Genomic DNA, 56,788 nt, shown 5'->3' on the forward strand with positions numbered 1-56,788 from the left:
TTGGGAGGGGAAGAGTCTTTGTTTATTCCCTCAAACGCCGGGCGGGCACATCCGTGCCCTTGGCTACCCTCGCATAAGCTCGGGCGCGCGGTCGCGCTTGCCTCGCTACGCTCGGTAGACTGACCTCAAGGTTCGCACCAAGGTTCGCACCAAACCGACGCGAAGCGGAGGCAAGGCCGACCGGCCGCCGCGCCCTTTGGCGCGTAGCCAAGCGGGCGGATGCCCGCGCCCGGCGTATGAGGTTAATCAAAAACTCCCGCGCCCGGCGCTTGAGGTCAAATATTGCCAGCGCTTCATCGGCTGGCTAAAGCGCTGAGAACAAATAAAAGGTCTTGTTCAATGAAATGGCTTATCACTCTCGGGGTTGTGGCGATTGCGGTTGCGGGTTTTGCCTATTGGTTTTTCTCGCAGCCTGGTCCGCAGCAGTTGGATATGGTCAATAATATCATTCCCGGCGACAAGGACGCGAAGCTGTTGGTTGGCGATCAGGTCTATGATGAAGAACTGGGGCTGGGCCTGAATATCTGGGCGCCGACCAAAGCCTCCGACAAGCCGTTGCCGGTGGTGGTGTTTATCTATGGCGGCGGTTGGCGCGCAGGGTCGAAGGATGAATATGCCTTTGCCGGGCGAGCGCTGGCCCATCGCGGTTATATGACGGTACTGGCTGACTACCGGCTTTATCCTGACGTCAAATTCCCTAGCTTTTTGGAGGACAGCGCCAAGGCGGTCGCATGGGTGCATGACAATATAGCCGACCATGGCGGCGATCCGGAGCGGATATTCCTGTCCGGGCAATCGGCCGGGGCCTATAATGTTGCGATGTTGGCGCTCGACCGGCAATGGCTTGGGCGGCTGGGCAAGACGCCGGATTTTATCAAAGGCGTGGCGGCTTTGGCCGGACCCTATGATTTCTTCCCGTTCAAATCCGAGACGACGAAGAACAGCTTTGGTTCTTATCACACACCAAAGATGACCCAACCCGTTAACTTTGTACGCGCCGATGCGCCGCCGCTCTGGCTCTCAACCGGCGTGGAGGATACGCAGGTGAAACCGCGTAACAGTCAGACATTGCGGGATAAAATCATCGAAGCAGGCGGCGATGCTGAATATATCGAATATCCCGACATGGACCATATCGAGATTATGATGGCACTCTCCAAACCCTTCCGCAACAAAGGCCCCGTGCTTGACGATATGATCGCGTTTTTTGAAAGCCGCCAATGACCGGCGAAAAATCCGCAGATGGTGCCGCACCAGCACATGCTGATGCGATCCTGTTGGCGGGAAGCCGGCCCGGCGGCGATCCCATGGCGGATGGCCGGGGCGTTGCGGTAAAAGCGCTAATCCCGGTAGCGGGCAAAGCGATGCTGGCCCATGTCACAGAGGCTTTATTGCGCCACAAGACAATCGGCAAAGTGCATTTGCTGGCGCAGGATTTTGGGCCTTTTTGGGATAATCCCGACACAAAGAAACTGAGTTCCGACGACCGCGTCATCGCGCAAACGAGTAGCGCTACCATTGCGTCATCGGTCGATGCTCTGTTGGATAAGGATGACGCGCGCTATCCGATGTTGATAACCACGGCGGATAATGTGCTGCTGAGCAAAGAGATGGTTGATGATTTTTTGGCCGCTGCTGACCCGTCTGATATTGCCATCGCGGTTGTGGAGAAGGATGTGCTGCTTAGCCGCTATCCCGCATCGCGGCGCACCTGGCTGAAATTGCGGAGTGGTCAATATAGTGGCGCCAATCTCTTCTATTTTGGATCACCGCAGGCACGTCAGATTCTGCACTATTGGGCGGAGGTCGAACAGGACCGGAAAAAGGGCTGGAAGATATTGACGATCTTCGGGCCTTGGTTGCTATTTCTGGCTGTGACCAGAATGTTGACGATTGATCAGCTCGCGGCCCGGGTTGGGCGAAAGCTGGATTTGAAGATCAAGATTGTGCCGATGGCTCAGGCGGAGGCCTGTATTGATGTGGATAAGGAGGCCGATCTTGTTCAGGCCGAGCAGATTCTAGCCGACCGCGCGGCCTGACCTCATACTCATCCGTGCGCCAGGTTGCGCCGGGCAGCCCTGCCAAAGAGCAGCAGCCTGAATATGGCGGCGATAACCATCGCTCCCGCTGCCCCGGTTGCGCCATAGAAATGGAGGCCCAGAAAGAGAAGGGCGATGAACAGGGCAGCGATAAAGGCCTGCAGGAACAGGGCCGTTCGGGCGCCGCTGCCCGATAGCAGGGTTGGCTCATAGATGGCGCCAGCCAGATCGATGGAGGCCGCACCCGCCAGTAATATCAGCAAGGGATAGGCGGGCAGGAATTCAGGGCCGGACATGTAATAGAGCGCGGGCTGACCAATGACCAAGACGATCAGGATGACGGTACCGCCGGTGATGAACAGCATGCGCGTGGCCTTGCGAAACAAAAGCTCCATCGCTTCGGTTCCTTGCTGTGCGCGGATCAGGTTGACTTCGGCAAATATGGCGCGGGATAGCAAGGCCGATATCTTGGTCATCGCGACGCTGAGTTGGCTGGCGAGACGATAGAGGCCCGCTGCTGCCGGGCCGACAAAATAGCCGACGATCAGCAGGGCGATATTCTGTGATAGTCCGGCAAAGGTTGATCCGAGATTGGACACCAGCAGAAACTCTCCAATGCCGGGGTTTTCGCGCACTGTTTGCCCTACCTTGGAGAGGCTACGCGGCGACATGGTGTCGCGGCTTTGCCATGTCGCGAGCAACCAATAGCCAATGGCATGGACAACCTCCGACAGTGCCCAGACGATAAGGAAATTGGTAATGCTCGGCTCGGTAAACCAGACGATCAACGTTCCGATAAGCCGCACGATTGGGATGATGGCTTCGGCATAGGCGGCGAGATCAAAACGGTTCTCGACCCGCAATATGCCGGTCGGCGTAGACTTGATCGACAGCAGCATGGCCAGTGCAAAAAACAGGGCATTTTGCGCCAGTTCCTGATCCCAGCCGAAAAACGGGGCGAGCCAGCGGACGGCAAAAAAGGCCAATAGACAGCCCGCCAAAGCGCCAGCCAGGTCTAGCAATGTGCAAAGGCCGACGAGCCGGCCGAATTTCTGACGGTTCTCTGCGCCCTTCATATAGCGAGCGCCGTAACGAATGACGACTTGCCAGGTCTGGAAGGTGACGATGAGCGCAATGGCTTGGGCCGTACCGATGATCAGCGCAAATTGGCCAAATCCGGCTACACCCAGTGTGCGGGTCAGTATCGCGAGGTAGAAGAGACTTAAAACCCCGCCAAAGCCTTTGCCGCCAAGTAACCAGCCCGTATTGGCGATAATCCGCCTGATCCCGGTTCTCTCGCCGTTGGTCTTCCCCGTTTCGATTGCGGCCTCCTCAGCCATGATCGGCAGCCATTTGAAGATGCAACTGCAACAAGCGGTTACAGGATTGAGCTTTCATGGCCATCGTTCTAAGTGTCTCCCCGAAGCTTTCCTATCCCGATAAAGGCCAATTGCCAACATGATCGAAAAAGTAATAATTTTGAGCGCGGGCCAAGGCTCGCGGCTTTTGCCACTGACCGCCGAGCGCCCGAAATGCCTGATCGATTTTTCCGGCAAGAGCCTGATCGCTTGGCAGATTGATATGCTGGCCGCGGGCGGGGTAAAGGAATTCCATGTCGTTACAGGGTTTATGACCGACATGGTGGAGGCTGAACTGGAACGGCTGAAGCAGTCGGGCCTTAATATCGTCATCCACTTTAATCCATTCTACAAAGTGGCTGACAATCTCGGCAGCTGCTGGATTGCGCGCGACATCATGGATGGTGATTTCATGATCCTCAATGGCGACACGCTGATCTCTCCTGAGATTATCGAAACGGCCCAGAACACCGAAAATTGGCCGATTACAGTGACCGTCGATATCAAAGACCACTATGACAGCGACGATATGAAAGTGTCGCTAAGCGGTGACCGGTTGACGGCTATTGGTAAGACTTTGACCGCCGAGCAGAGTGACGCGGAATCCATCGGCTTCCTCGCTTTTCGCGGCGAGGGCGGATCGTTGTTTAGAGAGAAAGTGCGCGCGTTCATGCGGACACCGGCCGGTGTCGAAAACTGGTATCTCAAGATAATCGATGCGCTGGCACCCAGTGAGAAGGTCGGCACGGTATCGATCAAAGGTCATGATTGGGCAGAGGTAGATTTCCTCAATGATGTCGAGACGGCCACTGCCCTCACCGATCAGTGGCTGGACAAGGCGCGCTAGTTGGGAAAGCTTGATTTCAACCAGGTGGCCATCCCGGAAATCTGATCGTCCGATAGCTTAAAGGCATCGCCAAGCGCGGGCGGCCCCGGCCAAGCTTTGTCATCAAATTCCTGTCCCATCCATTCGCGTGTGCCATCATAGCGCGGGATAAGATGAAAATGAACGTGCGGATCAACCATCATCAGCATGAGCCAATTGAGCTTTTCATGGGAGATCAGGCTACCCAGGGCCGAAGAAACATCCGCTGTCACCATTTTCAGTTCGGTAAAATGCTCTGGCGATAGGGCACCAAAATCTTCGGCATCGGACTTAGCTGCGACGATCAATGAACCCAATGTCACCTGCGCCGGACGGAGCAAAACAACCCAATGATCATAGTCCTTCACTAACGTCGCGGGATATCCGAACTTTTTGATGGTATCGTTGATCATCTGCCTATCCTTGCTCTTGCTCCAGCCATGAAACAATTTCGCCGCCGCGCATTTTAACCATCCAGGCCTGAATTATCTGTACCATATGGACCGCGAGCGAGATTAATGTCCACCAGGCAACCGCAATCAAGCCGATGTCGGGACGGCCAAAAACCATGGAAACAAACAGTAGAACCATATTGGGATTGCGCCGAGCGGTGATCAGCCGGAACCAGCTATCCCATGGTCGCCAGACATGGATATGTTGATCAAAGGCGCGCAAGAATATGCCTTCGATAATCCGCTGCAAGACATATCCGCCGACGATCACAATCAGCGCCAGGCTAAGCTGATCGTCGGGCAATGTTAATCCAACGGCCCCTAGGCCAAGGGCCCAGGCAACCCACCAAAAGGGTGGGTGAACGAGATCTAGACCATGATCGAAAATATTGCCCCAGAAGGAAGAGGTGATCGTGCATCGCGCAAGCTTGCCATCGACGGTGTCCAGCACCATGAAGACAAAACCCGCTGCCATGCCGGACCAGAAATAACCGTAGTAGAATAGGAAAGTCGCGGCGATACAGCCGATCGCGCCAATCGCGGTGACCATATTGGGGGTCATTCCAAGGCGAGCTGCAAAGCGGGTGAGAACCAGTGCGAGTTCCGGCCAGAGATATTTGGTCAGAACATCAGTGACGCCCTTATAGGCCCCAAAATAGCTTTGCCGCTCAATTTCCTTCACCGTTGCCGGAGTCAGTTCCCGGACAAACGGCGTCTCCAGTTTGCGCAGCGAGGCATTATGGATCCGGGGTCCGTCACGATATTCCATGACCGTCGCTCCGGTTGGTATGTCCTGCGTGGCAAGTGCCTCCACATCGCTGCTATCTTTGAGATGCGCGAGCACCGGAACGCCGTCAAAAGTGACTATAGTTCCGGGATTGTCATGAACATAGCTTATCCATTGCGGATCAAAAACATATGTCAGATTTATCCATAGACTACCGTTGATATTACCCTGCAATTTCTCGACCAGGCGGCGTCCCCGTTCCGCGTTGGTCATTCCCCATATCAGCGTGTCATTTTCGCCATGCAGCAAAAGAGTCACACCGTTTTTGGTCTGCATATGATTTTTTCCTGTCGTTATTTGGGTGATGTGGGAGTTTTTTACGTAAATACCAGTAATCTGATTGCGTTAGCAGATAAATGGGGCATTTTAGAATCGAAAAAGAGGCAAATCGTGTAAATCACGGGGGCACAAGCGCTTATCAAAATTACCAGCAGTGCTTGTTTCGTTGGTTTTTAAGGGCCTAGAGCCGGTTTGGGCGTGTATTTCAGGCATTGAGTTTGCCGAGAAACTGACTATGAATAGCGCTTCAAGACTGATTACTAACGCGACACCTATTATTTCGCCAACGCAAGAGAATATTGATGGCAACCTTTACGCTCCCGAAAAACAGTAAAATCCGCAAGACTGGCGAAGTGCATGAAGCACTCGGCGGCGGTAAGAGCCGGGCGTTTAAAGTCTATCGCTACGATCCCGATAGCGGCGAAAATCCGCGCTATGATACGTTTAAGATCGATACTGATGATTGCGGTCCGATGGTGTTGGATGCGCTGATCAAGATGAAGAGCGAACAGGATTCGACGCTGACTTTCCGACGGTCCTGTCGCGAAGGCATTTGCGGGTCCTGTGCCATGAATATTGATGGTAAAAACGGCCTCGCTTGCACCACTGCGATTGAAGATTGCGGGAAACAAGTCAAAATCACACCCCTGCCGCATATGGAAGTGATCAAGGATCTGGTGCCTGATTTCACGCATTTCTATGCGCAATATGCTTCGATTCAGCCTTGGTTGAAGACTGTAACACCAACGCCATCTGGTAAAGAGCGGCTGCAGTCTCCCGAAGATCGCGCCAAACTTGATGGTCTTTATGAGTGCATCCTGTGCGCCTGCTGTCAGACTAGCTGCCCAAGCTATTGGTGGAATTCCGACAAATTCCTTGGTCCTGCAATCCTGTTGCAAGCCTATCGCTGGCTTGCCGATAGCCGTGACGAAATGACCGGTGAACGGCTTGACGAACTGGAAGATCCGTTCCGTCTCTATCGCTGCCACACGATCATGAACTGTGCCAATGCATGCCCCAAAGGTCTCTCACCCGCAAAAGCGATTGCCGAGATCAAGAAGATGACGGCGGCCAGAGAGGTTTGACTATTGTCTGGCGACAAGCTGATGGCTGACGTCGAACCTGAATTTTTCACCAGCGACCCCGACCCGGATCATCCGGGTTGGTACCAATGGAAATTGAAAGACCCGGAATGCTACAATAGCTTCTTGGGACCGATGATTATTCGTCGCGGCGGCGACGGCATTTCTGACTCCATCGCCCGTGTCCGCATGTTCCCGGAGCGCCGCCATCGCAATCTCGGTGATGTTGTTCATGGCGGGACGATGATGGGCTTCATCGATTGCGCTCTTTTCGCAGCGATGCGTGTTCTGGAAATCGGTCCCTCGGGCTTTGCGGTGACTCTTGAACTGCAGACGCATTTTATCGGTGCGGCACGGCTTGGTGAGCCACTGGAAGCCCAAGTTGAAGTCGCACGGGAAACGGGCCGTTTCCTGTTTTTGCGCGGGCTGGTGGTGCAAGGTCATGGTGATGAAAACATGGCGTCCTATACCGCCATCGTCAAGAAAGCACCGCCCCAAAAACCGGCACCCAAATGACCGGATTTTATGCGCGTTATGAGGCGCTAATTGCAAATGGCGAACTGAAGCCTGACCCGGATCAGGAGGCCTGTGCAAAGCGTCTGTCACAATTGCAGGATGAACTTGAAGCGGTTCCGCCTCATGGCAGTGTGTTGTGGCGCATGTTCTCAAAAAAACCCGAAGCCCCGCGCGGCATTTATATGTGGGGCGGTGTGGGGCGCGGGAAATCCATGCTGATGGATTTGTTCTACGATAGTCTCCAGATCAACCGTAAGAAACGCGCGCATTTTCATGAGTTTATGCTGGATGTGCACGCGCGGCTAAATGAAGAGAGGAAGAAGGAGCAGGGCGATCCGATCTTGCCGGTTGTCGAGGCTCTGGCCAATGAAGCGCGGTTCCTGGCCTTTGACGAAATGGTGGTGAATAACAGCGCCGATGCGATGATCATGTCGCGGCTGTTTACCGGTCTGGTCGAAGCGGGCGTGACCCTGATCGCGACCTCCAATCGACCGCCGGTTGATCTTTATAAAGACGGTCTCAATCGCGAGCATTTCCTGCCGTTTATCGAACTGCTTGAGAACCGGCTGGATATCATCTCGCTCAACGGGCCGACCGACTATCGCCGCGAGCGATTGGGCGGCGTCGATCTGTGGCATGTGCCCAACGGCGATGCGGCGACCAAGGCATTAAGTGAGGCCTTCTTTCGGCTGACCGACTATCCGCCCGAAGACCGCGCCCATGTCCCCTCCGAGGAGCTGCCGGTGCAGGGCGCCCGGTCGATGCATGTGCCCAAAGCCTTGAAAGGTGTCGGTGTTTTTTCGTTCAAGCGTCTCTGTGCAGAGGCGCGCGGGGCGCCGGATTATCTGGCGATTGCGCGTCATTTTCACAGTGTCATCATCGTCGGTATTCCCATTCTTTCCAAAGAAAATCGTAACGAAGCGGCGCGCTTTGTGACTTTGATCGACGCGCTCTACGAATATCGAGTCAAGCTGCTGGCCAGCGCCGATGCCGAGCCGGATGCGCTTTATCCCGAGGGCGACGGGTCGTTCGAATTTGTTCGCACCGCCTCGCGGCTGGTGGAGATGCAGTCAGATGATTATCTTGCGCTGGGCCATGGCACCGGCGAAGCACTCTGATCTAAAGCAGGCTCAAACTGTCGAGATCGAGCGCCATTTGCGCCGGTCGCTCGGCCATCACCGCAAACATCTCATCCCCGCGCTCCGTCTGCTCGACATGGATTGAGGCGTTGATTGCCATGATGAAGCCGGAAAAAGCAAGACGGCGATAATCCTGCCAGAACAGGTCCTGATCCTGCTCGATACCATTGGCCGACAGTCGGGAAAGATAGTCGGCGATTAGCTCTTTCTCCACTGAGGCCCGCTCGGCTGGATCGGCAAAACTGGTACCGATAAGATAGGCAATATCGCTCGCGCCGTTGCCCAGGGTTGCGGTCTGCCAGTCTACCAGAATCGCCCGTTCGCCGCTGTTATCAAACAAGATATTGTCGAGCCGCATATCACTATGGGTGATGCACGGATGAACCGGTTCGGTATCCAGATATGTACCGAATTTTGCGATCAATTCCGCACCCATATCCAAAATATCGGCGCTCAGTCTGTTGGCGAAACGCTTGCGAAATTCGGGATAAATGGCGGGTAAAGCCTGACGCATATAATCGCCATTGCCTTGTCCATGGAGCAGCCAGCTATATTGCTCCAGCGTCCCGGTCTCGGGCCGATAGCCGTGGAGGGCAGCGGCTTCGCGGATGGCGGATTGCACCTGGATCAAGCTTGCACCGGCCAGCTGATCGCCTTGGCTGGCGGGCGCCATATCTTCGAGCATCAGGACAAATTGCGTCTCATCCTCACCGATGGCGGCATGATAGCAGCCGGGGCAACCAACGCCCGATTGTGCCGCCACATCACGGTACCAGCCCACCTCCATATCATAGAGGTGGAATATGGCGGCAGCTCCGCGACTGACCGGATCGGCACTGGGGCATTTGGCGACAAAGCTCGTAGGAAAGCCATCATCCTGCCAGTCGCAAGTGAAGCGGAAACTATCGCATACCTGTCCGGTTCCCACCGGTTTGTGAGTCAGCGACTGGAGTGATCCTGATGGCGCACCGAATATCTCTTCGACCCAGCGCGGATCAAATTCCTCCGGGCGAAGCGGAAAACCGGCGCTCATGGTGCGGGGTGCAGCAGGTCGGTGAGCCCGCTGGTCTTGTGAGGCCCGACGAACAATTGTTCGACAATCCCTAAGCCTTTATGGCTGTCACCGCCACTGGTCAGCACCGCATCGCTCAGCGCCTGAATATGGATATAGAGCATGTCATGGTCCGGCACATTGCCCAGATCAATCACATCATAGGCGGTTTCCAGCGGCCCGTGATCCATCCCGTGGCCCCAGACCGGGTGCATATAGCCGAGACCTGACATATAAAATGTCCGCGTGGCATCACCGGTGCGCGGTGTGATGGACAGCGTCCCGTCGGCGACTGGCAAATCAATCTGCTTCACGCGCCGGGTGCCGGAATGATAGCTGAGATCAAAGCTGCCCGGTTCAAATTCCTGCCGCTCGCCCTCGATGGCATCCACCACGCCGCGGCGATTCCAAGGCAGCCCTTCGCCATCATCATTGCTGTGAAAGAAACAGGCGTGACTGTCGAAATTGAGCGGCGTCCATAACCACCAGAATTGCGGCAAGGCGCCAGCGGGCGGGGGCTGGGATTCGGGTGAACCAACCGGCCTTATGCCCCAGCTGCGATCCCGCGTGCCGCGATGTGTTTCCGGCGAAAGCGCTATTTCTTGGCCGCCAACATGCAATGACCCGGACCAACCGCCATTTTGGGTTATGCGGGTATAGTCCATGACCATGCGTGGTCCTTCGCGGCGGATGAAGCGCGGTTCCTCAATCGGCGTGTGACGCGCAGCGAAGCGGATGTCTGCGGTAATCGGACAGCCTGTTTCTTTGGCGTTTTCGGTAACGATCAGATGCAGTTCCTGTAACGGCTCAACAATCTCAACTGTGATTGGACCGACGCTCAGGTCCAGCCGCTCGCTGCCCATGCGTTTGGAGGCGCGCAGATTATGTTGCTTGCCGTCTATCGACACACAGAACGCCGCATCCATGATGTCGAGCTGAGGATAGACGCCCAAGGCGGCGGCAAAAAAGATGCTGCCATCTGCGCTATAACCGTTGAAGAAATAGCGGTCGTAGAAATTCCGGTTGTCGCCGGACACCGCCATCGGTTCTGGCGTCTGGTGCAATGGATAATCGTCGCCTTTGCTCAGCATGGGCTTGCTCTCTCCTGATTTCTTTTTTCGGCATCATGGCGCGCCGCACCGGTCTTGGCAATGGGGTCAAAGTTCACACGGTTCACAGGGTGTCTGGGGCGGTTGGCTGGTCCGGGTTTTGGCGCGAAGTCGTGAAGAGGCGAGGGCTTGCCCTTGTCTTGGAGCCCTCGACCAATCTCAAAGTTCACACAAATCACAGAGGGTTTCTCCTCCCTCATAGTTTAAGCTGCTCCGTGCTCCACACCCGATGCGGAGCGCAAAGCGGCAGGCTCATATCCGTGCCCAAAGTTCACACACATCACAGTCCCTTTTTGCCGGATGATTTGATATTTTTAGGCAACGCAAGTGGGTAAGAGACATGAGCGCAAATGCCCTTCATAAATTGAGAGACGAGGGGGCTTAATTTACCACAAGCTGGCGCGTGTAGGAAAGGATGTTGCTGCTAGAACTATAACCGACCTGCGCTCACCCTGAGCCTGTCGAAGGGTGAATGTCGGACCGTTGGTGATCGGACCCTTCGACAGGCTCAGGGTGAGCGCATTCTTATCCAATAGAGCAGCTAAGCCACCCTAGCCATCATCCATTATTGCTATTGCGAACTACTTGCAAAGAAAGCCCGCAAATTGGTGCTTTCTGCGGTTGAAATTGCCTGTGGATAAGCCTAATCCATCGGACACGTCTTTCTACGACTCTGATTTCAGGAGAATTTTTTCGATGGCCCGTAACAAAATTGCGCTGATTGGCGCTGGCATGATTGGTGGCACGCTTGCCCATCTCGCTGCTTCCAAGGAAATGGGCGATGTCGTCCTGTTTGATATTGCCGAAGGCATGCCTGCCGGTAAGGCGCTCGACCTCAGCCAGGCGGCTCCGGTTGACGGGTTTGATTCCAATCTTAAAGGCACCAGCGATTATGCTGATATTGCCGGCGCCGATGTGATCATCGTAACCGCAGGCGTTCCGCGCAAGCCCGGCATGAGCCGCGATGACTTGCTCGGCATCAACCTGAAAGTGATGAGGGCTGTGGGCGAGGGCATCAAGGCCAACGCACCGGATGCTTTTGTTATCTGCATCACCAACCCGCTCGACGCGATGGTCTGGGCACTGCGTGAATTTTCCGGTCTTCCGCATAACAAGGTTGTCGGCATGGCGGGCGTTCTCGACAGTGCGCGCTTCCGTCACTTCCTTGCGGACGAATTTAATGTGTCGGTCGAAGATGTCACTGCCTTCGTCTTGGGTGGCCACGGCGATACGATGGTTCCGGTTCCGGCCTACTCTACGATTGCTGGTATCCCGATCCCTGATCTGATCAAAATGGGTTGGACCACGCAGGAAAATATCGACGCAATTGTGCAGCGCACCCGCTCCGGCGGCGGCGAGATTGTTCAGCTGCTCGGCAATGGCTCGGCTTATTATGCGCCCGCGACCAGCGCGATCATGATGGCGGAAAGCTATCTCAAGGACAAACGCCGCGTGCTCCCAGCCGCTGCGCATCTCACCGGCCAATATGGCGTGGATGACCTCTATGTCGGCGTGCCTTGCATCATCGGCAAAGACGGTGTCGAGAAAGTCATCGAGATTGAGCTGAGCGACGAAGCGCAGGGCAATTTCAACGTATCGGTCGATGCGGTGAAGGAATTGCTGGAAGCTTGTAAGGGGTTGGATAGTTCACTGGCGTGATCTTCATTCAAGCCCTTGTTTACTCTGCCCTGTTTTGTGCACTAGGAGCGTTTGTGTCACTCTTCATATCAAATGAGCGCGCAAAGCTCTTGAGTAAATATCTTGCACTGTTCGCTTTAGTGGTGGGGCTTTCGCTGTGGCAGGGATGGCCCTTATTGTCGAATTATTGGTTTTGGTGGATCGATCAGAAAACCCTCGAAGCCACAGCAATGGGTACAATAGTAGTTCCGGCTGTTTGGGGGCCGCTGCTGGCAACATTGGGCACAATTGCTCTTGTGGCCGAATTTCTCAAAAATCGCTCAATAGCAAGCAAATCTAACAACTGATTAGGAATTAGGATGAGCATTCTCATAGACAAAAACACCAAGGTTATCACGCAAGGCATGACCGGCAATACCGGGACATTCCACACCGAACAGGCGCTGGCTTATGGCACGCAGATGGTTGCGGGTGTGACTCCTGGCAAGGGTGGCACGACCCATATCGGTCTGCCCAATTATGACACGGTGGCCGAAGCTAAAGACGCAACCGGCGCGACCGCTTCCGTCGTTTATGTGCCACCCCCATTTGCGGCGGACTCGATCCTTGAGGCGATTGACGCCGAGATTGAACTGATTGTCGCGATTACCGAAGGTGTTCCGGTGCTCGACATGGTGCGGGTGAAGCGGGCGCTGCAAGGCTCCAAGTCGCGCCTGATCGGTCCTAACTGCCCCGGCGTTTTGACCCCTGAAGAATGCAAAATCGGCATCATGCCCGGCAGCATTTTCCAAAAGGGTTCCGTGGGCGTTGTCTCGCGTTCCGGTACGCTGACCTATGAAGCGGTGCATCAGACCACAGCGGTTGGCCTGGGCCAGACCACAGCGGTCGGCATTGGCGGTGACCCGGTCAATGGCACCAACTTTATCGACGTGCTTGAACTCTTCCTTGCGGACGATGAAACCAAGTCGATCATCATGATCGGCGAAATTGGCGGCAGCGCAGAAGAAGAAGCAGCGCAATTTATCGCAGACGAAGCCAAGAAGGGCCGTAGCAAGCCAATGGTTGGCTTTATCGCAGGTCTCACGGCGCCTCCGGGCCGCCGCATGGGCCATGCGGGCGCGATTGTCTCTGGCGGCCAAGGCGGCGCGGAAGACAAGATCGCAGCGATGGAAGCGGCTGGCATCCGTGTGTCTCCAAGCCCGTCAGAGCTTGGCACCACGCTTGATGCGATGCTGAAAGAAACGGTCTAGATTATTGTTGGGCCCCTGCGCTGGCAGGGGCTCACCCTCCCCAAGGAAAAGATCATGGGACTAGAAGGTCAGGAATTTGCAGGAACTTCCCAAAAGGAAGCAGGCCCCAGCTGGCAAAAGAAACATTGGCCGATTGATGACGCCGATGAACTAAACAGCGCGCTTGATCCCACGCAAATGGGTGTCGAGATCAAGGCGGCTGCAGCGAAATCCGGCAAGTCCATGTCCGACGCTGAAGTTGGCTTGGCGGCGGAAAAGTCTATCCGTGCGATGATGCTGATCCGCACCTACCGCGTGCGCGGGCATCTTGGGGCCAATCTTGATCCCTTGGGCCTGTCCAAGCTGGAAGAGCCCGCTGACCTGACGCCAGAATTTCATGGCTTTACCGCTGACGAGATGGACAAGCCCGTCTTTCTTGGCGGTGTGCTAGGGTTTGAAACCGCATCGATCCGTGAGATCGAGGCCGTGTTGCGCGCCAATTATTGCGGCTCGGTTGGCCTGGAATATATGCATATTGCCGATACTGTGGAGCGGCGTTTTTTGCAGGACCGGATGGAGGGCAAGGATGCCGCGATCCAGTTTACGCCGGAAGGCAAGAAAGCGATCCTCAACAAGGTGATCGAGGGTGAGGAATATGAAAATTTCCTCGGCAAGAAATATGTCGGGACCAAGCGTTTCGGCCTTGATGGTGGCGAATCAATGCTGCCAGCGCTCGAAAATATCATCAAAAATGGTGGTGCTGCTGGCGTGCGCGATATTGTCTATGGCATGGCCCATCGCGGGCGGCTGAACATTCTCGCGAACGTGATGGCAAAGCCTTATAAGGTTATCTTTCACGAATTTCACGGCGGCTCTGCCAATCCCGATGATGTCGGCGGATCTGGCGATGTGAAATATCATTTGGGCACTTCCACCGATCGCGAATTTGACGGGATCAGCGTCCACATGTCTCTCGTCCCCAATCCCTCGCATCTCGAAGCGGTTGACCCGGTGGTGCTCGGCAAAGTCCGTGCCCAGCAAGTGGCGCGCGATGATTTGAAAAAACATGATCAGGTCTTGCCCGTGCTGATCCACGGCGATGCCGCCTTTGCTGGCCAAGGTATCGTCTGGGAGTGTCTCGGCTTCTCTGGCATCCGTGGCTATAATACCGGCGGCTGCATCCATTTCGTGATCAACAACCAAATTGGCTTTACCACCAGCCCTCAATTTGCGCGCTCATCCCCTTATCCGTCGGACGTTGCCAAAGGCGTGCAGGCACCGATTTTCCATGTGAACGGTGATGACCCCGAAGCGGTGACTTTCGCTTGCAAAATAGCGATTGAATTTCGCCAACGCTTTGGCCGCGATATCGTCATCGACATGTGGTGCTATCGCCGCTTCGGCCATAATGAAGGCGACGAGCCGAGTTTCACCCAGCCGGTCATGTATGCCGCGATCAAAAAACATCCCAAGGTCAGCAAGCTATATGAGCAGCGGCTGGTTGAGGAAGGCGTGATTGATGCCGATTGGGGCACTGCGACCCGCAAGGCGTTTGCCGCGCATCTCGAAACCGAATTCAAGGCTGCCTCTGACTATGAGCCGGACAAGGCCGACTGGTTTGGTGGTCGCTGGCAAGGGCTGCATATTCCCGCTGACCCTGAAACGGCGCGGCGCAATGTCGAAACGGCGATTGATCCGAAATTGTTCGAAAGTTTGGGACGGACATTGACGACGGTTCCGGACAGCCACAAGATTCACAAAACACTGGGCCGCGTCCTTAGTGCGAAAGCCAAGATGTTTGAAACAGGCGAAAATTTCGACTGGGCGACTGGTGAAGCGCTGGCCTATGGCTCGCTGGTCTCCGAAGGTTATAATGTCCGCCTGTCCGGTCAGGATAGTGGTCGCGGAACATTTTCCCAGCGCCATGCTGTCTGGGTGGATCAGGAAACGGAAGAAAAATATGTGCCGCTCAGTACCGTGCCGCATGGCCGGTTTGAAGTACTCGACAGCCCGCTGTCTGAATATGGCGTGCTCGGTTTTGAATATGGCTATGCTGGTGCTGACCCGAAAACACTGGTGCTTTGGGAAGCGCAATTTGGTGATTTTGCTAATGGCGCGCAGATCATGATTGATCAGTTTATCGCCTCCGGCGAAGCCAAATGGCTGCGCGCCAATGGCCTCGTAATGCTCTTGCCGCATGGTTATGAAGGTCAGGGGCCAGAGCATAGTAGTGCGCGGCTCGAACGTTTCCTGCAACTATGCGCACAGGACAATATCCAGGTCGCGAATATCACGACCCCAGCCAATTATTTCCATGTCCTGCGCCGCCAGATGCTGCGCAGTTTCCGTAAGCCTTTGGTTATCATGACGCCCAAATCGCTGCTTCGCCACAAGATGGCAGTGTCGAGCGCCGAGGAATTTCAGGGCGATCATCACTTCATGCGGATCAAGTCGGATACCAATCCGCCAGCGGACAAGGATATCAAACGGCTGGTGCTATGCTCTGGCAAGGTGGCCTATGATCTGATCGAAGTGCGCGATGCGGCCAAGGACAAAAACACGTCCATCGTTCGGATCGAGCAGCTTTACCCCTTCCCGGCGGAGCCATTGGTTGTCCGGCTGAAACGGATGAAAAACCTCGAGACGTTGGTCTGGGCGCAGGAAGAACCGAAAAACAACGGCAGCTGGGATTTTGTCCGGCCTTATCTGGAGCAGTGCTTGGAGCAGGCGAAAGTGGGACCGGTTGATCCGGTCTATGCCGGGCGCGTGGCGTCGGCTTCCCCGGCGACGGGTCTGGCTTCGCGGCATAAAGAACAGCAAGAGCAGCTGGTCGCTGAGGCCTTGGGGCATCCAGTAAAAAAGTGATTATGTGCGGATCGATCCGCCGATGAAAGTGAGCATAAGACTATGGCAACAGATGTAAAAGTCCCCGTATTGGGCGAATCGATTACCGAGGCAACGCTGGGCGAATGGCTCAAACAGCCAGGTGATGCGGTCGCAGCAGACGAGCCGATCGCCAGTCTGGAAACCGACAAAGTGGCGCTGGAAGTACCAGCACCGGAAGCCGGTACATTGGGCGAGCATCTCGTTGCGGTGGGTGACACCGTGGAAGTTGGGGCGATTATCGCGAAGATCGAAGCGGGCGGCGGTGCGGCTGCATCAACTGCGAAAGCTGCGCCAGTTCCAGCAGCAGCTACGGCGGAATCTGCTGCAAATGATGACACAACTTCATCCATCACCCTGTCGCCAGCGGTTCGCCGTCTGGTACTCGAACATGGCGTGGACCCCAGCAAGATTAAGGGCACCGGCAAAGATGGCCGCCTGACCAAAGATGATGTCGAACAATATGTGAAGACGGGTGCAGAGGCACCCTTGGTTGAGAAAGGTACGGCAAAAGGCGCCGAGGTTCCAACCGCCGCGCCAGCAGCTGGTGGCACCCGTAATGAAGAGCGCGTGCGGATGACTCGCTTGCGTCAGACGGTTGCGAAGCGTCTGAAAGAAGCACAGGATACCGCTGCTTTGCTAACGACGTTCAACGATGTCGATATGACTGCGGTGATGGAAACGCGGAAGAAATATAAAGAATTGTTCGCCAAGAAACATGGCGTGAAATTGGGCTTTATGGGCTTTTTTGCCAAGGCCGCTTGTCTCGCATTGAAAGAAGTGCCGTCTGTCAATGCGCAGATTGATGGCGATGAAATTGTCTATCATGACTATGTCGATATTTCGGTCGCGGTGAGCGCGCCCAATGGCCTGGTCGTGCCCGTCATCCGCAATGCCGAAGCGATGAGCTTTGCCGATGTTGAGAACACAATCGGTGATTTCGGTAAGCGCGCCAAGGACGGTACGCTGACGATGGCTGATATGAAAGGCGGCACATTCACCATTTCAAATGGCGGCGTGTTCGGGTCGCTTATGTCGACACCGATTATTAATCCGCCGCAATCGGCGGTGCTCGGCCTTCACCGGATTGAGCAACGCCCCGTAGTGATGCCGGATGGTTCGATTGAGGCGCGCCCGATGATGTATCTGGCACTGAGCTATGACCATCGTCTGATCGATGGCCGTGAGGCGGTGACCTTCCTTGTCCGGATCAAGGAAGCGATTGAAGATCCGACCCGGCTTCTGATTGATTTGTAAGAACCTGAAAGAATAGGATAGAAAAATGTTCAAACAAAGCGCAATGCTGGTGATAGGCGCGGCCATGCTCGTGTCATGCGGAAGTGGCGGGAATGATTTCAACGATCAATTTCGCGAAGGTTTCATTAAATCTTGCGAGCAAGCCTCAACCGCTGCCGGAACCCCTGCAGACGTCGCTACGAAAGTGTGCGATTGTAGCGCGGACAACGTGATGGAAAATTATAGCGCTGTCGAACGGGCCCAACTGCGCGGTGATAAAGTTGATAAAATATTAGATCAATGCATGGCGGAAACGGGCAGCGCGCAAAGCTGATCTGATCGAGAAGGAAAATCATGGCTACATTTGACTATGACGTTTTGGTAATCGGCTCCGGCCCTGGCGGCTATGTCGCGGCTATTCGTGCCGCGCAGCTGGGTCTGAAAACTGCTTGCGTGGAAAGCCGCGAGACATTGGGCGGCACATGCCTCAATGTCGGCTGCATCCCCTCAAAGGCGATGCTGCATGCGTCGGAGCTGTATCACGAGGCCCATAGCGGCGCGCTCGAAAAATTCGGGATCAAACTGACTGGCGCGAAGCTTGACCTCAAGCAGATGCATGCGGAAAAATCCAAGGCGGTCGAAGAACTAACGGGCGGGATCGCGTTTCTGTTCAAGAAGAACAAGGTCGAATGGCTCAAAGGTCGCGGTGCGTTTGAAAGTGCGAACAGCGTCAAAATTGGCGATAAAACGGTCACCGCAAAAAATATCATCATCGCGACCGGTTCTTCTGTGACCCCGCTACCCGGCGTAGATATTGATAATAGCAAACATGTTGTCGTCGACAGTACCGGCGCGCTCGAACTGCCGAAAGTGCCGAACCATATGGTCGTCATTGGCGGCGGTGTGATTGGTCTGGAGCTCGGCAGTGTATGGCTGCGTCTCGGCGCAAAGGTCACGGTTGTTGAGTATCTCGACAAGATCCTGCCCGGTATGGATGGCGATATCCGTAAAGACAGCGCCCGTATCTTCAAGAAACAGGGCTTCGACATCAAGACTGGCACCAAAGTGACCGGCGTGACGGTCAAGGGCAAGAAAGCAACTCTGACCGTGGAACCAGCCAAAGGCGGTGATGCGGAAACCATTGAGGCGGATGCGGTTCTGGTGGCCATTGGTCGCCGGCCCAATACTGACGGTCTGGCCCTCGAAAAGGCGGGGCTGGAAACCAACAAACACGGTCAGATTGAAGTTGGTCATGATTTCCAGACTTCGGTCAAAGGCGTTTACGCCATTGGCGATGTGACCCCCGGACCGATGCTTGCGCATAAGGCTGAGGATGAGGGCATTGCGGCGGCGGAATTTGTCGCTGGCCAACAAGGCATAGTGAACCACGACCTGATCCCCGGCGTTGTCTATACCCATCCCGAAATTGCCAGTATCGGCAAAACCGAGGAAGAGGTGAAGGAAAGCGGCGTGGCTTACAAGGTCGGAAAATTCCCGTTTGCGGGTAACAGTCGAGCGAAAACCAACCGTGATACCGATGGCTATGTGAAGGTGATTGCCGACGCTGAATCCGACCGGGTTCTCGGTGCGCATATTATTTCATCACTGGCCGGAACGCTGGTGGCGCAAGTCACACAGGCAATGGAATTCGGCACCACCAGCGAGGACATTGCTTATACTTGCCACGCCCATCCAACGCATAGTGAGGCGGTGAAAGAGGCGGCAATGGCGGTGCAGGGTAAACCAATTCATATTTGAACCGTGATCCCGGCTGATAGGCACAAAGAGAGATGAACTATGACAGCTGCGTCCCTGACTGGAGAATCTACCGCCATTGAATTGGCCGCTAAAATCGCGGCCGGAAAATTGACATCGGTGGAAGCCACGGAAGCAGCAATCACGCGCATTGAAATATTGGATGAAGCGATCAACGCTGTCGTGGTACGCGATTTTGATCGGGCGCGACAACAGGCGCGGGATGCCGATGCGCGGCTGGCAAAAGGCGAGCGCGCGCCGTTGCTTGGTGTGCCGATGACCGTGAAGGAAAGCTTCAACATCGCGGGCCTGCCCACAACATGGGGCATTGAAAGCGCGGCCGGCAATATTGTCGATGAAGATGCGGCCGTCGTGAAGCGTCTCAAGAAAGCGGGCGCGGTGATCCTTGGCAAGACCAATGTTCCGCCAATGCTTGCCGATACATTTTCCGAAAACCCAATATATGGCCGGACCAATAACCCGCATAGTCATGGACATTCTCCGGGCGGGTCCTCTGGCGGGGCGGCCGCGGCTGTGGCGAGCGGCATGGTGGCTTTGGAATATGGCAGCGACATTGGCGGGTCGATCCGGGTGCCAGCGCATTATTGCGGTATCTGGGGTCATAAGCCGACTTATGGGGTTGTCAGCATGGAAGGTCATTTCATGCCGGCACCGGAACAAGGCGCTGACCGCCCTCTATCTGCCGTCGGACCGTTGGCGCGCAGCGCGGATGATCTGGAGCTACTGCTGGATATCACGCTGGACCAGCCGCTGGGCAAAAATACAGTCGCTATCAAGGACGCGCATATACTGCTGATGACCGATCATCCTGTATCGATAATCAGCGATGACCTGCGCAACCGGATGGAGCATGTTGCTGCGCTGCTGGAGGATGCAGGAGCGCAAATCACGCGGTCCAGCGATCTCCTGCCGGACTTGGTCCAACAGCACCGCGATTATTTGCAAATGCTCAATATTGTCATGACCGCTGGCGCGCCCCGCCCCGATGGAACGGAAGTCACGGCGCAGGACTGGTTTACGCTTTTGGATGCACAGACCCGTAATCAACGACACTGGCGTTCGGTGTTTGAGGAATTTGACTATATTCTGGCACCGCCATCGAGCACTCCGGCTTTTGCGCATGACACCACACCGATGAGAGATCGCAGAATAATGATCAATGGCGACGATCACGCCGCCGCCAAGCAGCTGGCTTGGGCTGGACTGGCTACCTTTCCGGGCCTTCCTTCAACGGTTCTACCCATTGGGATGGTGGATGACCTGCCGGTGGGCATGCAGGTTATCACGGACCGGTATCAGGATTATAAAGCGATCGATGGCGCACGGCAGATCGGTGCGCTCTTGGGCGGCTAAAATTTGTGACGGAGTCTGGCATGTGACGGAGTTTGGCGATGGCCATTAATCACAAGAATTTTTTCAAATGGCATATCTGGCTTGGCTGGTTAATCGGTGTTCCGCTGATCATCTGGACGGCCTCTGGCCTGTTCATGGTATCCCGTCCCATCGAAGAGGTGCGCGGCAATCATTTGCGTAGCGAGCAGCCTGCATTGGCGGCGATAACGCCAGTGGCGCCTGTTTTGGAGGGCCGACAAGCCAAAAGCCTGACTTTGCAGCAAAATACGCAGGGACCGTTTTGGGTGATTGCTTATGCTGATGGCGGCAAGAGGCGGGCGGACGCGGCGACGGGCGAATTATTGCCGGCCATTTCAGCCGCGGATGCCAGTGCGCTGGCCATAGCGGCACGGAAAGGCGAAGCAGCAATAAAGTCGGTCGAGAAATTTTCGACGGACAATGCGCCGCTTGATTTGCGCCGGGATCGCCCATCATGGAGAGTGGCGTTTGAAGACGATGCGCGTTTCTATATTGACGCCGACACCGGGGAGCTGATCGCCGTCCGCACGCAATTTTGGCGCGTCTTTGATTTCATGTGGGGCCTTCACATCATGGACTTGCAGACACGCGAAGATACCAGCCATCCGATCCTGATCGGGTCGGCCGCCTTGGCTCTGTTCGGTGCGATACTCGGTTTTGTAATGCTGTTCACGCGCCGCTCCCGCAACAGACGGAAAGGCGATTGAACAGCACTATCCTCTTTGACGCGTTAAGCTGGCTCGACCTGTTTGGCATTGCGGTGTTTGCGATATCGGGAGCTCTGGTCGCGGCCCGCAATGGGCAAACACTGATCACCTTCGCCTTTTTTGCGCTGGTTACCGGCGTCGGCGGCGGGACTGTGCGAGATTTGCTCATCGGTGCTCCGGTTTTCTGGGTTCAGGATAGCCGGGTGCCGATATTATGTCTCGCAATCGCTCTGATTGTCTGGATCACGCCGGTGCGGATATGGCGTCCGGCGGCGGTCGACTGGTTTGATGCCGTTGGTCTGGCGGCTTATTCGGTCTTTGGTGCGGCTAAGGCGCTGCAGCTCGGCATTGATCCTGTGCCTGCTGCAATCATGGGTATTATAACAGCCTGTGTCGGGGGCGTGATCCGTGACCTGATCGCGGGCGAGCCATCAATCATCATCCGGCCAGAGCTCTACGTGACCGCCGGAGCACTGTCCGCCTTTGCTTTTGTCGGGCTAGCCCAGACGGGCATAGCCGGGATAGCGGCGGCCCTCATCGCCTTCGTTGCCGGTTTCGCGTTGCGCGCACTAGCGATTGTAAAAGGGTTGTCCTTGCCTACTTATCGCGGGGCCGAGGACAGCGAATAGCTTCTCAGCAAGTCGAACAGGTTTGGCGTGGCACTGGTTTGAGCCGGACGCGCAAGCCCGCCACATTCCAGACAAAGCGCTTGTACATCTTCCCGCGCCATCAACCCGCGCGCGGTATTGAGCGCATCGGCAAAGGTTGCTTTCTGTTGCCGCGCAACCCAGCCGATCATGCCGGTTACCGGTGCCTGTTCAGCCTCGCCAAAAGGCGTTCCGCCAAGCGGTAGCCACTTGAATCCCGGAGTCGCTTCGAGATACCGCGCATGATAGTCGCCTTCTTCCAGACCAGCGCGTTTCGCAGCTTCGGCTAGTGCTTCTGACATGCCGCCAAAGCTGTCGACCAGCCCCAGCTGCCGCGCAGTCCCGCCGTCCCAGACGCGGCCCTGACCGATTGTATCAACCTCGGCATTGGTCTTGCCGCGGGCCTTGCCAACCAGGCTCAGAAAGTCGTCATAGCTATGCTCAACGCCGGATTGCAGGACAGTGTCCAGGTCCTCGCTAAACCCGCCAACAAAATCGGGCTCGCCAGAAAGCGGTGTTGTCTGCACGCCATCTGCGGTCACGCCCCATTTGTTCAAGGCTTTTTCAAAGCTTGGCAGAACGGCGAACACACCGATGGAACCGGTAATGGTATCGGGTTCCGCCATGATATGGTCACCAGCCGCTGCGACCCAATAGCCGCCGCTAGCCGCGACATCACCCATGGAAATGACGATCGGAATCTCTGCTTTATTGATATCAGCGAGGGCCAGCCGGATTTCTTCACTGGCAAAAGCCGAGCCACCGGGTGAGTTTACGCGGACGACCAGCGCCTTGATCTGCTCCTCTTCCAGAGCCTTGTAAATCTGTTCGGCAATCCGTCCGCTGGCGGCAATGCCGGGGCCTGCTTTGCCGCTAACGATTTCGCCAGCAATAGTGATCACACCAATGGGATCGCCATTGCTTTTCGGCGGATTGGCCGCGACAAAATTATCATAGTCGATGCTCTTGAAACTGTCGGGTGATGGGGTGGTATCTTCGCCCACTTTGCTGGCAACAAAGCGGCCAAAGGCGACGCGATCACCGATTTTGTCGACGAGCTTCTGCTCGGCCGCAATCTTGCTATAATCGCCGCCGGCTGTCTGGATAAAACTGGCCGGATCATCCGCATAAGGTTTGATAACTGCTTGCGGCCGGGCTTTTTTGACTTCGTCCAGCCAGCTATCCCATAGGACGGAATAAAGCGCCGCCGATGCTTCTTTGGCTTCGGGTGACTGATCGGCGCGCATATAAGGTTCGACTGCGCTCTTGTAGGTTCCGACGCGGTAAATATTCGCGGTGATGCCAAGCTGATCGATCAGATTTTTGTAGTAAAGCCGGTTGCCGCCGGGGCCTGCAAAGACGATGCCGCCCATTGGGTCCATCCAGATTTCATCGGCATGGGCTGCCAGTTGATAGCCGTCATCGCTGTAGAAACTGGAATAGGCATAAATGGGTTTGTCGGATTGTTTAACGCGCGCCAGCGCTTCGCCAACGGCGTTCAGGCTGGTCTGCCCACCGCCCATGAAAGTGCTAAGGTCGAGGACCACGGCTTTGACCCGGTCATCCTCGGCGGCGGCGTCAATGACGCGGACCACATCACGCAGTCTATATTCGCGAACTGTGTTCTCATTATTGGTGAACATCGCGGTGAAGTCCTGCTGTGCAGGCTGTTCGACAATTGCGCCATTAAAGTCCAGCAGCAGCGCGCCATCGCTGATCGATGCGACATTGGGACGAGCCGAAAGTGCCGCATATAGGGCTGCAAAAAACAGCAACATTGCGATCAGCACGAGGCCGTCTTTAATCGCTACCAGAAATTTCCAAGCTCCGCGGGCAAACTGCATTGTCGTCATTCTCCAAAAAAAGGCGGCTGATCATCGCTGACCGCCGCCTCTAATATGGTTATGCTGGGTTGAAATTACCAGCGGATAAGATGCGGTACGACAATCCGGCCCACTATGGCACTGACCAATACCGGCAGGGTGAACCACAATCCGATATAGTAAATGTCGTTAAACGGGCAGAAGATGTTGTAGGCCGCCGCACCCAAAGCACCGGATGCGATACCGACGAGCCAGCCGGCGCGTTCTGGAGAGGTTGGAGCCCCCTGCCGCAGCCAGGTAGTCAGGCCGCCACCAATGACGAGCGCTGACATCATGCTGACCGTCAGGCAGCGCATGCCTTCGTTGGGGCGTAGAGCCTCAACCGGCGGCATGTTGATCGCGCTCATGATCGCAGCGGTCAGCGGAAACAGGGCCGCCGTGACCAGCGCCCAAATCCATCCACGATTGAGATTTCCAACACCGGGTCGGGCCATATTGACCGCCGCCAAGGCTGTCGCAAAGCCGAGCATCAACAGGACACCACTGCGCAAAAAGAACATTTGATGCGCCATGCCCATTGCCAGATCACCGCGCACGCCCAAAAAGAACGCTACGCTGGAAGAGACGGCGAGCATCAGGATTGCCGCGACCGCCATGCCGCCCGAAGGCTTCAGGGTGCGGACAGGTGCCAAATCATCGACCAGACCATCTATCAGGCTGTTTGCCCCAGTTTTTGCAACGTTACTCATCTTATTCACTCTCGATAAGGGCGCTCATTTTCTTAAGCCCCCGATGGATATTAACTTTCACCAGTGATTCCGACTGGCCGGTTTTTGCCGCGGCTTCGGCAATGCTTAGCCCTTCAATTTTTACCATGGCTATAACGCCGGCCTGTTTTTCCGGGATCATACCCAGCAGACGTTCCAAACTCACCTTGGCGGTCACATCCTCATCTTGCGGATCAGCAACCAGTTCTTCATTCAATTCGCCATGTTCATGGCGGTAAATTTTCCGCAGGCCGTCAATCCAGCGATAGCGCCCGATGGCCGCGAGCCAGGGCAGGAAAGCCTTGGTCGGATCATAGCTGGCCCGCTTTTTGTGCAGCGAGATTAGCGTTTCCTGCACCAGATCATCGACTTCCGCCGGGTTGATCTTGCGGGCATAGTAGCGCCGCAGCCATTTTTCGCACTCGGTCAGCAGGCTGGCATAGCATTGCTTGTCCCCGCCCTGCGCCTTGACCATTAAATGGCGCAATGTTTCTTCGTTAGCGATCATGGCTGCTCTCTCCGCCTACCCAGCTCAGCCCAGTTTCCCGCCGACCAGCTTGTCGAGGGAGAAGAGGCCGCCGCCGCGAGTGATCAGGATCGCTGCTAGTGCTACCCAGATAATGTGCACGGACCACCATGCTTCAGGATAGACGAAAAACTGAATGACCAGGGTCATAACCAGCAGTCCGGCGGCTCCAAAGCGGGTTGCCAGACCCAATACCAAAAGGATCGGGAAGAAATGCTCGGCATAGGTCGCGATCAATCCGGTAATTTCGGGAAATGGCATGCCATATTCATCGCGGAACAGATCAACGGTCAGCTCTTTCATCGTCAGGAAGCTGCCATCTTCGACTTTGGTGCGGGCAGAGCGCCAGAAAATTCCGGCAAGAGCCACGCGAGCAAAGAGTAAGGCGATGGCTTCTGGAAAGGCGCCACTTACAAGGCCAAGTGCTTTTTTAATCAGGTTCATCATGTTTTCTTCCCCGCTAAAATCTGTATCATAATCTTATTATCACGCCGCTTTGGATGAGCTTGATAAGTCGCTCCATTGCAGTGTCTTCACCACCCAGTTCGATAGCTTCTGCCAAAAGGTTACCCATTGTTGAGATATTTGCAATTTTTTCTGCAATATCATGCTCTAACTGGGTCAGCGGGTGAAAGAGAACCTCGGCTTCCGGGCGGGCGACCATCAGCGCGTCGGGGGTATCTTCGCCCAGTTCGGAAAGTTCAGCAGAAAGCGCACCGGTTAGGTTAATCAGCCGCATCGCTGGATGCGCGTTGATTTCAAGGCCAAGCAGGCCCTCTTCATCCAGTGTCGCAATGTCGCCAAGCGCCAACGGCTGTGCTTCGGCGCTGTGATAGCTTTTAATCCAGGCCCATTCGATCCGGGCCAGATCCACTTCTGTTTCACTGAAGCCGCGTTTTGCCAAAAAATCCGGGAAATCCGCTGCGATATTGTTCATATCGCAGGTCAGGATATGGTCTTGCTCGATATAATCCCGCGAAATGGTGTGAAAGGGCTCATGCCCCATATGCTCATGCAATTTGGGATAGGCATTTTCGAGTGCTACGAGCCGCGCATGAGAAACGGTGTTGGCATGGGCTTTGAGACCCAGAAGCGCGCGGGCGGCATCTTCCGAGAACAGATCATCTGGGAAATGCCCCGGCCCTTTTTGCAGACAGGCGATGAAGCGCGCTTGACCGTCAGCTAGCGAGGGCATGTTGACCCTCGTTCAAAACCTGGCTGCCGAGCACGGTTTCCACTTTTGTAACTTCAGCCATCAGCACATCATAGGCGGGAATATCAGTGTCCCATTCGATCAGAGTCGGCTTCGGCCCAGCGCGTTTGATGAAGCGTTCGTAAAGTCGCCACGTCACGTCGCTGACGATAGAGCCATGATCGTCAATCAGCAAAGGACCGCTTTCATGATCTTCGCGGGCATGACCTGCTAAATGCATCTCACCGACAATATCGGGGTCAATGGCATCAATATAGGCTTCCATGTCCAGCCCGACATTCGTCGCCGTCACTTCGACATTGTTGATATCGAACAGCAGCCCGCAGCCGACTTGCTTGCAAAGCGCAGAGATAAAGTCCGTCTCGCTCATCTCGTCATCTCGGTAGCTGAGATAACGGGACGGATTTTCGATTAGCATCGGGCGTTTCAGACGATCTTGTACTTTATCAATTTGCGCGGAGAAATGATCGAGCGCTTCTTGCGTGTAGGGAATGGGGAGCAGATCAGGATAGCGGTCATGAGCATTGCCGCTCCAGCTCAGATGGTCGGAAACCATCGCGGGCTGATAGCGATCGCAAAGATCAGCAATTTTATCGAGATCATATTGGTTCAAGCCTTCTGCCGATCCGAGCGAAAGCCCGACGCTGTGAAAGCTTAAAGGATAGTCTCCGGCAATGGCGGTCAGCCAACGATGTAGCGGACCACCATCACCGAAGTAATTCTGCGGATGCACCTCAACCCATCCGGGTTTTTTTGATCCGACTTCCTCAGACAATACATCATTATAATGTACCGACTTCAGACCTATGCCACCTGATGGAGGGAGGGAGTGAGACATAGGCGTTTTCATAACGGACAGATCAAAATTTGAGGCTTGGATATAAGGAACATCCGCAAAACTTAGCTTAAAATCACGTTTTGCGCCAGAGGCTTGGACGTGATCAAAGGCCGGTTAGCCTTTCTGAGGCACTGGCTTTGTATTGCCTTTTTTCGCGGTCAGCGAACCACCGGCTTTGGTGCAGGCACCTTTGGCCGTATATTTCCAGGCATTGCCCTGATAGTCAGCAGTTGATGTGCCGGCACAGCTTGTACCTGGTCCTGCGGCACAATCATTCTTGCCTTTCAGTGCGATACCGAAACATTTCTCTTTGGCACCAGCCGCAACAGCAGTGGTTGGCGAAATAGCAATTGTCGCAGCAGCAGCGAGGGCAGCAGCAGCGGCAGTGGCTTTGATCATGGAGTTAGACATTTGATTTTCCTCTCTTGGAAATTAGGTAATGGGGGTGAGCATGACTTGCACGCTCATGATATGTTTCGCAGCCGATGCCCGTCTGGTTACATTTCTTTTTTCAGATGCATGAAAAACTGAGGTGATGCTTTTCGGAAATGGCTTTTTTCTGGTGGACACAGACAGAAAAAAGATTCCGATTTTTTTGCGACACACTCTTGACGCGAGCCGAATATCGCCCATATGAGCTGCGTTAGCACTCGACTCAAGGGAGTGCTAATCCTCCATTGAATATATCTTGATGGCCCGAGCTAAAGGAGCGGGGCCGCAGGAAAGTAAATTTGGATAAGAAAGGCAAACTTATGAAATTTCGTCCACTACATGATCGTGTACTGGTTAGCCGCGTTGAAGCGGACACGAAAACCGCTGGCGGCATCATCATTCCAGACAGTGCTCAGGAAAAACCATCCGAGGGCAAAGTTGTTGCTGTTGGTGGTGGTCTGAAAGACGACAATGGCAAAGCGACGCCACTTGATGTCAAAAAAGGCGACAAAATCCTGTTCGGCAAATGGTCCGGCACGGAAGTTACCGTTGAAGGCAAAGACCTGATCATCATGAAAGAAAGCGATATTCTCGGCATCGTCGAATAATCGCATTTCATTCTACTCATCATTTAATTCTCATAAGCAGAGGAAAATAACATGGCTGCTAAAGACGTAAAATTTGGTCGCGACGCACGCGAACGCATCCTTAAAGGTGTCGACATTCTTGCTGACGCTGTGAAAGTAACCCTCGGTCCTAAAGGCCGTAACGTGGTTCTCGACAAATCATTTGGCGCACCGCGTATCACCAAAGACGGTGTATCGGTTGCCAAGGAAATCGAACTGAAAGACAAGTTCGAAAATATGGGCGCACAGATGCTTCGTGAAGTTGCATCGAAAACCAATGACGTTGCTGGCGACGGCACCACCACAGCGACCGTATTGGCTCAGTCCATCGTTCGCGAAGGCATGAAATCCGTTTCTGCCGGCATGAACCCAATGGATCTGAAGCGCGGTATCGACCAGGCTGTTGATAAAGTTGTTGCTGATCTGCAAAAGCGTTCCAAGAATGTCAAAGGCAGCGCAGAAATCTCTCAGGTTGGCGTTATCTCTGCCAATGGCGACGAAGAAGTTGGCCAGAAAATCGCAGAAGCGATGGAAAAAGTCGGCAAAGAAGGCGTGATCACGGTTGAAGAAGCCAAAGGTCTCGACTTTGAACTCGACGTTGTGGAAGGCATGCAGTTTGACCGCGGTTATCTGTCTCCTTACTTCATCACCAACCCGGACAAGATGATTGCGGACCTCGAAAATCCATACATCCTGATCCACGAGAAAAAGCTGACCAACTTGCAGCCTATGCTCCCAATTTTGGAAGCTGTTGTACAAGCTGGACGTCCGCTTTTGATCATTGCCGAAGATATTGAAGGCGAAGCGCTCGCGACCCTCGTGGTCAACAAACTGCGCGGCGGTCTGAAAATCGCAGCAGTCAAAGCACCTGGCTTCGGTGATCGCCGTAAAGCTATGCTCGAAGATATCGCGATCCTCACCAAAGGTGAAATGATCTCCGAAGATCTCGGCATCAAGCTGGAAAGCGTTACGCTTGGCATGCTCGGTGAAGCGAAAAATGTCACGATCGACAAAGACAACACCACCATTGTGGACGGTGCTGGCAAGTCGAAAGACATCAAGGCTCGTGTTGAAGCGATCCGTGCGCAGATCGAAAACACCACATCCGACTATGACAAAGAAAAACTGCAAGAGCGTCTGGCGAAACTCGCTGGCGGTGTTGCTGTGATCAAAGTCGGCGGTGCGACCGAAGTCGAAGTGAAAGAGAAGAAAGACCGTGTTGACGATGCATTGCACGCAACCCGCGCTGCTGTTGAAGAAGGCATCGTCCCTGGCGGCGGAACCGCGCTTCTTTATGCAACCTCTGCTCTGAAAGGTCTTGAAGGCCATAATGACGACCAGACCCGCGGCATCGACATTGTTCGTAAAGCGCTGCAGTCTCCGGTTCGTCAGATTGCTGAAAATGCCGGTTTTGACGGCGCGGTTGTCGCTGGCAAATTGCTGGACCAGAAAGACAAGAACTACGGCTTTAACGCGTTCAGCGATAAATACGAAGATCTCGTCAAATCTGGTGTGATCGACCCAACCAAAGTTGTGCGCGCTGCTCTGCAGGACGCTAGCTCGGTTGCAGGTCTGTTGATCACCACCGAAGCGGCTGTCTCCGACTCTCCGGACGACAGCGCTGGCGGCGCACCTGCTATGCCTGACATGGGCGGCATGGGCGGCGGCATGGGCGGCATGGGCTTCTAAGCCACGTCGTTCAGCTCAGTCTGAATTCAAGAAGGGCTGGAGGGAAACCTCCGGCCCTTTTTCTTGGTAAAACGATCATTGAGAGATATACGTCTACATAAGTAGACGAAAAGGAATTTACATTGCGGCCATTGTCATCTTTGTTTCTTGTTATTGCAATCACATCGATGACTGCATGTTCAACACCGACCGATGTTTCTGCGGTCAGTGCGGAAACAGAGCTGCAATTAAAAATTGACCGGATCGTCGACGCCGCCGTTGTGCAGGGATTTGCCGGTCAAGTCGTCGTCGCCGGTGTTGACCGAGTCCTCTACCAACGGCAGGCAGGTTATTCTGACAGCGCTAAAAAGGTTCCGGTAAAGGCGGACACCCTCTTTCACGTCGCCTCCATCTCAAAATATTTCACCGCCATCCTGGTGGTCAAATCTGCTGAAGAAGGCAAAATTGATCTTGATGACAATATAGCGTCATGGGTTCCAGATACCGAATTGGCGAAGCGCGATATCACCTTTCGGCAACTCCTCCATCATCAGTCAGGATTGGGCTCGAGCTATGCTGCTGAGAACGCTGTTACAGCGAAAAAGGCATTGGATGTGCTCGATGGCCAGACGGTTGATGAGGAAAAGCGCGGGCGATTCAAATATTCGAACGACGGCTATAACTTGCTCGCTATTATTCTCGAGCGAATTTATGGAAAGCCATATGAAGTTCTATTGTCGGAAAAGATCAAGAAACCGGCAGGATTGAAGAACATAAAAGGTTGGTCGGAAGTCGATAAAACGGACCCCCGAAAGGTCGGACAGCCACTGCAGCCGCTTCCTGAAAAGCTATTAAAAAGAAACTATGGTATGATCGGTTCAGCCGGTATTTTTACGACCGCTGATGATCTGGTCCGCCTCCAAAAAGCCTTGAGGAATGGAAAAATCCTGTCCGAGCAATCTCTTGAATCATTATGGCGACCAACAGAACAAATTTCGATTGGTAGGGCGACCGCGGGTGGGTTTTTGCGCCGTTCAGAAATCAAAGGCCTTGTGTTCAGTGCGCGCGGAAATGAAGATTGGGGTGATAACGCGATATTGAATTACTATCATGATCACGATTTCTATGTCGCTGTTGTTACGAGCAAGGGACCAGCAGAGGATACCGGTCAGCCGCCCTTTTGCAGCAGTATGTCGCAGGCGATCGAAAAAATACTGCCGACATCGAACTAGCTTTGCCGCGACATTATCCGATCTGCCATATTCAGGGATATTCCCAAACCGCACTGACTGTGCCATGTCGTTGCCAACGTAACTTCTTGCACGGGGATTAAGCGGCATGACCAAGTTTCTCACACTCATATTGGCTTCCACCACAATAGCAGGTTTCGCGGTAGCGGTTCCGACGGTTCAAGCTCAAACAGCCGCGCTAGCTGTTGCGGATGCGATGGAGACCGAGACAGATCGTCTCAACATCTGGTTCGATAATAAATTTGAAGAACAGCTGGCTTTCAGTCCGATTCGTCAGACTCTGTTGGGCCGCCGGACTGCTTATGACAAGATTGACGATTATTCGATTGAAGCCGCGGACCGCCAACTCGCATGGATGCGCGTGGCGACGGCCGAGATGAAGCGTGACTTTGACTATGAGAAGCTAACGCCGGATGCCAAGATATCATGGGATATGTGGCTGTTCCGGCTGGAGCAGGCGGAGGCTGGCGTGCCCTTTCGTCAGAATGACTATATCCTGCATCAATTTAACGGGCAGCAGTCCTTCTTCCCCACCTTTCTGATCAACCAGCACCGCGTAGCTAGCGAGGCTGATATGGTCGCGTTTATCGAACGGCTCAAAGGCAGTGCGCGGGCGCTGGACCAGCTGCTCACGCGCGCGCAGGCCAATGCGGAGTCCGGAACGCGGCCGCCACGCTTTGCCTATGAAGGGGTGATCGAGCAGTCCGAGAAAATCACCACCGGCGCGCCTTTTGATGATGGCAAACCGTCGGCCCTTTGGGAGGCAACCGAGAATAAATTGGCTTGGCTTGTGGAAGCCGGCACGATCACCCAAGCCCGCTCGGATGAACTGAAAGAACAAGCACGGCTGGCGCTCACCGGTTCCCTGAAGCCAGCTTATGGGCGGATCATCACCTGGTTCAAGCAGGACTTGCCCAATACGAAAGCAGAACCCTTTGGTGTGTCCGAACTTCCCAATGGTGAAGCCTTTTACAGCTACCGTCTCGCCAATCAGACGACGACTAATTTGACCGCGGAGGAAATTCACACCATCGGCCTATCCGAAGTCGCACGCATTCGCAGCGAGATGGAAGCGATCAAGGACAAGGTCGAATTCAAGGGCGATTTGCAAGCCTTCTTCACCTTCCTGCGTGAGGATGATCAGTTCTATTTCTCTGAAGATGACAAGGGCGCGCAGGATTATATCGATACCGCCGAAAAGCATCTGGCGTTTATAAAAACCCGCCTGCCCGACTTTTTCGGAACCCTGCCGAAAGCCGATCTGGTCGTGAAACGGGTCGAGCCCTTTCGCGAACAGGATGGCGCGGCGCAGCATTATCGGCCGGGTACACCGGACGGCACCCGCCCCGGCACCTATTATGCGCATTTGTCCGACATGCGCGCCATGCCGATCCACAGTCTGGAAGTGATTGCCTATCATGAAGGCAATCCCGGCCATCATATGCAAAGCTCGATTGCGCAGGAGCTGACCGGCATTCCGAAATTCCGCGCGCAGGGCGGTTATATCCCGGCCTTTGGTGAAGGATGGGCGCTCTATTCCGAGCTGTTGTCCAAAGAAATGGGGGCCTATGAAAATCCCTATTCAGATTTTGGTCGGCTAACCACAGAAATATGGCGCGCGATCCGTTTGGTCGTAGATACTGGGCTGCACACAAAAGGCTGGAGTGAGGAAAAGGCTGTGGCATATTTTCTCGCCAATTCACCAATTCCAGAGACAGCGGTGCGGAGTGAAGTGCGGCGCTATCTGGTCATGCCAGGCCAGGCGACGAGCTATAAAATCGGTATGCTGAAAATTCAGGAATTGCGCGCCAAGGCGGAAAAAGAGCTGGGTGATGATTTCGATATCAGAGGTTTCCATGACACGGTATTGGGCGGTGGTTCGGTGCCTTTGAACATATTGGAGACGATGATAGATCAATGGATAGCCACGACCAAAAAGTCGTAACCTGCCATGGTAGCTAGCACCTTCGAGCTGTTCAAAATCGGTGTCGGGCCATCCAGCTCGCATACGATGGGGCCGATGTCGGCGGCGGCCAATTTTGTGGCGCGGTTGGCCGAACAGTCACTGCTCGATCAAGTCACGCGGGTAGAAACGAAACTATTCGGTTCGCTTGCATTGACCGGAAAGGGGCACGCAACCGATCGCGCGATCCTGTTGGGACTGTCGGGACAAGTGCCGGAAAATATCGAACCGGATATGGCGGATGCCCTGGTCGATCAAATCAGAAGCAGCGATCGGATCAAATTGGGTGGCGCGCAGGATATCGCCTTTAATGAAGAAACCGACGTCATCTTCGATCAACGAAAACGGCTTGATTTTCACTCCAACGCAATGCGCTTTACAGCCTTTAAGGGCGAGGATGAACTGGCGTGTCGCGTCTATTATTCCGTCGGCGGCGGCGCGATATTGGATGAAGACCAGATTGGAGCCAATGATCCCGAAAGTGGCCTGTGGGATGTTCCGCATCCTTTTTGTTCCGGCAATGATCTACTGGAGATTGCCAAGACCAAAGGCCTGTGCATCGCTGATATCATGCGCAATAATGAGCGCGCTGCCAGATCGGATGCAGAGATTAGCGAAGGCATAAGGCAGATTGCCGATGCCATGTCGGCCTGCATTGATCGCGGCATTAAGTCGGGCGGTATTTTACCGGGCGGCTTGAAAGTCAAACGCCGCGCGCCGTTGATCCATGCGCGTTTGATGGAGCGGCAAGAGCGGGCTCTGTCCGATCCTTTGACCGTGCTGGATTGGGTCAATCTATGGGCACTGGCAGTGAATGAAGAAAACGCTGCGGGCGGCAAAGTAGTCACCGCGCCAACTAATGGTGCGGCGGGAATTGTGCCTTCGGTTTTGCGTTTTTATGAGCGCTTTTCTCCCAAGGCGGATGTCGAGGGTATCGAAAAATTCATCCTGACCGCAGCGGCTATTGGCTCACTGTTCAAGGAAAATGCCTCTATCTCTGGTGCAGAAGTTGGCTGTCAGGGTGAAGTCGGTGTCGCTTGCTCCATGGCAGCGGCCGGTTTGACGGCGGCATGGGGCGGCACGCCGCTGCAAGTCGAAAATGCCGCTGAAATTGGTATGGAACATAATCTCGGCCTGACCTGTGATCCGGTTGCCGGGCTGGTGCAAGTGCCATGTATCGAACGCAACGCGGTAGGTTCGGTCAAGGCGATTGAAGCGGCGCGACTGGCGATCATGGGCGATGGCACGCATCGGGTGAGTCTCGATGAAGTGATTGAAACCATGCGCAAAACCGGTCTGGATATGAGCGAGCGCTACAAAGAAACATCACAGGGCGGTCTGGCCGTAAATTTGGTGGAATGTTAAGGCTGTAAAAAGCGACCGGAGGAACGCATGAGCAAGTCCAAATTTTTCAGCAAGCGGCGTCTATGGGGCTTGGCCATCGGAATCGGCGTCCTCGTCAGCGCCACCTGGCTGCTTCGTCCGGAAATAGGGGCGCGGCTTTTTGCCAATGCCGTGGAAACTGCGGTAAACCGCGACGTGATTGGCGACCTGCCCGACGGCATGCATCTGGCCCTATGCGGAACCGGATCGCCCTTGCCGGACCCCAGCCGCGCTGGCCCCTGTTCTGCGGTGATCATCGACGGTAAAATGTTCATCGTGGACATTGGCGGTGGAGCTGTACGCCGGCTGGGTGAAATGGGACTGAGCCCGGGACGGGTCGAAGCATTGTTGCTAACCCATTTTCACAGCGACCATATTGACGGCATGGGCGAGCTATTATTGCAGCGCTGGGCTGGTGGCGGCCATGAAGCTCCCCTGCCGGTCATTGCGCCAGAGGGCGTGACCACGATTGTCGAGGGGATCAATGCCGCCTATGCCGCCGATGCCCGCTACCGGGTGGCGCATCATGGCGAAGATATCATGCCGCCATCTGGCACCGGCGGGATTGCGCGTCCCTTTGCCTTACCCACGGATGGGACTGAGCAGATAGTCTATGATCAGGATGGTCTGAAAATCACTACCTTTGCGGTCAATCATGAACCAGTTGTCCCGGCAGTCGGCTACCGCTTTGACTATAAAGGCCGGTCGATCGCGTTTAGCGGTGACACCACGCGAAGTGCTGCGGTCGAAAAGGCCTGCAATGGCTGCGACATTTTGGTGCATGAAGTGCTGAACGCCGAGATGGTCGCGATTACCGAAGCAGCGATGAAAAAAGCGAAGCGACCGCGTCTTGAGAAGATCATGGCGGATATTCCCGATTATCATGCGTCGCCCGCAGAGGCAGTGGAATCGGCGAAGGCTGCCAAAGCAAAAATGCTGGTTTTTTCCCATATCGTTCCGGCTGTGCCGATAGGCTTTCTGGAAGCCTATTATCTCGAAGGTGTGACGGCCAGTTATCGCGGTAAAATGGTGATGGGCAAAGATGGCATGCTGTTCAGCCTCCCTGCCAATAAGGATAATATCGAGCGCGGGGATTTGCTCTAGACTATGCCCTGAAACAGGGGAGAAGAGCGATGACGGCAAACCGTTTTTGGCAGTTGAACAAACGTCCCGAGGAAGATGACGTTGCCAGCGCGCTATCATTGGAAACCGAATCCATGCCGGAATTGGTCGATGGTCAGGTGCTGGTCAAAGCGGCCTATCTCTCGATGGACGCGGGCACACGCATGTGGATGACCGAGCGGGAAGATAGTTACCAGCCGCCGCTGGAACTCGGCACCAAAATGGTTGGCTTGGTGCTGGGCCACATAGCCGCCTCCCGCCATGCCGGATTTGCCGAGGGTGATCTCGTGCGCGGTTTTGGCCAATGGGCGGAACATGCAGTGATTGAGCCAGAGCTGGCTGGGCTGGTAAAGGTTGATGCCGGTATCAGCGATATTAAACAGCATTTCGGCGTGCTTGGGTTTAATGGCTGGACGGCTTTGTGGGGCTTGCAGGAAACGGCTGGTGTTGAAGCGGGACAAAATGTGTTGGTCTCGGCTGCCGCAGGCGCTACCGGCGTATTGGCTTGTCAGATTGCCAAGATACTGGGGGCCAATGTCTATGGTCTGGCGGGGGGAGCGGATAAATGCCGGTGGCTGGAAAGCGAACTCGGGATCACCAAGGCGATCGACTATAAGAATGATGATATTGGCGCAGAGCTAGCGAAAGTCGAGGGCGGGATTAACGCCTATTTCGACAATGTCGGTGGGCGTATTCTCGATGATGTGCTGCCCAATATGGCGCTTTATGGCCGGGTGGCTCTATGCGGTTTGCTGGCCCAGTATAAAGGCGATGGGCGCGGGCAGGGGCCGGAGCATTTCGACCAGATCCTGATGAAGCGTCTGCGCGTTGAGGGTTTTTTCTCACCTGATTTCATGGATCAGGGGGAACGGCTGACGGCGCAGCTCAAGGACTGGCTGGATCAGGAACTAATCGACACGCCATTTGATGTGACAGACGGAATAGAGGATGTCCTGACCGCCTATGACAAGCTGTTCACCGGCGGCAATATCGGCAAGGTGCTCGTTCGTATTTGAGCGTTATTGCGTTTTCTGTTCCGGAAAATACCATACCCGGCGGATCAACCGATCAGCAATCTGATAGACTGCAGTGGCACTTTGCGCCTGCCGCTTTCCCTTGCCGTCCAACCAGGATGCCGTTTCGATCACGGTGACATAATCTCCGTTGACCGACCAGCCGCTGAGGCTGCTGCTAATGCGGGTCGGGCTTTTGAAATAGGATTCCATCTCGCTGACCATCAGCTCCTTTCCATCGGTCGTGACTTTGGACTGGTCCCCGCTGATCGTGATCCATTGAATGCCGGGATGCATCAGCGCAGCCATGGCGTTTGCGTCTCGGGCATTGAACGCAGCTGTATATTTTTCGACCAGCTGCTGATGGTCGGATGGCTCAGCAGGCGTCTCAGCCGCGATCGAAACCGGTAGCAGCAGGAACATCATCATCAACAGCTTTGGCATCCTATCCTCCCTCAAAGCGGTTCTTTGACCCTCGGCAAAACTGGAGTTTCTGTCAAGTTGTAGGCTTCAACCGTAACCCCAAGAGCGAAAAGCCCATGATCAAGGCTGAGAAGATCAGAGAGATAGCGACAATCGCGTCCCATCCGCCCCAGGCATAGGCGGTTGTGCCAAGCCAACTCGACAGGCCGCCACCGACAAACATGATGACAATATAGATGGTCATCAACCGGGTGCGGATTTCCGGGGCGCGGCCGAACAGGATTGTGCGATTGGCAACATCCATCGACGCGCCACCGAAATTGCTGAACAGGATCGGCAGGATCAATATCCACAAGCTGTTGCCAGCGAATATCAACAGGATCGCGCCGATTAACTGAGCGATGGCAAATAGCATACGCGCCTTTTCAGCACCGATCCGGTCTGCCAATCGCCCGGACCAAGGCGCAATAAACACATTGGTTCCAGCGAGCAGCGCGAGATAGCCGACGACATCCACGCCATAGCCCATTTCCGGGCTGGTAACATGCAGCCCGATACCCAGCCATAGCGCGAGAAAAAATCCGAAGGAAAGGGCTTGCAGCATTCCGGCTAGCAGCACGTCCGGCATCGTTTTGATGATCGGCCAAAGCGACGCGATCAGCGCGCCATAGCTTTGCTGAGGTTCGTTATCGTCACGCAGTTTCTCATTTTTCTCCATGATCAGCGGCAAGATGACGAGCAGCAACAATGTGAGCGCCGTCCCGACCCAATAAGCCGACCGCCAACCAAAGTAATGCCCCAGCACACCGGCGCCCGCGCGGCTGCCGAGTAAGCCAACAGTGATTCCAGCGGTCATGATCCCGGTAACATGGCCAATGCGGTCGGGACGCACCCGCTTGGTGACATAGGCGGGCAGCAAATAGGGTGTGATGGTCGCAAAGCCCAGCAACGAGGATGCGGCCACAAACAATCGGAAATCCTGTGCTGTGGCCATGGCAAGCAAAGCTAGAAACTGACCGGCGACAAAGGTGATGACCAGCTTGCGATTATTGATCCGATCGCCAAGCGGCAGCAGCAATAAAATGCCGAGGGCCAGCGCGATCTGATTTAGCGCTGGCACCAGCCCAAGCAGTGTTCCACTCACACCAAATTCATCGCCAACCGGGGCTATGAGCGGGTGAATATAATAGCCATTCGCGACTGCCACCGCACAGGCCATGGAAAAGAGAAACAGCTTTGTTTCGCTAATCCGGCGCGGTGCAGTCTTGGTCGAAGGAGTGGCGGCGTCGGTCAGTATATCGGCTTTCTAAATCGGGCGTGCACTGCCCATGACGAAAGCGGAGCCCCAAGTCCTCTACCTGTTTAGCTAGCGTCGATCAGTTTTTCCAACTCTTTCAGAACATCGCCATAGGTCCGATCATGGAGCATTTGCACGAGCTTGGGATCGGCAACATTTGGATTGCCGCTATCAAACGGGGGATGCGGATCATATTCGAGGCCGAGCTGTACCGCCTCTGCAAATTGCTGTCCGGCAATTTCCGCAATCACGGTTAGCGCAAAATCAATGCCTGAGGTGACGCCGCCGGCAGTAATGACATTGCCATCTTTTACGACGCGGGCCTTTTCAAATTGCGCACCAAATTTTTCCAGCAAGGATGTATAGGCCCAATGACTGGTCGCCCTTTTTCCTTGCAGCAAACCCGCTGCGCCGAGGGCCAGTGATCCGGTACAAACCGAGGTGATATATTGCGCCTCCGCCGCCTGATCGCGCAGAAACTGCAGCGTCTCTTCGTCTTGCATGACATCGCGCGTGCCAAAGCCGCCGGGTACGCAAAGCAAGTCCGCCTGAGGACAATCGGCCAGGCTTGTGTTGGGCAGCATCGCAAAGCCGCTGTCGGTCTGGATCGGCTGTACCGCTTTTGCCGCCGTGTGAACGACGGCTCCCGGCATCCGCGCCAAAAATTGAGCGGGTCCGGTAAAGTCCAGCTGCGTGATGCCGTCGAATAACAGAAAGACGATGTGGAAAGGTTTTTGAGTATCGGCCATGGGCATGTCTCCTTCAGTTCAAGAAATGCCCAGGCGCGCGACTGAAAAATGCATCGTCAGAGATGCGCCCGCTCCCCGGTGGTAACCCACCCGATCTCGCCAGTTGCGGACTTGCTTTTCTTATCATTCCTTTGCACGCACTTAAAGAGTGGAATTGCGAGATGATCCAGCTATCCTCTGCCGCAAGATGGAGGATTGAGACATCATGATATTTTGGAAGAAACTCGCGCTCGCCGCCGCTGCTTTGTTGGTGAGCGCACCATTCAGCCTTGTCGCGCAGACATCTGAAAAACCGGCGGAGGCCGTTGCGGTAGAAGCCGGTGTTCAGCTTGTCATGGGTCTGACCTATAGCATGAAATCTTCCATACTCGGTACAGACCGCCGCCTGACCGTGCGCCTTCCCGCGGGCTATGAGAAGCAACCGGAGAAAAAATTCCCGGTAGTTTATGTCATTGATGGCGGACCGGAACAGGATTTCCCGCATATTGCCGGGATCATGCAATCGCGCGAACTAAACTGGTCGTTTAAACCGTTCATCCTTGTTGGTGTCGAGACTGTGAATCGCCGCTATCAGATTACCCCGCCAGCCAGTGACCCGGATGCCTATGAAAAAACCCTTGGTGCCAAACCCGGTGGGTCAGATGATTTCCGCAAATTCCTCCGAGAAGACGTGATGCCATGGGTGGAAGCCCGATATCGCACCGCAGATCAAAACGCTGTGATCGGGGAGTCGCTCGGCGGGCTATTCGTGGTCGAAACCCTGCTGAAAGACCCGACATTATTTGATGATTATATTGCTGTGTCGCCTAGCCTGTGGTGGGACGAACTGGCCGTCGTTACCGATGCTGCATCACAGATAAAGGCTATGCCTGCCGGCGAACGTCGCCTCTATCTAACCATGGCTGATGAAGGTTATTTGATGCAGGACGGGCTGGATATGCTGGTTGCGACTTTGGAAAAAGCTGGGCGAGATGATTTGCGCTGGACCTATGTCGATCGCCGGAATTCTGAAAGCCATGGGACTATCTATCATGTCGCCGCACTGGATGCCTTTCGGGCTTTTTATCTGGATGTGGCCCGCACTGGTGGTGCTAACCCGGCGCTATATAAAGGCGGCGTCATGCCGGAATTGACCGATGCTGCCAAGGCCAGTTTGAAGCAGCTCTGCACCCGCGAAACGGCGATAGCGACCAGCTTTGTCGAGAAAAACAAGGATTATGATCGCTGGAACGCCATGTGCGTGCTGATGAAGCCCGGTGCCACTGCCACCAAAGGCAATTTGGAATATTGAACGATCTTATTCGGTGCGTAATGCTTCGATTGGTGAAAGGCGCGATGCCCGGACCGCGGGATATCCGCCGAACAACAATCCGATAACGGCCGAGAATATAATCGCACCAACACCGACGCCAACGCCGATTGGTACCGGGAAATCCGCATAGACGGTGAGCGCCGTTCCACCCGCAATAGCGAATATCAGCCCCATCGCGCCGCCGATGACGCAGAGCACAGCCGCCTCGACCAAAAACTGATTACGAATATCGCTGCGCTTTGCGCCCAAGGCCATGCGCAGGCCGATTTCGCGGGTGCGTTCAGTGACGCTGACCAGCATGATATTCATGATGCCGATCCCGCCAACCAGCAGTGAGATGGACGCAATGGCGACAAGAACGATCTGGAATATACCCGTTACTTGCGCGGATTCTTTCATGAACTCTTCGGTCGTGCGGATAGTGAATGGGTTGATATCCTTGCCCCGCACGCGATAGCGATCGCGCAGTAATTTCGTCATCTCGCGCTTGGCCTCTGGTAGCGATATGCCGTCTTGAAAACCGACAAACAGCATTTGCAAGTCATCGGGCCCAGCAAGGGAATCCCCGGAAAACCGTTGCCGCATTGTGCTGATCGGCATCAGCGCGATATCGTCATTATCATTGCCAAAGCTCGATCCCTTGGACTCGGTAATGCCGATGACAGTAAACGGTGCGCGGTTGATCCGAATGGTCTCACCGACCGGATCAAAATCGCCGAATAATTTTCGTGCGACCGTGGGGCCGAGCACTACGACCCTTGCGGCAGAGCGAACATCGGCTTCGCTAATGAAGCGGCCGTTCGCGGCGACGAGATTGGACACTTTGCCATAGCCCGGGGTCGTGCCGACGGCGTTGGTCGAAGCATTGCGTCCGGCGACAATGAGTTGAATATTCGAGCGCAGTTGCGGGGCGATGTCGTCAATTCCGCTAATCTGCTTTTGAATCGCGCGCGCGTCGCGCATCGTCAGCCGCCCGCGATCAAAGGAACGCCGCCCGCCTTCACCTGTATCCGGTTGCGGGAATACCAGTGCCATATTGGATCCCAGCGCGTTGATCGACTGCATTACCGATACTTGAGCGCCGGAACCGACGGCGACCGCCAACGTCACGGCGAACACGCCGATCATAACGCCCAGGGTCGTCAGGATCGAGCGCATCAAATTGGTGCGCAGCGCCGTCATCGCGATGGCGACATTGACCAGCCATCCGGAGGCCTGTTGTCTGATATTGCCGATCATGAACCGACCTTCTGGCGATTGGTCACAGCGACATCCTCAATCACCTTACCGTCACGAAACTCGATCCGGCGTTTGGCATGCTCGGCAATTTCCGCTTCATGGGTGACGACGATGATGGTGATGCCCTGATCGTTCAGGCCCTCAAAAATCTGCATGATGTCTTCAGACGTTTTGCTGTCGAGCGCGCCTGTTGGTTCGTCGGCAAGTAAGATCACAGGATCGGTGACCAGTGCGCGCGCAATCGCTACGCGCTGTTGCTGTCCACCCGATAGCTTGGCGGGGCTGTGATCCAGCCTGTCGCCAAGGCCCATATCTTCAAGCTTCGCCTTCGCTTTTTCTCGCCGCGCCTCTGTACCAAGACCGGCATAGATGAGCGGTACGGCGACATTGTCGAGTGCAGTCGTGCGAGCGAGCAGATTAAACTGTTGAAATACGAAGCCGATTTTCTGATTACGGAGTGCCGCCAGAGCATCGCTGTCCCTGTCGCTGGTGGCAATGCCGTCAATCCGGACGTCACCGGATGTAGGTATGTCGAGACAGCCGATCATATTCATGAATGTCGACTTGCCAGACCCGCTCGCTCCCATGATCGCAACATATTCACCGCGGTCTATGGATAGGGAAACGCCGTCAACAGCGCGCACCGTTTCGCCGCCAAGCTCATAGTTTTTGACCAGATCCTGTGTTTCGACAAGGGCCATTATCTAAGTGTTCCCGCGGGCAAATTCGTCCTCTTCTTCGTCCTCTTCATTTTGAAGATTTTTGGAGCGGACGAGGACTTTCTCTTTTTCTTTCAGACCTTTGATGATTTCGACAAAATCTTCTCCGGCAAGTCCGATGGTGACCGTGCGTTGGACCGGTTCATACGGATCATCGCTGGCGAGCCAAATCTGGGCGGTACGTGTTTTGGATTTATCCTTGGCCGCTGGCTTCTTGGTCTTATCGTCTTCATCGGGCCGATCGTCTTTGCGCGGGCGAAAGCGGATGGCTGGCGCTGGTACGCGCAGCACATTGGCCTTGGTGCCGGTTACAATTTCGACATTGGCGGTCATGCCGGTCAGCAGCTTGCCTTCCTTGTTATTAACATCAAGGATCACAAGATAGCTGACGACATTCTGCTCTTCGGTGGCGGATTTTCGGATCTGCCCGACCTTCGCAACAAATGTGTCGTCGGGATAGCTGTCGACGGTGAATCGAACCAACTGATCAACCCGAACCTGCCCGATATCTGCTTCATCGACCGAGGCCTCGACCTGCATGCGACTGGTATCGGCCGCAATTTCAAACAGGTTGGGCGTCTGGAAACTCGCGGCCACGGTCGTACCGGGCTCGACCAGCTTATTGATCACCACACCGCTGGTCGGAGCAGTGATCCGCGTGCGGTTGAGATCAAGCTGGGCGGAGGAAAGCTCGGCTTCACTTTGCGCAATTCCCGCGCGCGCGCTTTGTTCTTGTGCCTTTGCCGTGCTTAGTGATGCCCGGGCATTGGCCAGTGCATTGCGCGCCTGATCTATTCCTGCCTTGGACACAAAGCCTTTATCAGCGAGTTGTTTTTGTCGTTCAAACTCACGGCTTTGCACTTCAAAATCGGTTTGCGCCCGGATAATCGATGCTTCGGCTTGTGCCAGCGTTGCCCGCGCCGAGGCCACCTGCGCCCGTGCTTGAGTGACGCGGGCTTCGATGCGGGTAGGGTCAATTCTGGCGAGGACCTGGCCCGCCGTAACCGGTGAATTGAAATCGACATAGACGTCGGTAACTTGCCCTGAAATTTCTGATCCCACGTTGATCGTGTTGAGCGCACGCAATTTGCCGCTGGCCGACACGATGCGGGCGACGTCGCCGCGAGACACCGGCTCCGTGACATATTCGTATGTCTGGGCAGAAGGGACAATGACCTTGTAAAGGATTGCTATTACGACGAGGGCGATAAGACCTGAAATGACTGGATGCAGCCGCATCCATGCGAGAGCCTTTTTAATAATTACTTCACCTCTGTCTTAGTTGTATAAGTCACTATGGCAGGAGCACGGCGTATAGGCAATAAATGCTTATTGGTATTGTTGGTTTATCCCTGCGGTCAGCAGTTCAATTTGCGGTAACGTCATGGCCGTAAAGCCACTCTATTTGTGCGTCAAAAGCCTCCCCGCCCGGTATTTTTCCGGCCAGCCACATTGGCCCATAGGTGCCTAACTTGCCGCGGGCCGTGCGCTGATGAAAAAGATCCATATTGCGCCGCGCAGCCTTCTGGACAGTTGCTGTACGATCGTGCCGGGCATCGAAAAATTGCTGTAGAGCGATTTGGTGATCATCATGCTCGGCAAGCGAGCGGGCCAGCACATAGCCATCCTCAATCGCCTGCACAGCACCCTGGGCCATGAAGGGGAGCATCGGATGGGCTGCGTCACCGATCAGGGTCACTCGACCATCCACCCATTGGCCCAGCGGATCCCGGTCAAACAGGGCCCAGCGATAATGCTGGTCAGCCTGTTCCAGCAAAGTCGTGATCGTGGGATGCCAGCCAGCAAAGTCGGCCATAGCCTGTTCGCGGGTGCCCTCTTCGGTCCAGCTTTCTTGCTGCCAGTCATCGCGTTCAACAACGCCCACCAGATTGGCCAACTTGCCGCCGCGCAGCAAATAGGTAACCGCATGCTTGCCCTCACCGAGCCATACGCTCGCAACCGGCAAAGGCGCGTTTCTGCCCAGTTTGGCGACCGGCACTACCGCACGCCAAGCAACATTGCCGGTGAAGCGCGGCTTTTCGGGTCCGAGCATTTGCGTACGGATGGGTGATTTGATTCCGTCGGCTCCGACAATGATATCGCCCTCGACGGTGGCGCCATCGTCAAGTATCGCCCAAGCCTTTCGGTCATCCTGACCATAGCCGGTTACCGTTATGTTCGTTCGGACAGCACCCGGGCATCGTTCATCCAGTGCGTTTGCCATTGCCGAAATAAGATCGGCGCGATGAATGTGGAGATAGGGCGCACCCCATTTTTCCTCAAGACGCTTGCCCATATCTTGAGTCATGATGACCCGGCCAGACTCACCTATCCGGAATTGTGTAGCACGAGGCTGGAAACTGGTTGCCGCAATCTGTTTGTCAATATCCAGCGCGCGCAGCACTTGCATCCCATTGGGGCTGATCTGAATACCGGCACCAACTTCTTCCAGCTGAGCAGCCTGTTCCAATATTTCGACATCCCAGCCGAAGCGGTTGAAGCATAGCGCGGCATTTAACCCACCAATCCCGCCGCCAACAATGACAGCCTTCATGATGTGATCTCTGGTGGGAATTGCGCGTGCCGCATGCTGAAAAAATGCATGACTGCGTCGTTATCAGAGATTGGGTAGGAAGAAAAACAGAACAGACGTTGATAACGTCATCTGTACTGTACGAAATGGAAAAACGAAGTGTGAGGAGTGGGGTATGAAGACTGGGCAAGCCAGCCTTCATACCCTTAACTGCCTAGAAGTTTATCTCAACACCGGCATAGAAGAACCGTCCCGTGTTGTTGAAGATGCCGTCACCTTGTCCGGTTCCATCAAGGTCGAAAGGCGGCAGCCGGTCGAACATATTGTCCACGCCGCCATAAAAACGAAAACGATCGTTAACATCCAATCCCATGCGAATATCATGATAGAATACGTCAGGATAGAACACCTGAGGAAAAGCGTCAGGATCTCTAGGTGGTTCACCATTAAACGAGTTTTGATCTTCATATTCGAGAGCGATTGTCTGCTTGCCGATATAGCGCAATTCGTAAGTGAAGTCGAAATCTCCAAAATCCAATCCGGCTCGGAAAGTGGCAGCCCATTCCGGGTCACCCAATTCGCTTTTCAAACGATCGGCAAAGTCAGGTTGCGTTACGTCGGTAAACTGGTTCCGCTTGATGAGATAGCTTAACAAAAGCCGGGTATTGAGCCGAACACCGTCGAAAATTTCACCAGTGTAATTGACATCAAGGTCGATACCGGACGTTTCCAGTCTCGCAAAGTTAAATGGACCAGCGCGGAAAGAATCCCCAATCACTGGCAAGGCAATGGTCTGACCATCTAATATTCGGTCTGATTGACCAGCAAAGGTGCCATCTGCTCTCCGTGAGATTGCCGCACAGAATGGATTGTCTATGCCGCCAGGATTGTCATAGCACTGATTGATAATCGTCTGTCCGGTAAGTGTGAAAATCACGTCTTTCACCGTGATATCATAATAGTCGACAGCGATGGTCAGACCCGGGACGAAGCTGGGTTGATATATCGCACCGATGGTTAGGCTTGTCCCTTTTTCTTCCGTAATATCGGGGTTGCCAGCGTTAAGACCGCGGACCCCTGAACCAGGAAGGTTGGTGAAAGGTGTCACACCATCCGGATTGAAGGCAGGCACATTCGGATCAGCCTGACAATTTGCTGCGCGATTTGGGTTGCTGGCAATATTATCAGCGCCGCAAGGATCAGTCAGTCCATTAATGAAAGTTTGTGAACCAGCGGAAAACTGGTCAGACAATGTGGGTGCACGAACTGATTCAGCATAGCCCACGCGCAGGCGAAGGTCTCTGATAGGCGCATAAGTACCAGATAAATTATAGGCAAAGACAGTTCCAACGGCGCTATTATAATCTGAGACACGGCCCGCTGCTTGAAAAGATAATTCTTCAGCAAATGGCATATCAGCCAACACCGGGAGATTAATCTCTCCATACGCTTCCCAGACTTCAGCCGCTGGCGGATCGAAATCTGCGATTGCATTTAGGAATGTAGCGCCGCTTACAGTAACGTCGTCAAATGCCTCGAAAGCGGTTTCGCGGCGATATTCACCGCCAATTACTATGCCTACCGGACCACCGGGCAATTCAAACAGTTGCGAACTATCAGCGGAGACATATGCGGTGACACTATATTGCTCCGCTTTGGCATCACGAGATGATGTGTGGCCAAAATAGTTCAGCGCCTCCTGTGAGATATTGCCCGAGCCAAATATGTTGGCAGGAGCGCAAGCAGGATCGTCATTCGTAGGGTCTGCATCCGCGTTAATGCCGCAAACAATGTCACCGCTCGCGTTTCGAACGGCGTCGATTGAATTGAAATATTCATCAATCAGGACATTGCCATTGGTTTCATAAAAAGTGTCCAGTCTACCATAGTTGAATGCTAGCTCGTATTTCCAGTCATCGTTAAATGTGCCGTCGATACCAGCAACGATACGATAGGTTTCCCGCTTATGCTCTTCGCCGCGTCCACCAAAATCGGTATTGAACCGGAATGCGCTAAAGCTTGTTGCTCCCTCAGCAAGGCTAGAGACAAGCAGCGCCCTATTCTCGTCAGTCAGAAACGGGTTATCAATGCTGAAAGTGTTGTTGAAGAATGTTGGCTGGCCTTCCTGAAGTGCATCTATGCGAACATATTTTGCTTCGATAAAGGGTCTAAATGCGTCAGATATTTCGTAGCTGGCCAGAAAATTAACTGCGTAACGCTCAAGACCGGCTTGCAACATTCCTGTATTATTCAGTGTGGAGCCAAGGCCGCCAAAAGCGTTGCCTGAACCAAATGGCCTGAAATCGGTAGTGATCGGATTGGTGATCAGGTTACCGCCTTCGTTGAATACGAAAGTTCTCCCTAGCTCCGCTCCGCTGGTACCGAATAGGCCCGTACAGTTAACTGCTCTTCGGGCTTGTATGGCCGCAAAATTTGGGTCTGCTGCATCGACAGCAGTGGGGCAGAAAGAAGTGTACAGGCCGCCATCCGAGATATTATTGTTACGGACGCCGCGGATGAAGTTGCGATCGGGTATACCATTGCCCGTACTAGGTTCGCCGGATCGGTTCTCTACCACCTGAAACTGGTTGCGTCCCGAAGAGGCTCCGGTGATGTTATCGCGTTGAATATTGAACAAAGGATCGGAATCCGCATATTCTAACGCCAGAGCAACGTTTCCGCGGCCGTCAGCAAAATTTTGTCCAAGTGTCAGGCTACCAAAAGAAGCCGCACGATCGCCCTCGTCAGAAATTCCGCTCTGCGCCCGAAATCTTATGCCTTCGAAATCACGCTTGAGGACAAAATTAACGACGCCGGCAACCGCATCAGCACCGTAAATGGCTGAGTTACCGCCCGTAACAATGTCCACACGCTCTACTAGATCGATGGGAATGGTGTTCACATCCACCCTGAAATCACCCGGTGATGCAGTGACATGGCGGCGACCATTTACGAGAACTAATGTCCTCTCTGTGCCTAAACCGCGAAGATCAAGTAGGCTGAGGCCCGCTGTACCGATGAATCGTGTTGAATTGCCTTGGCTAAAGGTAGAGCGTAGGGCGGGAAGTTCATTAATTGCATCACCCAATGATACACTGCCAGTGCCCACTAGGTCTTCCACTTCCACGCTGGTGATCGGCACAGGCGAAGAGACGTTCGGGTTCTGAATACGTGTGCCGGTGACAACAATGGTGGAGGCATCTTCATCAGATTCGCTTTGCTCTGTCGACGCTTGATTGTTGCCGTCATCACTTTGCGCGTTGGCGGCCGTAGTAGATGCTGCCAGCGCCATTATTGCAACGGAAGCGAGGCATTTGCCCATAGTTGGCGTTTTGAAATTGGATCGCATGTCGGATTCCCCTGTTTGGTTACGGGGGCAACCAAATAATATAAGGGGCTGTTCAGCAATAAAATAACGCAGTATTTCCCATATTGTGAACTGTATGAAGTTTCATTGCAACGGTGACTTCACAGATATGTGAATTTATATATCTGATACTGTAAATATTTATATATTATTGATTTGCAAGGCAATATAGTGCGGTCTTGTATGTGGTCAGGTTTCCAACATCGCTAGTTACGCGAGCAATCAGGTGCTCCGACTGAATACCGCCTGAAAGTCGACGCTTTCTTCGCACAAGATGGAAGTGCTGCGCCATGCGGGTGTTGTAAAGCGCCCGTGACTGACGGGTCGCCGCTCTCAGAACATTGTTATGAGACGGAGGGCGGCCCGTCCCAATCAGGCGGAGTACTTGATTTTCAAAACGCTACAGCCAGCCTATTTCCGGCCGAGTCCGATTTTTGTCGCCAGGCCGCTGCGGACCTTTGAATAGTTGGACGATACCATCGGATAATCCGGTGGAAGGCCCCATTTTGCGCGATATTCTTCTGGCGTCATATTATAGCGTGTCATCAAGTGGCGCTTGAGCATCTTGAATTTCTTGCCGTCTTCTAGGCAGACAATATGATCGGGCTTGATTGATTGATCGATCGGCACGGCCGGCTCTTGTTTTGTTTTTGCAGCCCCCGGCTCTCCGTTAAGGTCCGACAATGCGCTGTGCACGCTGTTTATCAATACTGGTAAGTCTGAAACAGCAACATTATTGTTATTAACATGCGCCACAACAATCTGTGATGTCAGTGCGATTAAAGTTTCGTCCATTCGATTATCAACTTCTGCCATTTTGGCCCCCGATCCCGATATTTCCCCAAATATCTAAAATTTTTAATCAATATGTAAATTACATCCATTTTGGATATAAATACCTGATGTGCTGCACAGGGCGATAAATCAAGTGTTCTTTGTCTATTGTTTTCAGCAGCTTGCTGATCGTTTACTATAGTGCGTTCCGCCTGATATAGTTGTCAGGTGGTCTCGCACACCAAAACAGCCGTAACAGTATTTAAATATAGGATGCAGTTGTCTTTTCAGCCACTTCTTCTGCCGTCACGTCTGGGGCCAGTTCGATCAGCTTGAACGGGCCATCATGATCGGCCCGGTGGAACACCGCGAGATCGGTGATGATCATATCAACGACATTAGTGCCAGTAAGCGGCAGGGTGCATTCGGGGATGAATTTGGGACTGCCATCCTTGGCGCAATGATCCATCACGACGATGATCTTCTTCACGCCTGCAACCAGATCCATGGCACCGCCCATGCCCTTGATCATTTTGCCCGGGATCATCCAATTGGCGATATCACCATTTTGTGCGACTTCCATTGCCCCCAAAACGGTTAAGTCAATATGACCACCGCGGATCATTGCAAAGCTGTCGGCGCTGCCAAAGTAACTGGAGGATGGAAGTTCGCTGATGGTTTGCTTGCCTGCGTTGATCAGGTCAGCATCAATCTCATCCTCATAGGGAAAGGGACCAATGCCCAGCATGCCATTTTCCGACTGTAGCGTGACCTCGACGCCCTCGGGAATATGATTGGCGACCAGGGTTGGTATGCCGATGCCAAGATTGACATAATAGCCGTCTTGCAACTCTTGCGCCGCGCGTGCGGCCATTTGATTTCTATCCCACGGCATGAATGTTATCTTTCATCTTGGTTGTCAGACCCTGTATCTTAGTAAGCCGGGGCATCAGTCTGGTTTCTCATAATTCTGTACCGTGTCCAAATCGGTCGTGCTGTGATTGCGTTCGGCATCGAGACCAGCCCAAATCCGCGTCAGAGCCTCGTCCTCTGAGATGCCCTGCGCTTGCGCATAGGCCCGCGCACCATGGCGGATGGAATCAACCATCAGCATGCCGAACATCTCCGGTTTTTCCAAATTTTCCGGCTGAATGATGCAAGTAGCACCCGCGCCATCTTCCACCCACAAACGAGCGACTTCGTGTGATTGGTCGAGAAAATCGAATTGCTCGACCGAAATCGCATTATCGAACCGGTCCCCTTTGTTTTTTTTGCTGAACATCAGACTGTCTCCCGTTCGCGGGTCATGCGGAACTCGATCTTCTCGTCATAGGGTGCGCCGTTGATCAGGCGTTTCACATAGATACTGGGCAAGTGGATTGCATCAGGATTGAGCTCGCCTACTTCGACAATCTCTTCGACCTCTGCAACGCAAATTTTGCCAGCTGTCGCCATCGGCGCATTGAAGTTGCGGGCCGTTTTGCGGAAGATGAGGTTACCGGCCTTATCCGCTTTCCAGCCTTTGATAAGGCACAGATCGGCATAGATTCCATGTTCGAGAATATAATCTTCCCCGTCGAAATTCTTGACTTCCTTACCCTCTGCGACCTGCGTACCGACACCGGCTTTCGTATAGAAGCCCGGTATTCCGGCACCGCCAGCGCGGCAGCGTTCGGCCAGGGTTCCCTGGGGGCAGAATTCCACTTCCAGCTCTCCAGATAGAAATTGCCGTTCAAATTCTTTGTTCTCCCCGACATAAGAGGAGATCATTTTCTTCACCTGTTTTGAGCGCAACAGCTTGCCGAGGCCCTCATTGTCGATTCCGGCATTGTTGGAAGCAATGGTCAGGTCTTTAACGCCATCTGCTTGAAGCGCGTCGATTAATCGCTCGGGAATACCGCACAAACCGAAGCCACCGACACATAGATGCATGCCGTCAAATAGCAGTCCGTCCAAAGCCGATGCCGCATCAGAGTAAATCTTCTTCATATCGAGCCTTTTCGCTAGTCTTGCCGGCTATTAGCCGAAGATTCGGCTGATCGTCCAGATTAGAATATATTTGCATCCACAGATCGGTTATTGGCCGGTTTGTGACCCGAACATTAGCATGTCTTTCCCTGTTTTTCTTTCTTGTGCCAGTGACCTATATTCACGGGGCGCCGCCGAAGAAGAATAAAAGCCAGTATATCCAGTTACAATCGATCAGCTTCAATGCGGAGGAGCCTGAGCGCACTAAAACCGGGCGTCTCGGTTTTCTGGCTGGTTGGAAAATGACCAGTGACAATGATGATTTTGGCGGCATCTCATCGATGCTCGCTTTGCCAGACAATCGCTTTTTCATGTTAAGTGATGCGGGCGTGCTGATCGGTTTCACGTTGGATGAGCAGAAAGGCATCGCGCAGCGGCCATTTGTCGCGCCGTTGCCTGATGGGCCGCCGGTAGAAAATGAATTTGCGAAACAAAATTGGGACGCCGAGTCGCTGGTGCATGATCCAGAGACGGGTCAATATTGGGTAGGATATGAGCGCTATCATAGCATCTGGCGTTACGGACCATCTTTTGCGCGCAAAGAGGCTAAGCATAAGGTCAAAGCGATGCAGCAATGGCCGCTAAATGGAGGCGCAGAAGCGATGCTGCGCTTGCCAGCGGAGGAGGGGGAAGCGGACCGCTTTCTGGTTTTCTCCGAATCTGCGGATTATGCGAAGGGCGGTTATCAGGCTTTGATATTTGATGGCGATCCGGCGGAGCCGGGCAACATACCCAAGCTTTTCGGATATCGGCCGCCACGGGGATATAAAATTACTGATGCGACATTGCTGCCCGATGGGCGAGCACTGTTACTGCATCGCCGTTTCACCCCGCTGGAAGGGGTTTCTGCGATCATATCAATTGGCGATCTGTCCGAGATTACCGCTGGTAAGATTTGGACATCGCAGCGGATCGCGAAGCTGAAACCGCCGATGAAGGTGGATAATATGGAGGCACTGGCGGTCACGGTAGAGGGCAAAGATACGATCATTTGGATCGCATCGGATGATAATTTCCAAGCCATTCAAGAAAGTATATTGATGAAGTTCCGTTTGCTGCCGGGTAAAGAGAAGCGGACCAAGCCCAAGGCTGATAAGCCCGAGTCCAAAGACCAAAACGAAAAAGCCGAGGCGAGCCCCGGCTTTTCGTCAATTTCCAAATAAGTCTGTAAAAGAGTGGCTTAAGCAGCAGCCTGCTTTTTCGCGATCTCTTTTTTGAGGCGGCGTACGCGCAGGCTCAGCTTATCGTCGGATGTTTTCAGCAGCCAGTTATCCAGCCCGCCAACATGCTCAACCGAACGCAGACCATGGGTCGATACGCGCAGCTTAACGCCTTTGCCGAGAGCGTCGGACAACAGGGTCACATTTTGCAGGTTCGGCAAAAAGGTTTTCTTGGTGCGGTTTTTGGCGTGCGATACGTTATTGCCTACCAGCCGAGTCTTACCTGTCAGTTCGCAAATCCGCGACATCTTATCTGTCCAATTTCTTGTTAATGAGTGATTCCCGTAGGAAAGACAGCGCACCTAACCGCAAAAGGTCGGTCCGTCAAGCATCACGCCGATATTTTGCTGCCTCTTTGTAGCAATAAATATATCACCAAATATATCGGGCCAACGGTTGATCTGGTCATCGCGGCTACTTCACGCTAATCGCTGCGGTCATGGCCGCCGATAGCTTTCATTCTCACATGCCGCAAGCACTGGACCTCGCCCGAAAAGCGGCAGAGGCCGGCGAAGTACCGGTGGGCGCAGTGATCGTGCACGGGGGAGAAATTATCGGGCGCGGCTATAATTTGACGCGTACTAACAAGGACCCCAGTGCTCATGCCGAAATCGTCGCGATTCGGCAGGCTTGCGACGCGCTAGGTACCGATAGGCTGGAGGATTGCGACCTTTGGGTGACGTTGGAACCGTGCACGATGTGCGCCGGTGCCATAGCCCATGCGCGAATCAAGCGGCTCTATTATGGTGCGGCCGACCCAAAAGGCGGCGCGGTGGACAGCGGCGTGAATTTTTTCGCCGCTGTCACCTGCCATCATGTACCAGAAGTTTATGCCGGATTCGACGAAGCCGAATCTGCGGCATTACTCCGAGAGTTTTTTGAGGAACGCCGTGATTAATGCACAAAGCGCGCGACGACGTCGCGGTAGCTGCGGCTCACCTTAACCTGCGCGCCTGATCCGAGAATCAGGAAACACTCGCCATTGGTATGCGGTTTGACTTCTCGCACCTGACCCAGATTGACGATAGTTGAGCGGTGGACCCGCTGAAAATTCCTTGGATCGAGGCGCTTTTCGAGATCTTTCATGGTCTCGCGCAGGATCAGCGAGTTATCGGCCGTATAAATGCACATATAATCGCCTGCGGCATCGATTCGCTCAATCGTATCGACATCAACGCGGAAAATCTGACCGCGATCTTTCACGTTTATGAGCTTCTCGTAGCGGCTCGCTGCAGCCGGTTCCTCGGCATTTTCGAGATCAGCCATGGCGTTAGGCGCGACTTCGCTGAGCACGTTTTTAAGTTTTTCAATTTCCTCCGCGCCGCGTTTTTCGGTCAGGCGGTTGCGCACGCGTTCCAGTGCGTCAGCGAGCCGGTCGGGCTCCACCGGTTTTACCAGATAATCGACGGCCTCCGCTTCAAAAGCGCGGACGGCATGATCAGCATAAGCGGTAACGAAAATGAACAAGGGTGGTTCGATTTCCATAATGCCCTGAACGACCGAAAAGCCGTCAAAGCCTGGCATCTGGATGTCGAGAAACACCAAGTCCGGCTTTAATGTCTTGATTTTGCGGATCGCCTCGCGGCCATTGTTGCAAGTGTCGATGATTTCGATATCTTCGAATTTCTCCAGACGGATCTGAAGGCCCTGAATGGCCAGTTTTTCGTCGTCGACTAATATCGTTTTTATCGTCATGGATTCATATCCTTTTGGTGCGATGAAGCCATAGCGGGAGCGGTGACGAGACCCCCATGGCTTTTATCGGATGCATGCTCCCCAAAAATAGCTTCGTTCCTGATCTGGTCTGTTGTTGCGCTGTCCTGCGCGGCTTCCTTTTCAATCTGTGCTCTGGTCTCAAATGGTAATGCAATGATCACAGAAAAACCGCCTCCTGCTGATGATTTGATCTCGAACTTATGCGCTTCTCCATAAGCTTGGTTTAATCGCTCCTGAATATTTCCCAATCCAACGCCAGTGGAATCATTTGTTTTTGTTATCGGGCCGCTTTTTCCTGGGCCAGTGTCCGACACCGTGATTCTAACCATATCCTGATCCAGCCATGCGGATACGGAGATTTCCGCGCCTTCTTCCAAGGGTGTCACGGCATATTTAATCGCATTTTCAACCAGGGGTTGCAACAATAGCGAAGGCAATAGCGCATCACGGACAGCGGGATCGATATCAAAACTTGGCCGCAGCCGCTCCTCAAAGCGCATTTTTTCAATGTCGAGATAGAGGTGCAGCGTCTCTACTTCCTGTGCCAATGTCACCCGGCTATGGACTTCATTGACCAATGTATGGCGCAGGAATGACGACAAACGGGATAGCATCGCATTCGCCGGTTCGGTCTGTTTCAGCAGCACCAATGTTGAAATACTGTTCAGCGTATTGAACAGGAAATGCGGGTTTAACTGATAGCGTAGCATCGCCAGCTGTGCGCGTGTTGCCTGCGTTTCCAGGCGTAAAAGCTGGTCATTTTGTTCTTCGACCCGTAGGAAAAAGTTGATCGCATAATATAAGGCCGACCATGCACCCAGCAACATGATCCCTAGAAAAAGTGCCCCGAGATAAAGTGTTCCGAATGCGGTTTCGGTATTCGGGTTCTGAATCTGGAAAACCCATGCATCGATAAACGCATAGAGAGATGCTGCTACGGCCAGAGAGACGGCGGTGACACCCCAAGTCACTATCGGCTTTTTATTGAGCAGGTTGCGATAGATAACCGACAGCAGCAGCGAGATTGAATAGCCGGTAATCGTCCCGATAATCGCCGGGATCAGAAAGCTTAGCGGCAGGCCGTTGGAAATTCCTGACAATCCGCGCAATGCCAGTACGGCAGCCCAACCTGCGGATTGCAGGTTCCAGAATGCACGGTTTTTATTGCCAAAAAAGGGCTGGGGACGGATTTCGATGACGGCCATATATCCTATCTATAGCGCGGCATTGCCGTTTGGGAAAGAATCGCATAAACTTGTAAGAGAAAAAGCACTTTCATGATGCATGCCAAAGGAGAGAGCCATGGGCGGTCCCAATGAAGTCAGAGCAAAATTCCCTTCGATGGAAGAAGGAACCAAGGAAGACTGGGACATTATTGGCAGCCATTACATGCCTTTTGCCAGCAAAGTCGCTGATCGCGTGCTCGACCATTTGCGCCTGCTGGACGGTGACTATGGCGGATTTCCGGTCGACCGGCTGGAACATAGCCTGCAAACCGCGACCCGCGCGCACCGCGATGGCCGGCCTGATGATTATGTGGTGATGGCATTGCTCCATGATATTGGGGATACATTGGGCACTTTCAATCACCCCGATGTAGCGGCGGCGATCCTGAAACCCTTTGTCAGCGAAAAACTATTCTGGATCACCGAGAAGCACGGGATTTTCCAAGGCTATTATTTTTTCCACCATCTCGGGCAAGACCGCGACATGCGCGAAGGCTTTCGCGGCCATGAGCATTTTGAAGATTGTGCAGAATTTTGTGAAAAATATGACCAGAAGGCGTTTGATGCCAATTATGACAGTGCGCCGCTGGAATTTTTTGAGCCGATTGTCCGCAAGGTGATGGCCCGGCCGATTAACAGCATTTATGTGAACGATTAGGTATTTAGCCGGAAATTCTCTCTGATCTGATCATTTGAGATTTGACCGATTGGCGGCTTTATCCCGAGAGCGGGCATTAGCATTAGTCTTTCAATATCCACGCGAGAGGCACATCGGGAAAATGGCCCCAATGTTGCCAAGGTAAAGTGTCCTGACCAGAACGGCGGGATGCAAGTCCCCATCGAGGTGGGTCAGGAAATCCAAACCACGTGTTGTCGATCAGGATATAATCCTCCTCCTCGAAAGAGGTGAACCAACTAACATCCTTTGATCGAAGCAAATCCGCTGAATGTCCGAAAATCCCGCCTTCAGGCACTCGATTCCATCGTATTTTTTGCCAGACTGTCGGCTTCATCGCCCGTTCGTGAAAACCTTGCTCCTGCTTATCTGCGTCCTTTGAAGCCATCGTCCATGGCATTGGTTCCCAATCTGGTAGAACAGCATCGCGTTTGTAAATAGCCATGACACAAACTTACATTGTTATTCAACGTCCGCAACATCCCGAAAGCGGACACCTAGAGGATGAGGATGGGGAGATGACATAATATGGCATCCCCCCAAAGAACACTGCTAACTATGCGTTCGCCTTCTGGCCGAACAGCACAGCTACTGGCTCGCGAATTGCATTGATCGCTTTAAGGTGAGCACCACCGCCCCAAATTGCAAGAACAGCGCTTGAAGCGATAAAGGCTAACTCCCGTTTTATGGCGTTGAAGTTGTCCCAAGGCGCGTTTCCGAA

The 56,788-nt window shown here is 54.0% G+C and carries 56 protein-coding genes and 1 riboswitch (1 of these 57 cut by a window edge); of the genes, 27 read left to right on the forward strand and 29 right to left on the reverse strand.

All coding sequences use genetic code 11. The annotated features are described in order from the left end of the window. The first annotated feature begins 339 nt into the window (after window positions 1–339). Window positions 340–1,224, forward strand: a complete 885-nt coding sequence (locus tag ABJM21_RS00005) for an alpha/beta hydrolase (protein ID WP_348301698.1) — start codon at window positions 340–342, stop codon at window positions 1,222–1,224. Then, window positions 1,221–2,039: an NTP transferase domain-containing protein gene (locus ABJM21_RS00010; RefSeq protein ID WP_348301699.1), complete on the forward strand. Its 819-nt coding sequence runs from the start codon at window positions 1,221–1,223 to the stop codon at window positions 2,037–2,039. The genes ABJM21_RS00005 and ABJM21_RS00010 overlap by 4 nt, the downstream gene beginning before the upstream one ends. Window positions 2,040–2,047: 8 nt before the next feature. Here ABJM21_RS00010 and ABJM21_RS00015 read toward each other — a convergent pair whose 3' ends face one another. Continuing rightward, complete coding sequence (locus tag ABJM21_RS00015) at window positions 2,048–3,379, reverse strand: oligosaccharide flippase family protein (RefSeq protein ID WP_348301700.1); 1,332 nt, start codon at window positions 3,377–3,379, stop codon at window positions 2,048–2,050. A gap of 118 nt (window positions 3,380–3,497) precedes the next feature. On the opposite strand from ABJM21_RS00015, the gene ABJM21_RS00020 reads away from it, so the two are divergent. Beyond that, a complete protein-coding gene (locus ABJM21_RS00020; protein ID WP_348301701.1) occupies window positions 3,498–4,244 on the forward strand; it encodes a phosphocholine cytidylyltransferase family protein in 747 nt (248 codons plus the stop codon). Here the strand turns inward: ABJM21_RS00020 and ABJM21_RS00025 are convergent. Next, window positions 4,241–4,672, reverse strand: a complete 432-nt coding sequence (locus ABJM21_RS00025; protein ID WP_348301822.1) for an HIT family protein — start codon at window positions 4,670–4,672, stop codon at window positions 4,241–4,243. The genes ABJM21_RS00020 and ABJM21_RS00025 overlap by 4 nt on opposite strands. A gap of 7 nt (window positions 4,673–4,679) precedes the next feature. Continuing rightward, window positions 4,680–5,777, reverse strand: coding sequence for a CDP-alcohol phosphatidyltransferase family protein (locus tag ABJM21_RS00030; RefSeq protein ID WP_348301702.1), 1,098 nt, complete (start codon window positions 5,775–5,777; stop codon window positions 4,680–4,682). Between the two features lie 305 nt (window positions 5,778–6,082). Here ABJM21_RS00030 and ABJM21_RS00035 point away from each other — a divergent pair, with 305 nt between their 5' ends. The 3 genes from ABJM21_RS00035 to zapE are packed head-to-tail and all read left to right on the forward strand — an operon-like array spanning window position 6,083 to window position 8,496. Continuing rightward, entirely contained in the window at window positions 6,083–6,865 is a 783-nt protein-coding gene (locus ABJM21_RS00035) for a succinate dehydrogenase iron-sulfur subunit (RefSeq protein ID WP_348301703.1), read from the forward strand. A 21-nt stretch (window positions 6,866–6,886) separates the two neighbouring features. Further along, window positions 6,887–7,378 (forward strand): PaaI family thioesterase, encoded by a 492-nt coding sequence (locus ABJM21_RS00040; protein WP_348301704.1) that lies wholly within the window; start codon window positions 6,887–6,889, stop codon window positions 7,376–7,378. Beyond that, window positions 7,375–8,496 (forward strand): cell division protein ZapE, encoded by a 1,122-nt coding sequence (zapE, locus tag ABJM21_RS00045; protein ID WP_348301705.1) that lies wholly within the window; start codon window positions 7,375–7,377, stop codon window positions 8,494–8,496. The genes ABJM21_RS00040 and zapE overlap by 4 nt, the downstream gene beginning before the upstream one ends. Before the next feature lies 1 nt (window position 8,497). Here zapE and ABJM21_RS00050 read toward each other — a convergent pair whose 3' ends face one another. Both ABJM21_RS00050 and ABJM21_RS00055 read right to left on the reverse strand, forming a co-directional pair. Continuing rightward, window positions 8,498–9,550, reverse strand: coding sequence for a phosphotransferase (locus ABJM21_RS00050; RefSeq protein ID WP_348301706.1), 1,053 nt, complete (start codon window positions 9,548–9,550; stop codon window positions 8,498–8,500). Then, the gene (locus tag ABJM21_RS00055; RefSeq protein ID WP_348301707.1) at window positions 9,547–10,659 is read right to left on the reverse strand and encodes a hypothetical protein; all 1,113 of its coding nucleotides are present in this window, start codon (window positions 10,657–10,659) and stop codon (window positions 9,547–9,549) included. The genes ABJM21_RS00050 and ABJM21_RS00055 overlap by 4 nt, the downstream gene beginning before the upstream one ends. A gap of 714 nt (window positions 10,660–11,373) precedes the next feature. Here ABJM21_RS00055 and mdh point away from each other — a divergent pair. Genes mdh through ABJM21_RS00105 form a run of 10 tightly spaced genes read left to right on the forward strand, consistent with a single transcriptional unit; the run spans window position 11,374 to window position 22,146 of the window. Further along, on the forward strand, window positions 11,374–12,336 hold the full coding sequence (mdh, locus tag ABJM21_RS00060; protein ID WP_348301708.1) for a malate dehydrogenase: 963 nt from the start codon (window positions 11,374–11,376) through the stop codon (window positions 12,334–12,336). Window positions 12,337–12,389: 53 nt separating this feature from the next. Beyond that, window positions 12,390–12,662: a hypothetical protein gene (locus tag ABJM21_RS00065; RefSeq protein ID WP_348419610.1), complete on the forward strand. Its 273-nt coding sequence runs from the start codon at window positions 12,390–12,392 to the stop codon at window positions 12,660–12,662. A 12-nt stretch (window positions 12,663–12,674) separates the two neighbouring features. Continuing rightward, window positions 12,675–13,565, forward strand: coding sequence for a succinate--CoA ligase subunit alpha (gene sucD / locus ABJM21_RS00070; RefSeq protein ID WP_348301710.1), 891 nt, complete (start codon window positions 12,675–12,677; stop codon window positions 13,563–13,565). A gap of 54 nt (window positions 13,566–13,619) precedes the next feature. Then, window positions 13,620–16,409, forward strand: a complete 2,790-nt coding sequence (locus ABJM21_RS00075; protein ID WP_348301711.1) for a 2-oxoglutarate dehydrogenase E1 component — start codon at window positions 13,620–13,622, stop codon at window positions 16,407–16,409. Window positions 16,410–16,451: 42 nt separating this feature from the next. Then, entirely contained in the window at window positions 16,452–17,684 is a 1,233-nt protein-coding gene (gene odhB / locus ABJM21_RS00080) for a 2-oxoglutarate dehydrogenase complex dihydrolipoyllysine-residue succinyltransferase (protein ID WP_348301712.1), read from the forward strand. A gap of 25 nt (window positions 17,685–17,709) precedes the next feature. Next, a complete protein-coding gene (locus ABJM21_RS00085; RefSeq protein ID WP_348301713.1) occupies window positions 17,710–17,997 on the forward strand; it encodes a hypothetical protein in 288 nt (95 codons plus the stop codon). Window positions 17,998–18,017: 20 nt separating this feature from the next. Further along, window positions 18,018–19,421 carry a dihydrolipoyl dehydrogenase gene (gene lpdA / locus ABJM21_RS00090; RefSeq protein ID WP_348301714.1) on the forward strand — a complete coding sequence of 468 codons (1,404 nt, stop codon included), beginning with the start codon at window positions 18,018–18,020 and terminating at the stop codon, window positions 19,419–19,421. A 39-nt stretch (window positions 19,422–19,460) separates the two neighbouring features. After that, complete coding sequence (locus ABJM21_RS00095; RefSeq protein WP_348301715.1) at window positions 19,461–20,792, forward strand: amidase family protein; 1,332 nt, start codon at window positions 19,461–19,463, stop codon at window positions 20,790–20,792. Window positions 20,793–20,830: 38 nt separating this feature from the next. Then, a complete protein-coding gene (locus ABJM21_RS00100; RefSeq protein WP_348301716.1) occupies window positions 20,831–21,517 on the forward strand; it encodes a PepSY domain-containing protein in 687 nt (228 codons plus the stop codon). Then, window positions 21,514–22,146 carry a trimeric intracellular cation channel family protein gene (locus ABJM21_RS00105; RefSeq protein ID WP_348301717.1) on the forward strand — a complete coding sequence of 211 codons (633 nt, stop codon included), beginning with the start codon at window positions 21,514–21,516 and terminating at the stop codon, window positions 22,144–22,146. Before ABJM21_RS00100 ends, ABJM21_RS00105 begins: the two co-directional genes overlap by 4 nt. On the opposite strand, the gene sppA is transcribed toward ABJM21_RS00105, so the two are convergent. From sppA to ABJM21_RS00140, 7 genes are all read right to left on the reverse strand, one after another. Next, window positions 22,119–24,008, reverse strand: a complete 1,890-nt coding sequence (gene sppA / locus ABJM21_RS00110) for a signal peptide peptidase SppA (protein ID WP_348301718.1) — start codon at window positions 24,006–24,008, stop codon at window positions 22,119–22,121. The genes ABJM21_RS00105 and sppA overlap by 28 nt on opposite strands. Window positions 24,009–24,082: 74 nt before the next feature. Further along, on the reverse strand, window positions 24,083–24,736 hold the full coding sequence (locus ABJM21_RS00115; protein WP_348301719.1) for a DUF1109 domain-containing protein: 654 nt from the start codon (window positions 24,734–24,736) through the stop codon (window positions 24,083–24,085). Window position 24,737: 1 nt separating this feature from the next. Next, window positions 24,738–25,262 carry a sigma-70 family RNA polymerase sigma factor gene (locus ABJM21_RS00120; protein WP_348301720.1) on the reverse strand — a complete coding sequence of 175 codons (525 nt, stop codon included), beginning with the start codon at window positions 25,260–25,262 and terminating at the stop codon, window positions 24,738–24,740. Window positions 25,263–25,286: 24 nt separating this feature from the next. Next, window positions 25,287–25,727: a DoxX family protein gene (locus ABJM21_RS00125; RefSeq protein ID WP_348301721.1), complete on the reverse strand. Its 441-nt coding sequence runs from the start codon at window positions 25,725–25,727 to the stop codon at window positions 25,287–25,289. A 25-nt stretch (window positions 25,728–25,752) separates the two neighbouring features. Then, on the reverse strand, window positions 25,753–26,475 hold the full coding sequence (locus tag ABJM21_RS00130) for a putative DNA-binding domain-containing protein (RefSeq protein ID WP_348301722.1): 723 nt from the start codon (window positions 26,473–26,475) through the stop codon (window positions 25,753–25,755). Then, window positions 26,459–27,331: a DUF692 domain-containing protein gene (locus ABJM21_RS00135; protein ID WP_348301723.1), complete on the reverse strand. Its 873-nt coding sequence runs from the start codon at window positions 27,329–27,331 to the stop codon at window positions 26,459–26,461. The genes ABJM21_RS00130 and ABJM21_RS00135 overlap by 17 nt, the downstream gene beginning before the upstream one ends. A gap of 114 nt (window positions 27,332–27,445) precedes the next feature. Then, the gene (locus tag ABJM21_RS00140; RefSeq protein ID WP_348301724.1) at window positions 27,446–27,742 is read right to left on the reverse strand and encodes a DUF2282 domain-containing protein; all 297 of its coding nucleotides are present in this window, start codon (window positions 27,740–27,742) and stop codon (window positions 27,446–27,448) included. A 341-nt stretch (window positions 27,743–28,083) separates the two neighbouring features. On the opposite strand from ABJM21_RS00140, the gene ABJM21_RS00145 reads away from it, so the two are divergent. The 7 genes from ABJM21_RS00145 to ABJM21_RS00175 all read left to right on the forward strand — a co-directional run bounded on the left by ABJM21_RS00145 (window position 28,084) and on the right by ABJM21_RS00175 (window position 36,791). After that, on the forward strand, window positions 28,084–28,371 hold the full coding sequence (locus ABJM21_RS00145; RefSeq protein ID WP_207986741.1) for a co-chaperone GroES: 288 nt from the start codon (window positions 28,084–28,086) through the stop codon (window positions 28,369–28,371). Window positions 28,372–28,422: 51 nt separating this feature from the next. Beyond that, window positions 28,423–30,078, forward strand: coding sequence for a chaperonin GroEL (gene groL, locus ABJM21_RS00150; RefSeq protein WP_348301725.1), 1,656 nt, complete (start codon window positions 28,423–28,425; stop codon window positions 30,076–30,078). 167 nt (window positions 30,079–30,245) lie between these two features. Beyond that, entirely contained in the window at window positions 30,246–31,289 is a 1,044-nt protein-coding gene (locus ABJM21_RS00155; protein WP_348301726.1) for a serine hydrolase domain-containing protein, read from the forward strand. Between the two features lie 106 nt (window positions 31,290–31,395). Further along, the gene (locus ABJM21_RS00160) at window positions 31,396–33,252 is read left to right on the forward strand and encodes a DUF885 domain-containing protein (RefSeq protein WP_348301727.1); all 1,857 of its coding nucleotides are present in this window, start codon (window positions 31,396–31,398) and stop codon (window positions 33,250–33,252) included. 6 nt (window positions 33,253–33,258) lie between these two features. After that, window positions 33,259–34,635, forward strand: a complete 1,377-nt coding sequence (locus ABJM21_RS00165; RefSeq protein ID WP_348301728.1) for an L-serine ammonia-lyase — start codon at window positions 33,259–33,261, stop codon at window positions 34,633–34,635. Between the two features lie 27 nt (window positions 34,636–34,662). After that, on the forward strand, window positions 34,663–35,757 hold the full coding sequence (locus ABJM21_RS00170; protein ID WP_348301729.1) for an MBL fold metallo-hydrolase: 1,095 nt from the start codon (window positions 34,663–34,665) through the stop codon (window positions 35,755–35,757). A 29-nt stretch (window positions 35,758–35,786) separates the two neighbouring features. Further along, on the forward strand, window positions 35,787–36,791 hold the full coding sequence (locus ABJM21_RS00175) for an NADP-dependent oxidoreductase (RefSeq protein WP_348301730.1): 1,005 nt from the start codon (window positions 35,787–35,789) through the stop codon (window positions 36,789–36,791). Between the two features lie 3 nt (window positions 36,792–36,794). On the opposite strand, the gene ABJM21_RS00180 is transcribed toward ABJM21_RS00175, so the two are convergent. The 3 genes from ABJM21_RS00180 to ABJM21_RS00190 all read right to left on the reverse strand — a co-directional run bounded on the left by ABJM21_RS00180 (window position 36,795) and on the right by ABJM21_RS00190 (window position 39,257). Further along, window positions 36,795–37,232 (reverse strand): nuclear transport factor 2 family protein, encoded by a 438-nt coding sequence (locus ABJM21_RS00180; protein WP_348301731.1) that lies wholly within the window; start codon window positions 37,230–37,232, stop codon window positions 36,795–36,797. A gap of 52 nt (window positions 37,233–37,284) precedes the next feature. Next, window positions 37,285–38,418 (reverse strand): MFS transporter, encoded by a 1,134-nt coding sequence (locus tag ABJM21_RS00185; RefSeq protein ID WP_348301732.1) that lies wholly within the window; start codon window positions 38,416–38,418, stop codon window positions 37,285–37,287. A gap of 155 nt (window positions 38,419–38,573) precedes the next feature. Continuing rightward, window positions 38,574–39,257, reverse strand: a complete 684-nt coding sequence (locus ABJM21_RS00190; RefSeq protein WP_348301733.1) for a DJ-1/PfpI family protein — start codon at window positions 39,255–39,257, stop codon at window positions 38,574–38,576. A 20-nt stretch (window positions 39,258–39,277) separates the two neighbouring features. Continuing rightward, window positions 39,278–39,374, reverse strand: a riboswitch (ZMP/ZTP riboswitch). Between the two features lie 88 nt (window positions 39,375–39,462). On the opposite strand from ABJM21_RS00190, the gene ABJM21_RS00195 reads away from it, so the two are divergent. After that, window positions 39,463–40,548, forward strand: coding sequence for an alpha/beta hydrolase-fold protein (locus ABJM21_RS00195; protein WP_348301734.1), 1,086 nt, complete (start codon window positions 39,463–39,465; stop codon window positions 40,546–40,548). Window positions 40,549–40,554: 6 nt separating this feature from the next. Here ABJM21_RS00195 and ABJM21_RS00200 read toward each other — a convergent pair whose 3' ends face one another. From ABJM21_RS00200 to ABJM21_RS00240, 9 genes are all read right to left on the reverse strand, one after another. After that, a complete protein-coding gene (locus ABJM21_RS00200) occupies window positions 40,555–41,808 on the reverse strand; it encodes an ABC transporter permease (RefSeq protein WP_348301735.1) in 1,254 nt (417 codons plus the stop codon). Further along, on the reverse strand, window positions 41,805–42,509 hold the full coding sequence (locus tag ABJM21_RS00205) for an ABC transporter ATP-binding protein (protein WP_348301736.1): 705 nt from the start codon (window positions 42,507–42,509) through the stop codon (window positions 41,805–41,807). Before ABJM21_RS00205 ends, ABJM21_RS00200 begins: the two co-directional genes overlap by 4 nt. Before the next feature lie 3 nt (window positions 42,510–42,512). Continuing rightward, entirely contained in the window at window positions 42,513–43,766 is a 1,254-nt protein-coding gene (locus tag ABJM21_RS00210) for an efflux RND transporter periplasmic adaptor subunit (RefSeq protein WP_348301737.1), read from the reverse strand. Window positions 43,767–43,893: 127 nt separating this feature from the next. Next, window positions 43,894–45,081, reverse strand: a complete 1,188-nt coding sequence (locus ABJM21_RS00215) for an FAD-dependent monooxygenase (protein ID WP_348301738.1) — start codon at window positions 45,079–45,081, stop codon at window positions 43,894–43,896. A 193-nt stretch (window positions 45,082–45,274) separates the two neighbouring features. Further along, window positions 45,275–48,409, reverse strand: coding sequence for a TonB-dependent receptor (locus tag ABJM21_RS00220; RefSeq protein WP_348301739.1), 3,135 nt, complete (start codon window positions 48,407–48,409; stop codon window positions 45,275–45,277). 429 nt (window positions 48,410–48,838) lie between these two features. Next, window positions 48,839–49,243: a MucR family transcriptional regulator gene (locus tag ABJM21_RS00225; RefSeq protein ID WP_348301740.1), complete on the reverse strand. Its 405-nt coding sequence runs from the start codon at window positions 49,241–49,243 to the stop codon at window positions 48,839–48,841. A 220-nt stretch (window positions 49,244–49,463) separates the two neighbouring features. Then, complete coding sequence (locus tag ABJM21_RS00230) at window positions 49,464–50,096, reverse strand: CoA transferase subunit B (protein ID WP_348301741.1); 633 nt, start codon at window positions 50,094–50,096, stop codon at window positions 49,464–49,466. Window positions 50,097–50,150: 54 nt separating this feature from the next. Continuing rightward, complete coding sequence (locus tag ABJM21_RS00235) at window positions 50,151–50,483, reverse strand: DUF5076 domain-containing protein (RefSeq protein WP_348301742.1); 333 nt, start codon at window positions 50,481–50,483, stop codon at window positions 50,151–50,153. Further along, window positions 50,483–51,190, reverse strand: coding sequence for a CoA transferase subunit A (locus ABJM21_RS00240; protein WP_348301743.1), 708 nt, complete (start codon window positions 51,188–51,190; stop codon window positions 50,483–50,485). Before ABJM21_RS00240 ends, ABJM21_RS00235 begins: the two co-directional genes overlap by 1 nt. Window positions 51,191–51,291: 101 nt before the next feature. Between ABJM21_RS00240 and ABJM21_RS00245 the strand changes: the two genes are divergently transcribed. Further along, window positions 51,292–52,392 carry an esterase-like activity of phytase family protein gene (locus ABJM21_RS00245; RefSeq protein ID WP_348301744.1) on the forward strand — a complete coding sequence of 367 codons (1,101 nt, stop codon included), beginning with the start codon at window positions 51,292–51,294 and terminating at the stop codon, window positions 52,390–52,392. 17 nt (window positions 52,393–52,409) lie between these two features. Here ABJM21_RS00245 and rpmB read toward each other — a convergent pair whose 3' ends face one another. After that, window positions 52,410–52,697, reverse strand: coding sequence for a 50S ribosomal protein L28 (gene rpmB, locus ABJM21_RS00250; protein WP_109354941.1), 288 nt, complete (start codon window positions 52,695–52,697; stop codon window positions 52,410–52,412). 191 nt (window positions 52,698–52,888) lie between these two features. On the opposite strand from rpmB, the gene ABJM21_RS00255 reads away from it, so the two are divergent. Continuing rightward, entirely contained in the window at window positions 52,889–53,347 is a 459-nt protein-coding gene (locus ABJM21_RS00255) for a nucleoside deaminase (RefSeq protein ID WP_348301745.1), read from the forward strand. Here the strand turns inward: ABJM21_RS00255 and ABJM21_RS00260 are convergent. Together ABJM21_RS00260 and ABJM21_RS00265 are read right to left on the reverse strand one after the other, a co-directional pair. Further along, the gene (locus tag ABJM21_RS00260) at window positions 53,344–54,144 is read right to left on the reverse strand and encodes a LytTR family DNA-binding domain-containing protein (protein WP_348301746.1); all 801 of its coding nucleotides are present in this window, start codon (window positions 54,142–54,144) and stop codon (window positions 53,344–53,346) included. The two genes, ABJM21_RS00255 and ABJM21_RS00260, sit on opposite strands and share 4 nt — an antisense overlap. Beyond that, the gene (locus ABJM21_RS00265) at window positions 54,141–55,370 is read right to left on the reverse strand and encodes a histidine kinase (protein ID WP_348301747.1); all 1,230 of its coding nucleotides are present in this window, start codon (window positions 55,368–55,370) and stop codon (window positions 54,141–54,143) included. Before ABJM21_RS00265 ends, ABJM21_RS00260 begins: the two co-directional genes overlap by 4 nt. Window positions 55,371–55,467: 97 nt before the next feature. Between ABJM21_RS00265 and ABJM21_RS00270 the strand changes: the two genes are divergently transcribed. Beyond that, window positions 55,468–56,049: a phosphohydrolase gene (locus ABJM21_RS00270; RefSeq protein WP_348301748.1), complete on the forward strand. Its 582-nt coding sequence runs from the start codon at window positions 55,468–55,470 to the stop codon at window positions 56,047–56,049. A gap of 82 nt (window positions 56,050–56,131) precedes the next feature. Here the strand turns inward: ABJM21_RS00270 and ABJM21_RS00275 are convergent, their stop codons facing one another. Next, window positions 56,132–56,512: a hypothetical protein gene (locus tag ABJM21_RS00275; RefSeq protein WP_348301749.1), complete on the reverse strand. Its 381-nt coding sequence runs from the start codon at window positions 56,510–56,512 to the stop codon at window positions 56,132–56,134. Window positions 56,513–56,623: 111 nt separating this feature from the next. After that, window positions 56,624–56,788, reverse strand: the end of a protein-coding gene (locus ABJM21_RS00280) for a DoxX family protein (RefSeq protein ID WP_348301750.1). It continues 771 nt past the right edge of the window; 165 of the gene's 936 nt are visible here — the last part of the coding sequence; the start codon falls outside the window, past its right edge; its stop codon occupies window positions 56,624–56,626.

Source organism: Parasphingorhabdus sp., assembly GCF_039977335.1.
Classification (GTDB): Bacteria; Pseudomonadota; Alphaproteobacteria; order Sphingomonadales; family Sphingomonadaceae; genus Parasphingorhabdus.

Excerpts from the sequence above, each read along its gene's own strand:
- ABJM21_RS00005 (WP_348301698.1), top strand. The coding sequence starts at position 340 with ATGAAATGGCTTATCACTCTCGGGGTTGTGGCGATTGCGGTTGCGGGT.
- ABJM21_RS00010 (WP_348301699.1), top strand. The coding sequence starts at position 1,221 with ATGACCGGCGAAAAATCCGCAGATGGTGCCGCACCAGCACATGCTGAT.
- ABJM21_RS00015 (WP_348301700.1), bottom strand. The coding sequence starts at position 3,379 with ATGGCTGAGGAGGCCGCAATCGAAACGGGGAAGACCAACGGCGAGAGA.
- ABJM21_RS00020 (WP_348301701.1), top strand. The coding sequence starts at position 3,498 with ATGATCGAAAAAGTAATAATTTTGAGCGCGGGCCAAGGCTCGCGGCTT.
- ABJM21_RS00030 (WP_348301702.1), bottom strand. The coding sequence starts at position 5,777 with ATGCAGACCAAAAACGGTGTGACTCTTTTGCTGCATGGCGAAAATGAC.
- ABJM21_RS00035 (WP_348301703.1), top strand. The coding sequence starts at position 6,083 with ATGGCAACCTTTACGCTCCCGAAAAACAGTAAAATCCGCAAGACTGGC.
- ABJM21_RS00040 (WP_348301704.1), top strand. The coding sequence starts at position 6,887 with ATGGCTGACGTCGAACCTGAATTTTTCACCAGCGACCCCGACCCGGAT.
- zapE (WP_348301705.1), top strand. The coding sequence starts at position 7,375 with ATGACCGGATTTTATGCGCGTTATGAGGCGCTAATTGCAAATGGCGAA.
- ABJM21_RS00050 (WP_348301706.1), bottom strand. The coding sequence starts at position 9,550 with ATGAGCGCCGGTTTTCCGCTTCGCCCGGAGGAATTTGATCCGCGCTGG.
- ABJM21_RS00055 (WP_348301707.1), bottom strand. The coding sequence starts at position 10,659 with ATGCTGAGCAAAGGCGACGATTATCCATTGCACCAGACGCCAGAACCG.
- mdh (WP_348301708.1), top strand. The coding sequence starts at position 11,374 with ATGGCCCGTAACAAAATTGCGCTGATTGGCGCTGGCATGATTGGTGGC.
- sucD (WP_348301710.1), top strand. The coding sequence starts at position 12,675 with ATGAGCATTCTCATAGACAAAAACACCAAGGTTATCACGCAAGGCATG.
- ABJM21_RS00075 (WP_348301711.1), top strand. The coding sequence starts at position 13,620 with ATGGGACTAGAAGGTCAGGAATTTGCAGGAACTTCCCAAAAGGAAGCA.
- odhB (WP_348301712.1), top strand. The coding sequence starts at position 16,452 with ATGGCAACAGATGTAAAAGTCCCCGTATTGGGCGAATCGATTACCGAG.
- ABJM21_RS00085 (WP_348301713.1), top strand. The coding sequence starts at position 17,710 with ATGTTCAAACAAAGCGCAATGCTGGTGATAGGCGCGGCCATGCTCGTG.
- lpdA (WP_348301714.1), top strand. The coding sequence starts at position 18,018 with ATGGCTACATTTGACTATGACGTTTTGGTAATCGGCTCCGGCCCTGGC.
- ABJM21_RS00095 (WP_348301715.1), top strand. The coding sequence starts at position 19,461 with ATGACAGCTGCGTCCCTGACTGGAGAATCTACCGCCATTGAATTGGCC.
- ABJM21_RS00100 (WP_348301716.1), top strand. The coding sequence starts at position 20,831 with ATGGCCATTAATCACAAGAATTTTTTCAAATGGCATATCTGGCTTGGC.
- sppA (WP_348301718.1), bottom strand. The coding sequence starts at position 24,008 with ATGCAGTTTGCCCGCGGAGCTTGGAAATTTCTGGTAGCGATTAAAGAC.
- ABJM21_RS00115 (WP_348301719.1), bottom strand. The coding sequence starts at position 24,736 with ATGAGTAACGTTGCAAAAACTGGGGCAAACAGCCTGATAGATGGTCTG.
- ABJM21_RS00120 (WP_348301720.1), bottom strand. The coding sequence starts at position 25,262 with ATGATCGCTAACGAAGAAACATTGCGCCATTTAATGGTCAAGGCGCAG.
- ABJM21_RS00125 (WP_348301721.1), bottom strand. The coding sequence starts at position 25,727 with ATGATGAACCTGATTAAAAAAGCACTTGGCCTTGTAAGTGGCGCCTTT.
- ABJM21_RS00130 (WP_348301722.1), bottom strand. The coding sequence starts at position 26,475 with ATGCCCTCGCTAGCTGACGGTCAAGCGCGCTTCATCGCCTGTCTGCAA.
- ABJM21_RS00135 (WP_348301723.1), bottom strand. The coding sequence starts at position 27,331 with ATGTCTCACTCCCTCCCTCCATCAGGTGGCATAGGTCTGAAGTCGGTA.
- ABJM21_RS00140 (WP_348301724.1), bottom strand. The coding sequence starts at position 27,742 with ATGTCTAACTCCATGATCAAAGCCACTGCCGCTGCTGCTGCCCTCGCT.
- ABJM21_RS00145 (WP_207986741.1), top strand. The coding sequence starts at position 28,084 with ATGAAATTTCGTCCACTACATGATCGTGTACTGGTTAGCCGCGTTGAA.
- groL (WP_348301725.1), top strand. The coding sequence starts at position 28,423 with ATGGCTGCTAAAGACGTAAAATTTGGTCGCGACGCACGCGAACGCATC.
- ABJM21_RS00155 (WP_348301726.1), top strand. The coding sequence starts at position 30,246 with ATGACTGCATGTTCAACACCGACCGATGTTTCTGCGGTCAGTGCGGAA.
- ABJM21_RS00160 (WP_348301727.1), top strand. The coding sequence starts at position 31,396 with ATGACCAAGTTTCTCACACTCATATTGGCTTCCACCACAATAGCAGGT.
- ABJM21_RS00165 (WP_348301728.1), top strand. The coding sequence starts at position 33,259 with ATGGTAGCTAGCACCTTCGAGCTGTTCAAAATCGGTGTCGGGCCATCC.
- ABJM21_RS00170 (WP_348301729.1), top strand. The coding sequence starts at position 34,663 with ATGAGCAAGTCCAAATTTTTCAGCAAGCGGCGTCTATGGGGCTTGGCC.
- ABJM21_RS00175 (WP_348301730.1), top strand. The coding sequence starts at position 35,787 with ATGACGGCAAACCGTTTTTGGCAGTTGAACAAACGTCCCGAGGAAGAT.
- ABJM21_RS00180 (WP_348301731.1), bottom strand. The coding sequence starts at position 37,232 with ATGCCAAAGCTGTTGATGATGATGTTCCTGCTGCTACCGGTTTCGATC.
- ABJM21_RS00190 (WP_348301733.1), bottom strand. The coding sequence starts at position 39,257 with ATGGCCGATACTCAAAAACCTTTCCACATCGTCTTTCTGTTATTCGAC.
- ABJM21_RS00195 (WP_348301734.1), top strand. The coding sequence starts at position 39,463 with ATGATATTTTGGAAGAAACTCGCGCTCGCCGCCGCTGCTTTGTTGGTG.
- ABJM21_RS00200 (WP_348301735.1), bottom strand. The coding sequence starts at position 41,808 with ATGATCGGCAATATCAGACAACAGGCCTCCGGATGGCTGGTCAATGTC.
- ABJM21_RS00205 (WP_348301736.1), bottom strand. The coding sequence starts at position 42,509 with ATGGCCCTTGTCGAAACACAGGATCTGGTCAAAAACTATGAGCTTGGC.
- ABJM21_RS00210 (WP_348301737.1), bottom strand. The coding sequence starts at position 43,766 with ATGCGGCTGCATCCAGTCATTTCAGGTCTTATCGCCCTCGTCGTAATA.
- ABJM21_RS00215 (WP_348301738.1), bottom strand. The coding sequence starts at position 45,081 with ATGAAGGCTGTCATTGTTGGCGGCGGGATTGGTGGGTTAAATGCCGCG.
- ABJM21_RS00220 (WP_348301739.1), bottom strand. The coding sequence starts at position 48,409 with ATGCGATCCAATTTCAAAACGCCAACTATGGGCAAATGCCTCGCTTCC.
- ABJM21_RS00225 (WP_348301740.1), bottom strand. The coding sequence starts at position 49,243 with ATGGCAGAAGTTGATAATCGAATGGACGAAACTTTAATCGCACTGACA.
- ABJM21_RS00230 (WP_348301741.1), bottom strand. The coding sequence starts at position 50,096 with ATGCCGTGGGATAGAAATCAAATGGCCGCACGCGCGGCGCAAGAGTTG.
- ABJM21_RS00235 (WP_348301742.1), bottom strand. The coding sequence starts at position 50,483 with ATGTTCAGCAAAAAAAACAAAGGGGACCGGTTCGATAATGCGATTTCG.
- ABJM21_RS00240 (WP_348301743.1), bottom strand. The coding sequence starts at position 51,190 with ATGAAGAAGATTTACTCTGATGCGGCATCGGCTTTGGACGGACTGCTA.
- rpmB (WP_109354941.1), bottom strand. The coding sequence starts at position 52,697 with ATGTCGCGGATTTGCGAACTGACAGGTAAGACTCGGCTGGTAGGCAAT.
- ABJM21_RS00255 (WP_348301745.1), top strand. The coding sequence starts at position 52,889 with ATGGCCGCCGATAGCTTTCATTCTCACATGCCGCAAGCACTGGACCTC.
- ABJM21_RS00260 (WP_348301746.1), bottom strand. The coding sequence starts at position 54,144 with ATGACGATAAAAACGATATTAGTCGACGACGAAAAACTGGCCATTCAG.
- ABJM21_RS00265 (WP_348301747.1), bottom strand. The coding sequence starts at position 55,370 with ATGGCCGTCATCGAAATCCGTCCCCAGCCCTTTTTTGGCAATAAAAAC.
- ABJM21_RS00270 (WP_348301748.1), top strand. The coding sequence starts at position 55,468 with ATGGGCGGTCCCAATGAAGTCAGAGCAAAATTCCCTTCGATGGAAGAA.
- ABJM21_RS00275 (WP_348301749.1), bottom strand. The coding sequence starts at position 56,512 with ATGGCTATTTACAAACGCGATGCTGTTCTACCAGATTGGGAACCAATG.